Source organism: Mesorhizobium tamadayense, assembly GCF_003863365.1.
In the GTDB taxonomy this organism is placed as follows: Bacteria; Pseudomonadota; Alphaproteobacteria; order Rhizobiales; family Rhizobiaceae; genus Mesorhizobium; species Mesorhizobium tamadayense.
Genome location: NZ_RQXT01000013.1, coordinates 57,672 through 115,342, shown reverse-complemented (window position 1 = coordinate 115,342; position 57,671 = coordinate 57,672). Strand labels below are relative to the sequence as shown.

Annotated in this window: 50 protein-coding genes (2 of these 50 cut by a window edge); 37 read left to right on the top strand and 13 right to left on the bottom strand. The window is 63.8% G+C overall.

What is annotated here, in order from left to right:
• A protein-coding gene (locus EH240_RS13520) for an NAD-dependent succinate-semialdehyde dehydrogenase (RefSeq protein ID WP_124998973.1) crosses the window boundary here: on the top strand, positions 1-1,103 show its 3' portion. Its footprint begins 355 nt before the window's first position; only the last 1,103 of its 1,458 coding nucleotides appear in the window; its start codon lies off the left edge, out of view; it ends in the stop codon at positions 1,101-1,103.
• Between the two features lie 34 nt (positions 1,104-1,137).
• On the opposite strand, the gene EH240_RS13515 is transcribed toward EH240_RS13520, so the two are convergent.
• A complete protein-coding gene (locus tag EH240_RS13515; RefSeq protein ID WP_124998971.1) occupies positions 1,138-2,412 on the bottom strand; it encodes an NAD(P)/FAD-dependent oxidoreductase in 1,275 nt (424 codons plus the stop codon).
• Positions 2,413-2,428: 16 nt separating this feature from the next.
• On the bottom strand, positions 2,429-3,097 hold the full coding sequence (locus EH240_RS13510; RefSeq protein WP_124998969.1) for a haloacid dehalogenase type II: 669 nt from the start codon (positions 3,095-3,097) through the stop codon (positions 2,429-2,431).
• 317 nt (positions 3,098-3,414) lie between these two features.
• Between EH240_RS13510 and EH240_RS13505 the strand changes: the two genes are divergently transcribed.
• The 7 genes from EH240_RS13505 (at position 3,415) to EH240_RS13475 (ending at position 11,817) form a co-directional block, all read left to right on the top strand.
• Entirely contained in the window at positions 3,415-4,254 is an 840-nt protein-coding gene (locus EH240_RS13505) for a GNAT family N-acetyltransferase (protein ID WP_124998967.1), read from the top strand.
• 14 nt (positions 4,255-4,268) lie between these two features.
• Positions 4,269-5,642: an aspartate aminotransferase family protein gene (locus tag EH240_RS13500; protein ID WP_124998965.1), complete on the top strand. Its 1,374-nt coding sequence runs from the start codon at positions 4,269-4,271 to the stop codon at positions 5,640-5,642.
• Between the two features lie 268 nt (positions 5,643-5,910).
• Positions 5,911-6,603, top strand: coding sequence for an HAD-IA family hydrolase (locus EH240_RS13495; RefSeq protein WP_425374793.1), 693 nt, complete (start codon positions 5,911-5,913; stop codon positions 6,601-6,603).
• 64 nt (positions 6,604-6,667) lie between these two features.
• Positions 6,668-8,278 carry an ABC transporter substrate-binding protein gene (locus tag EH240_RS13490; protein ID WP_124998961.1) on the top strand — a complete coding sequence of 537 codons (1,611 nt, stop codon included), beginning with the start codon at positions 6,668-6,670 and terminating at the stop codon, positions 8,276-8,278.
• Positions 8,279-8,366: 88 nt separating this feature from the next.
• Complete coding sequence (locus tag EH240_RS13485) at positions 8,367-9,317, top strand: ABC transporter permease (RefSeq protein WP_124998959.1); 951 nt, start codon at positions 8,367-8,369, stop codon at positions 9,315-9,317.
• The gene (locus EH240_RS13480; RefSeq protein WP_124998957.1) at positions 9,314-10,165 is read left to right on the top strand and encodes an ABC transporter permease; all 852 of its coding nucleotides are present in this window, start codon (positions 9,314-9,316) and stop codon (positions 10,163-10,165) included. The genes EH240_RS13485 and EH240_RS13480 overlap by 4 nt, the downstream gene beginning before the upstream one ends.
• Complete coding sequence (locus EH240_RS13475) at positions 10,162-11,817, top strand: ABC transporter ATP-binding protein (protein ID WP_124998955.1); 1,656 nt, start codon at positions 10,162-10,164, stop codon at positions 11,815-11,817. The genes EH240_RS13480 and EH240_RS13475 overlap by 4 nt, the downstream gene beginning before the upstream one ends.
• Before the next feature lie 120 nt (positions 11,818-11,937).
• Here the strand turns inward: EH240_RS13475 and EH240_RS13470 are convergent, their stop codons facing one another.
• A complete protein-coding gene (locus EH240_RS13470; protein WP_124998953.1) occupies positions 11,938-12,414 on the bottom strand; it encodes an Lrp/AsnC family transcriptional regulator in 477 nt (158 codons plus the stop codon).
• Between the two features lie 221 nt (positions 12,415-12,635).
• On the opposite strand from EH240_RS13470, the gene EH240_RS13465 reads away from it, so the two are divergent.
• The gene (locus tag EH240_RS13465; protein ID WP_124998951.1) at positions 12,636-13,961 is read left to right on the top strand and encodes an NAD(P)/FAD-dependent oxidoreductase; all 1,326 of its coding nucleotides are present in this window, start codon (positions 12,636-12,638) and stop codon (positions 13,959-13,961) included.
• Between the two features lie 50 nt (positions 13,962-14,011).
• On the opposite strand, the gene EH240_RS13460 is transcribed toward EH240_RS13465, so the two are convergent.
• The 5 genes from EH240_RS13460 to EH240_RS13440 form a co-directional block, all read right to left on the bottom strand.
• A complete protein-coding gene (locus EH240_RS13460; protein ID WP_124998949.1) occupies positions 14,012-15,379 on the bottom strand; it encodes an FAD/NAD(P)-dependent oxidoreductase in 1,368 nt (455 codons plus the stop codon).
• The gene (locus EH240_RS13455) at positions 15,376-15,678 is read right to left on the bottom strand and encodes a (2Fe-2S)-binding protein (RefSeq protein ID WP_124998947.1); all 303 of its coding nucleotides are present in this window, start codon (positions 15,676-15,678) and stop codon (positions 15,376-15,378) included. The genes EH240_RS13460 and EH240_RS13455 overlap by 4 nt, the downstream gene beginning before the upstream one ends.
• Positions 15,675-17,660 (bottom strand): hydantoinase B/oxoprolinase family protein, encoded by a 1,986-nt coding sequence (locus tag EH240_RS13450; RefSeq protein ID WP_124998945.1) that lies wholly within the window; start codon positions 17,658-17,660, stop codon positions 15,675-15,677. Before EH240_RS13450 ends, EH240_RS13455 begins: the two co-directional genes overlap by 4 nt.
• A gap of 5 nt (positions 17,661-17,665) precedes the next feature.
• Entirely contained in the window at positions 17,666-19,744 is a 2,079-nt protein-coding gene (locus tag EH240_RS13445) for a hydantoinase/oxoprolinase family protein (RefSeq protein ID WP_124998943.1), read from the bottom strand.
• Positions 19,745-19,833: 89 nt separating this feature from the next.
• Positions 19,834-20,739 carry a LysR family transcriptional regulator gene (locus EH240_RS13440; protein WP_124998941.1) on the bottom strand — a complete coding sequence of 302 codons (906 nt, stop codon included), beginning with the start codon at positions 20,737-20,739 and terminating at the stop codon, positions 19,834-19,836.
• 115 nt (positions 20,740-20,854) lie between these two features.
• On the opposite strand from EH240_RS13440, the gene EH240_RS13435 reads away from it, so the two are divergent.
• A complete protein-coding gene (locus EH240_RS13435) occupies positions 20,855-21,973 on the top strand; it encodes an NAD(P)/FAD-dependent oxidoreductase (RefSeq protein ID WP_124998939.1) in 1,119 nt (372 codons plus the stop codon).
• A gap of 92 nt (positions 21,974-22,065) precedes the next feature.
• Here EH240_RS13435 and EH240_RS13430 read toward each other — a convergent pair whose 3' ends face one another.
• Together EH240_RS13430 and EH240_RS13425 are read right to left on the bottom strand one after the other, a co-directional pair.
• Positions 22,066-23,283, bottom strand: a complete 1,218-nt coding sequence (locus tag EH240_RS13430) for an NAD(P)/FAD-dependent oxidoreductase (protein ID WP_124998938.1) — start codon at positions 23,281-23,283, stop codon at positions 22,066-22,068.
• A 14-nt stretch (positions 23,284-23,297) separates the two neighbouring features.
• Positions 23,298-24,062: an HpcH/HpaI aldolase family protein gene (locus tag EH240_RS13425; RefSeq protein ID WP_124998936.1), complete on the bottom strand. Its 765-nt coding sequence runs from the start codon at positions 24,060-24,062 to the stop codon at positions 23,298-23,300.
• Between the two features lie 112 nt (positions 24,063-24,174).
• Between EH240_RS13425 and EH240_RS13420 the strand changes: the two genes are divergently transcribed.
• The 21 genes from EH240_RS13420 to EH240_RS13320 all read left to right on the top strand — a co-directional run bounded on the left by EH240_RS13420 (position 24,175) and on the right by EH240_RS13320 (position 48,428).
• Positions 24,175-25,065, top strand: coding sequence for a 2-hydroxy-3-oxopropionate reductase (locus EH240_RS13420; protein WP_124998934.1), 891 nt, complete (start codon positions 24,175-24,177; stop codon positions 25,063-25,065).
• Between the two features lie 4 nt (positions 25,066-25,069).
• On the top strand, positions 25,070-25,882 hold the full coding sequence (locus tag EH240_RS13415; RefSeq protein WP_124998932.1) for a shikimate dehydrogenase family protein: 813 nt from the start codon (positions 25,070-25,072) through the stop codon (positions 25,880-25,882).
• A complete protein-coding gene (locus EH240_RS13410; RefSeq protein WP_124998930.1) occupies positions 25,875-26,678 on the top strand; it encodes an SDR family NAD(P)-dependent oxidoreductase in 804 nt (267 codons plus the stop codon). The genes EH240_RS13415 and EH240_RS13410 overlap by 8 nt, the downstream gene beginning before the upstream one ends.
• A 56-nt stretch (positions 26,679-26,734) precedes the next feature.
• A complete protein-coding gene (locus EH240_RS13405; RefSeq protein WP_124998928.1) occupies positions 26,735-27,523 on the top strand; it encodes a FadR/GntR family transcriptional regulator in 789 nt (262 codons plus the stop codon).
• 280 nt (positions 27,524-27,803) lie between these two features.
• A complete protein-coding gene (locus EH240_RS13400) occupies positions 27,804-28,526 on the top strand; it encodes an SDR family oxidoreductase (protein ID WP_124998926.1) in 723 nt (240 codons plus the stop codon).
• Position 28,527: 1 nt separating this feature from the next.
• Positions 28,528-29,277, top strand: a complete 750-nt coding sequence (locus EH240_RS13395; protein ID WP_124998924.1) for an SDR family NAD(P)-dependent oxidoreductase — start codon at positions 28,528-28,530, stop codon at positions 29,275-29,277.
• Positions 29,278-29,360: 83 nt separating this feature from the next.
• Positions 29,361-30,311 carry a LysR substrate-binding domain-containing protein gene (locus EH240_RS13390; RefSeq protein WP_124998922.1) on the top strand — a complete coding sequence of 317 codons (951 nt, stop codon included), beginning with the start codon at positions 29,361-29,363 and terminating at the stop codon, positions 30,309-30,311.
• A gap of 87 nt (positions 30,312-30,398) precedes the next feature.
• Entirely contained in the window at positions 30,399-31,427 is a 1,029-nt protein-coding gene (locus tag EH240_RS13385) for an amino acid ABC transporter substrate-binding protein (RefSeq protein ID WP_124998920.1), read from the top strand.
• A gap of 82 nt (positions 31,428-31,509) precedes the next feature.
• Entirely contained in the window at positions 31,510-32,673 is a 1,164-nt protein-coding gene (locus tag EH240_RS13380) for an ABC transporter permease subunit (protein ID WP_124998918.1), read from the top strand.
• Between the two features lie 3 nt (positions 32,674-32,676).
• Entirely contained in the window at positions 32,677-33,756 is a 1,080-nt protein-coding gene (locus EH240_RS13375) for an amino acid ABC transporter permease (protein ID WP_124998916.1), read from the top strand.
• 11 nt (positions 33,757-33,767) lie between these two features.
• Positions 33,768-34,523: an amino acid ABC transporter ATP-binding protein gene (locus tag EH240_RS13370; RefSeq protein WP_124998914.1), complete on the top strand. Its 756-nt coding sequence runs from the start codon at positions 33,768-33,770 to the stop codon at positions 34,521-34,523.
• A 53-nt stretch (positions 34,524-34,576) separates the two neighbouring features.
• Positions 34,577-35,983 (top strand): FAD-binding oxidoreductase, encoded by a 1,407-nt coding sequence (locus EH240_RS13365; protein WP_124998912.1) that lies wholly within the window; start codon positions 34,577-34,579, stop codon positions 35,981-35,983.
• Positions 35,984-36,095: 112 nt separating this feature from the next.
• Complete coding sequence (locus EH240_RS13360; protein WP_124998910.1) at positions 36,096-37,766, top strand: thiamine pyrophosphate-dependent enzyme; 1,671 nt, start codon at positions 36,096-36,098, stop codon at positions 37,764-37,766.
• The gene (locus EH240_RS13355) at positions 37,763-39,859 is read left to right on the top strand and encodes a hydantoinase/oxoprolinase family protein (RefSeq protein ID WP_124998908.1); all 2,097 of its coding nucleotides are present in this window, start codon (positions 37,763-37,765) and stop codon (positions 39,857-39,859) included. Before EH240_RS13360 ends, EH240_RS13355 begins: the two co-directional genes overlap by 4 nt.
• Positions 39,856-41,490, top strand: coding sequence for a hydantoinase B/oxoprolinase family protein (locus EH240_RS13350; protein ID WP_124998906.1), 1,635 nt, complete (start codon positions 39,856-39,858; stop codon positions 41,488-41,490). Before EH240_RS13355 ends, EH240_RS13350 begins: the two co-directional genes overlap by 4 nt.
• Complete coding sequence (locus tag EH240_RS13345) at positions 41,487-42,689, top strand: pyridoxal phosphate-dependent aminotransferase (protein ID WP_124998904.1); 1,203 nt, start codon at positions 41,487-41,489, stop codon at positions 42,687-42,689. The genes EH240_RS13350 and EH240_RS13345 overlap by 4 nt, the downstream gene beginning before the upstream one ends.
• A gap of 4 nt (positions 42,690-42,693) precedes the next feature.
• Positions 42,694-43,506 carry an NAD-dependent epimerase/dehydratase family protein gene (locus EH240_RS13340; protein ID WP_124998902.1) on the top strand — a complete coding sequence of 271 codons (813 nt, stop codon included), beginning with the start codon at positions 42,694-42,696 and terminating at the stop codon, positions 43,504-43,506.
• 742 nt (positions 43,507-44,248) lie between these two features.
• The gene (locus EH240_RS13335) at positions 44,249-44,512 is read left to right on the top strand and encodes a hypothetical protein (RefSeq protein WP_167484011.1); all 264 of its coding nucleotides are present in this window, start codon (positions 44,249-44,251) and stop codon (positions 44,510-44,512) included.
• Positions 44,513-44,774: 262 nt separating this feature from the next.
• The gene (locus EH240_RS13330) at positions 44,775-45,989 is read left to right on the top strand and encodes a glycosyltransferase family protein (protein WP_124998900.1); all 1,215 of its coding nucleotides are present in this window, start codon (positions 44,775-44,777) and stop codon (positions 45,987-45,989) included.
• 1 nt (position 45,990) lies between these two features.
• Complete coding sequence (locus EH240_RS13325) at positions 45,991-47,235, top strand: glycosyltransferase (RefSeq protein WP_124998898.1); 1,245 nt, start codon at positions 45,991-45,993, stop codon at positions 47,233-47,235.
• On the top strand, positions 47,232-48,428 hold the full coding sequence (locus EH240_RS13320; protein ID WP_124998896.1) for a glycosyltransferase family protein: 1,197 nt from the start codon (positions 47,232-47,234) through the stop codon (positions 48,426-48,428). The genes EH240_RS13325 and EH240_RS13320 overlap by 4 nt, the downstream gene beginning before the upstream one ends.
• Positions 48,429-48,653: 225 nt before the next feature.
• Here the strand turns inward: EH240_RS13320 and EH240_RS13315 are convergent, their stop codons facing one another.
• Complete coding sequence (locus EH240_RS13315) at positions 48,654-49,325, bottom strand: class I SAM-dependent methyltransferase (protein ID WP_124999028.1); 672 nt, start codon at positions 49,323-49,325, stop codon at positions 48,654-48,656.
• Between the two features lie 83 nt (positions 49,326-49,408).
• Here EH240_RS13315 and EH240_RS13310 point away from each other — a divergent pair, with 83 nt between their 5' ends.
• From EH240_RS13310 to EH240_RS13295, 4 genes are all read left to right on the top strand, one after another.
• Positions 49,409-49,801 (top strand): hypothetical protein, encoded by a 393-nt coding sequence (locus tag EH240_RS13310; protein WP_124998894.1) that lies wholly within the window; start codon positions 49,409-49,411, stop codon positions 49,799-49,801.
• Positions 49,791-52,505, top strand: coding sequence for an ABC transporter transmembrane domain-containing protein (locus EH240_RS13305; protein ID WP_124998892.1), 2,715 nt, complete (start codon positions 49,791-49,793; stop codon positions 52,503-52,505). The genes EH240_RS13310 and EH240_RS13305 overlap by 11 nt, the downstream gene beginning before the upstream one ends.
• A gap of 40 nt (positions 52,506-52,545) precedes the next feature.
• Complete coding sequence (locus tag EH240_RS13300; RefSeq protein ID WP_124998890.1) at positions 52,546-52,995, top strand: cyclic nucleotide-binding domain-containing protein; 450 nt, start codon at positions 52,546-52,548, stop codon at positions 52,993-52,995.
• Positions 52,996-53,130: 135 nt separating this feature from the next.
• On the top strand, positions 53,131-53,985 hold the full coding sequence (locus EH240_RS13295) for an MBL fold metallo-hydrolase (protein WP_124998888.1): 855 nt from the start codon (positions 53,131-53,133) through the stop codon (positions 53,983-53,985).
• Between the two features lies 1 nt (position 53,986).
• Here EH240_RS13295 and EH240_RS13290 read toward each other — a convergent pair whose 3' ends face one another.
• Together EH240_RS13290 and EH240_RS13285 are read right to left on the bottom strand one after the other, a co-directional pair.
• Positions 53,987-54,751 (bottom strand): polysaccharide deacetylase family protein, encoded by a 765-nt coding sequence (locus tag EH240_RS13290; protein ID WP_124998887.1) that lies wholly within the window; start codon positions 54,749-54,751, stop codon positions 53,987-53,989.
• Positions 54,748-55,836, bottom strand: a complete 1,089-nt coding sequence (locus EH240_RS13285; RefSeq protein WP_124998885.1) for a glycosyltransferase family 4 protein — start codon at positions 55,834-55,836, stop codon at positions 54,748-54,750. Before EH240_RS13285 ends, EH240_RS13290 begins: the two co-directional genes overlap by 4 nt.
• A 74-nt stretch (positions 55,837-55,910) precedes the next feature.
• Between EH240_RS13285 and EH240_RS13280 the strand changes: the two genes are divergently transcribed.
• Positions 55,911-57,089: a DUF3095 domain-containing protein gene (locus EH240_RS13280; protein WP_124998883.1), complete on the top strand. Its 1,179-nt coding sequence runs from the start codon at positions 55,911-55,913 to the stop codon at positions 57,087-57,089.
• A 114-nt stretch (positions 57,090-57,203) separates the two neighbouring features.
• Positions 57,204-57,671: the beginning of a nucleotide sugar dehydrogenase gene (locus EH240_RS13275; RefSeq protein WP_124998881.1), read on the top strand. It continues 876 nt past the right edge of the window; only the first 468 of its 1,344 coding nucleotides appear in the window; it begins with the start codon at positions 57,204-57,206; its stop codon lies beyond the right edge, outside the window.

The window sequence follows — 57,671 nt, the reverse complement described above, 5'->3', positions numbered from 1 at the left end:
GGTTCGCGGAGGAGGCGCGTCGCATCAACGGCCACACCATCCCCTCGCCTACCACCGACCGCCGCATCATCATCCTGAAGGAGCCGGTCGGCGTATGCGGCATCATCACGCCGTGGAATTTTCCCAATGCGATGATCACCCGCAAGGTCGCGCCGGCGCTGGCGGCCGGCTGCACGGTCGTCATCAAGCCGTCCGAGTTCACGCCCTATTCGGCGCTCGCGCTCGGCGTGCTCGCCGAGCGGGCGGGCATCCCGGCCGGCGTCATCAACATCGTCACCGGCATGCCGGCCGAGATCGGCAACGAGATCATGGCGAACGAGACCGTGCGCAAGATCTCCTTCACCGGCTCGACGCGCGTCGGTTCGCTGCTGATGCGCGGGGCGGCCGACAGCGTCAAGCGGCTCAGCCTCGAGCTCGGCGGCAACGCACCCTTCATCGTCTTCAACGACGCCGATCTCGACCTCGCGGTCGAGGGCGCGCTCGCCTCGAAGTTCCGCAACGGCGGCCAGACCTGCGTCTGCGCCAACCGCATCCTCGTCCAGGCCGGAGTTTATGAAGCCTTCGCCGCGAAGCTCAGCGCCCGCGTCAACGCCTTGACGGTCGGACCCGGCACGCAGCCCGGAGTCGCCATCGGACCGATGATCAACATGGCGGCGGTCGAGAAGATCAACCGCCACGTCGAGGATGCGCTCGCCAAAGGCGCGGCGATCGTCACCGAAAAGCCGACGTTGCCGGACGGCCCTCAATATGTCGCGCCGCTGGTGCTGACGGGCGCCACAAAAGAAATGCAGCTCGCCGACGAGGAAACCTTCGGCCCGGTCGCGCCGCTTTTCCGCTTTGAGACGGAAGAGGAAGCGATCGCGCTGGCCAACGGGACGCCCTACGGGCTCGCCTCCTATTTCTACACCGAAAATTTGAAACGCGCCTGGCGCGTCGGCGAAGCGCTGGAGTTCGGCATGGTGGGGCTCAACACCGGCTCGGTCTCGATGGAGGTGGCGCCCTTCGGCGGCGTCAAGCAGTCCGGCCTCGGGCGCGAGGGCGCGCAGGCCGGCATCGAGGAGTATCTCGAGACGAAGAGCTTCCACATGGGCGGGCTGGGCTGAGGCAATTGGCCGAAGCCCGGCCGCGCCGGAAAGATCACTGAATCCGGTCCAGCGCCTTGTAGTAGAGGCCGACCATCGGCAGGAACCAAGGCTTGCCGGAATAGCCGGGGATGGCAGGCCACTCGAGCCCCTTCATCGGATTTCGGTCCTCGCGGCCGAGCATGGCATCGGCCATGACCATGCCGAGATGAGTGGAAAGCTGCGCACCGTGGCCGGAATAGCCCATCGCGTACCAGACCCCGTCATGGTAGCCGGCGCGCGGGAATCGGTCCTTGGTCATGTCGACCAGCCCGCCCCAGCAATAGTCGATCTCGACCTTGGCGAGTTGCGGGAAGATCGCAGCGAGACTTGCCCGCAATATCTGTCCGCTCCTGGCGTCGGAGCGCTGGTCCGATGTCGCCGAGAAGCGTGCGCGCCCACCAAAGATCAGGCGCTTGTCGGGTGAGAGCCTGAAGTAGTTGCCGATGTTCATCGAGGTCACGCATGTCCGGTTGCCGGGCATGGTCGCGGCGATCTCCTCCTCGCTCAACGGCCGCGTGGCGATGATGAAACTGCCGACGGAGATGATCCTGCGGCGGAAATAGCCGAAATTCGGGGTGGTGTAGGCGCCGGTCGCCACCAGCACGTTGTCGGCGCTGATGTGGCCGCGGGACGTTGTCAACTCATGCCTGTTGCCGGCCTGCTTGCGATCCGTCACCGCCGCGTTCTCGTGGATGACGGCGCCGTGGCGGGCCGCGGCCGTGGCCATGCCGGCCACATAGCGGCCCATATGCATCATGGCGCTCTTTTTCGACAGCATCGCGCCATAAAAGGGCGAGCCGATCTCGGATTTGAGATCTGCCGCCGACAGCAGCGCCGTATCCGGATCCACCTCGGCATGGAGGACTTCGAAGTTGCGGGCGATCGCCTCGAAATGCTGCGGCTTGGAGGCGAGCTTCAGCTTGCCGGCACGGCGGAAATTGCAGTCGATGCCTTCCTCGCCCACCAGCGCCTCGATGGTGTCGACGGCGTCGTCCAGAGCCCGATAGAGCGCGATTGCGCGTTCCTTGCCGAGTTCCGCCTTGGCCGAAAGGTAGCTGTGGGCGAGGCCGTTGTTCAGGTGCCCGCCATTGCGCCCGGATGCGCCCCAGCCCACCCGCTCCGCCTCCAGCACCACCACCTTGGCGCCGGCCTTCGCCAACTGGCGCGCAGCCGCAAGGCCGGTGAACCCGCCGCCGATGATGGCGGCATCGTAGTGTCCCTCGACAGGGCCTTGCGCGCCGCCGGAAAAGACGGGTGCCGTGTCGTGCCAGTAGGAGACCAGTTTCATCGGCAATCCGCCTGTTTCAAAGCCCGACCACGCCCGGAAGACCAGAAATATCGGCGATCTCGACGTAGCCGTAGTAAGGATTGGCCGGTTCGTGGCCGCGGTTGACCCAGACCTTGTTCTTGATGCCGAGATCGTGCGCCGACATCAGGTCGTAGCGGAACGAAGACGAGCAGTGAAGGATGTCTTGCGGGCCGCAGCCCAGCATGTCGAACATGTATTCGAAAGCCCTGAAACGTGGCTTGTAGGCCTGTGCCTGCTCGGCCGTGTAGACGGCATGGAACGGCGCACCCAGCTTCTCGACATTGGACATGATCTGCGCGTTCATGGCGTTGGAGAGGACGACCAGCGGAATTTCCCTGGCAACCTTGGCCAGGCCGGCCGGAACGTCCGCATGCGGTCCCCAGGTCGGAACGCGCTCATAGACCATTCTGGCGTCGTCAGGGCTGAAGGCGACGCCGTTGCGCTTGCAGGCGCGCTCGAGCGCGCTGTAGATGACGTCGGCATAGGGCTTCCAGTCGCCCAGTATCTCGTCGAGCCGGTACGCCGCGAAGTTCTTGATGAACTCCTGCATGCGCGGCTCGTCCAGCCGGCTGCCATAGAGGTCACGCGCCGCTTCCGCCATCTGGAAATTGGTCAACGTGCCGTAGCAGTCGAAGGTGATGTATTTGGGCCTGAAAGAAGCCATGTCCGTCGGTCTCCGGTGGAAGCAATCCCGTGTTGGATGTATTTCATCATAGGCCGGCAGGCAGCGAGCCGCCTGACCGAAATGGCCCTTTCAAAAGCAGAAAGTTCCGTATCCGCCGTCCGGTTTGGCACGCTGTAGCATCTTGACTGTCGACGCCAGTGCCACCCAGTGCCGTGAAACGCACCCGCCGGGAGCAGTCCAGCACAAGATGCGGCGCGCGCCCTGCGCTACGGCGAAAGATACCGCCGAAACCGAAACCTTCAGACGATCTGCGGCGCGCCGATGGCCGAGACTTGGCGTCGACGGAAGGATGACTCATGCAGCAGGACGAGATCGAGCTCCAGGCCTTAGGACCGGACCATATTGAGGGCGCGGTCGCACTTTCTTGCCAGGAGAATTGGCCGCATCGCTCGCAGGACTGGCAAATGGCGCTGCAGCTCTCGAGCGGCGCGGTCACGCTCGACGACCAGGGCCGGGTCACCGGAACCATCCTGGTAACGCCCTACGGTGCGGATTGCGCCATGATCAATATGGTGATCGTCGACAGGAACGTGCGGGGCAAGGGGCTTGGGCGCCGGCTCATGGAACAGGCCTTCGCCCTTGCCGGAAACCGTCCGCTGCGGCTCGTCGCGACGGCCGACGGCATGCCTCTCTATCAGAAACTTGGCTTCGTGCCCTCCGGTACGATCATGCAACATCAGGGCAACGTGACGGAGCTTGGCGCACCCGACGACGTGGAGGCGGCAAGCGCGAATGATCTGCCCGAAATCAAGGCGCTGGACCGCGACGCCTATGGCGCCGACCGTGAAGCCCTGATCGATGCTCTGGCCGAGCGCGGTGAATTCGCCGTCATCCGCCGCAACGGCGCTATCGAGGCCTATGCCGCGATCCGCCCGTTCGGACGCGGCGAGGTGATCGGTCCGGTCATTGCGGAAAGTGCATTGGAAGCCAGGGCTCTCATTAGCTTCTTCGCCGCGGCCCGCCCGGGCGCCTTCCTGCGCGTCGATACCGACAGCAGGACCGGCATCGCCGGCTGGCTAAAGGAAATCGGCCTTGCCCATGTCGGCGGCGGCGTGGCCATGGACCGTCCGCCCAAGAAGAGTGCCGAACAGGCCAGGCCAAAAGTTTACGCCCTCGCCAACCAGGCGCTCGGCTAGTCCGGAGGACAACAATGCTCGCCAATTCCCTGATCGAACTCGACCGCGCCCATCTCATCCATCCGGTCTCATCATATCGCGGCCATGAGGCACTCGGCGCGCGCGTCTTGAAATCGGCGAAGGGGGCGACTGTGACCGATGCGTCCGGGCGGCAACTCCTCGACGGTTTTGCTGGGCTGTGGTGCGTCAATGCCGGCTACGGCCACGACAGCATCGTCGAGGCGGCGGCTCGGCAGATGCGCGAGCTTCCCTACGCCACCGCCTATTTCGACCTCGGCTCGGAGCCGGCCATCCGGCTCGCCTCCGAACTGGCCGAGCGCGCGCCGGGGGATCTCAATCACGTCTACTTCACGCTTGGGGGGTCGGACGCGGTCGACAGCACGATCCGTTTCGTCCGCTATTACTGGAATGCCAAGCGAGAGCCGCAACGCGATCAGTTCATTTCCATCGAGCAGGGCTATCACGGGTCGTCGGTGGTCGGCGCGGGCTTGACCGCGCTGCCCGCCTTTCACGCCGGCTTCGGCATTCCCTTCGAATGGCAGCACAAGATCCCCTCCCCCTATCCCTATCGCAATCCGGTTGGCGAGGACGGGAACGCAATCATCGCCGCATCGCTCGCCGGGCTGAGGGCCAAGATCGAGGAGATCGGGCCGGAGCGGGTCGCCGCCTTCTATGCCGAGCCGATCCAGGGTTCGGGCGGCGTCATCGTCCCGCCGAAGGGTTGGATCAAGGCGATCCGCGACCTCTGCCGGGAGTACGGCATCCTGTTCATCGCCGACGAGGTGATCACCGGCTTCGGCCGCACGGGGCCACTGTTTGCCTGCACGGAAGAGGACATCGTTCCCGATTTCATGACCACTGCGAAGGGCCTGACTTCGGGCTATGTTCCAATGGGCGCCGTCTTCATGACCGATCATGTCTACAACGTCATCGCCGATGGCGCGGGCAGTTCGGCCGTCGGCCACGGCTACACCTATTCCGCCCATCCCGTCAGCGCCGCCGTCGCACTCGAGGTGTTGAAGCTCTACGAAGACGGCCTGCTGGAGAACGGCATCAAGGCCGGCGCCCGCCTGATGACGGGATTGACGGGCCTGAGCGACCACCCGCTCGTCGGCGAGGTGCGCGGTCGCGGTATGCTTGCGGCGATCGAGCTTGTGGTCGATAAGGAGAAGAAGACACCGCTTCCGGCATCGGCGATGCCATCGCGACGGATCTTCGACAGGGCGTGGGACAACGGCCTCATCATCCGTGCCTTCGCGCATGGGGTTCTCGGCTACGCGCCGCCGCTCTGCTGCACCGACAGCGATATCGACGCAATCGTCGAGCGCACGCGCCGAACGCTTGACCAGACGCTGGACGACGCGGATGTCCGCCAGGCCCTGGCATGACGAGCGACGGAGATTTCGCATTTCGAAATATCGCCGGGGCCGATGATTTCGCAATTTTGTGCCGCAACCTCGCGCCTTTTCGGCGAATCCAGCGCGGGGGAAGTGCCAGACTGCTTTTACGACAAGGCCAGAGAGCCCGAATTTCCGGGCTTTTGAAGAAGGCCGATGCCCCGGATAGCACGGAATTTTGTTCTGTTCAGCATGATGCAATTCGGCCACGCGCAGAGGAGAGCCAGTTTTGGCCAGGGGCTTTAGCGAATTCAAATACATGACCTTCGATGTGGTCGGCACGCTTATCGACTTCGAAGGCGGCATCACGAATTGCCTGGCGGGCATTGCCGCCGAGACCGGCGTTTCCATCGACGGCGAGGCAGCGCTGGCCCTTTACCGGCAGGCCCGCTATATGCCCGACGCGAGCCTGTTTCCCGACGATCTCGCGCGCGTCTACATGGTCATTGCGCCGCGCCTCGGCCTGCCGGCCGAGGAGAAATACGGCCTCCGCCTGCGGGATTCGGCCAGCATCTGGCAAGGCTTCCCGGACAGCGCGGCGGCATTGGCCGGGCTCGCGAAAACCCACAAGCTGATTGCCATGACCAATGCCCGGCGCTGGGCGCTCGACCATTTCGAGAAGCAGGTCGGATCGCCCTTCTTCGCCACCTTCACGGCCGACGATACCGGCACGGAAAAACCGGATCCGGGCTTCTTCCAGAAAGTGTTCGACTTCGTGGCCCCCCGCGGCGACAGCAAGGACGACATCCTGCACGTCGCGCAAAGTCAGTATCACGACATCGGCATATCCCGGGCGCTTGGCCTGACCAACTGCTGGATCGAGCGGCGGCACGCTCAGAAGGGCTACGGCGGCACGATCGAGCCCGAGCGCTTCACCGTGCCGGACTACCATTTCACGTCGATGGCCGCCTTGGCAGCGGCCGTGCGGGAAAGCCTGAAGGAACGAACCTGAACCCAAGCCCGGAAAGCCGCAGCAAGACGAGCATACCGACCAAACCAACAGAAAGGGGAATGACATGACCGACAAGATCACGAACTGGACCGGAGCAGACGATGCCATGGTCGAGAACGCCATTCGGCGGGGCGCGAGCCGCCGCGAGCTCCTCAAGATGCTGCTGGCCGGCGGCGCCGCGGTTGCCGCGGGCAGCATGGTGCTCGGCCGTGCCACGCAGGCCGTCGCCGCCACACCCGTGTCCGGTGGGAACTTCAAGGCCGCCGGCTGGTCGTCCTCGACCGCCGATACGCTCGATCCGGCAAAGGCGTCGCTCTCCACCGACTATGTCCGCTGCTGCTCGCTCTACAATCGCCTGACTTTCCTCGACAAGGAGGGCGTCACGCAGATGGAGCTGGCCGAAAGCTTCGACAGTAAGGACGCCAAGACCTGGACCGTGAAGCTGCGCAAAGGCGTCACCTTCCACGACGGCAAGGACCTCACCGCCGACGACGTGATCTTCTCGCTGAAGCGGCATCTCGACAAATCTGTCGGCTCCAAGGTCGCCAAGATCGCCGCGCAGATGACCGGCTTCAAGGCGCTCGACAAGTCGACCGTCGAAATCACGCTCGCCGATCCGAATGCCGACCTCCCGACCATCCTGTCGCTGCACCACTTCTTGATCGTGGCCGACGGCACCACCGACTTCTCCAAGGGCAATGGCACGGGAGCCTTTGTGCTTGAGACGTTCGAACCGGGCGTTCGTTCGGTCGTCACCAAGAACAAGAACTACTGGAAGTCGGGCAAACCCTATCTCGACTCCTTCGAATTCATCGCCATCAGCGACGATAGCGCCCGGGTGAACGCCCTGCTTTCCGGCGACATCAATCTGGCGGCCGCGATCAATCCGCGCGCCATGAAGCTCATCGCAGGCCAGCAAGGTTTCGAACTGTCGAAGACGACCTCAGGCAATTACACGGACCTCAACATCCGGCTCGACATGGACCCGGGCAGCAAGGCCGACTTCGTGGCCGGCATGAAGTATCTCGTCAACCGCGAGCAGATCGTGAAATCGGCATTGCGCGGCCTCGGCGAAATCGGCAACGACCAGCCTGTCTCGCCCGCGAATATCTTCCACAATGCCGACCTCAAGCCGAAGGCTTTCGACCCGGACAAGGCGAAGTTCCACTTCCAGAAGGCGGGTCTGCTCGGCCAGTCCATCCCCGTGGTCGCCTCCGACGCCGCGACTTCGTCGATCGACATGGCGGTGATCATCCAGGCCGCCGGTGCGGATATCGGCATGAAGCTAGACGTCCAGCGCGTCCCGTCCGACGGCTACTGGGACAATTACTGGCTCAAAGCCCCGGTCCATTTCGGCAACATCAATCCGCGCCCGACGCCGGACATCCTGTTCTCGCTCCTCTACGCCTCCAACGCGCCCTGGAATGAAAGCCAGTACAAGTCGGAGAAGTTCGACAAGCTGCTCGTCGAGGCGCGCGGCTCGCTCGACCAGGCCAAGCGCAAGGAAATCTATGGCGTAATGCAGACCATGGTCTCCGAGGAGGCCGGCACCATCATCCCGGCCTATATTTCCAACGTCGATGCCCTCTCCAGCAAGGTGAAGGGTTTGGAGCCGAACCCGCTCGGTGGCATGATGGGCTACGCAATGGCGGAATACCTCTGGCTCGAAGCCTAAGAGGCGCTTGCCGGGGACCGGTCAGCCGGCCCCCGGCACTGCATTGCGCAAGATTGTTCGGCCAAACGCAACCGCAGGGAGCGCTTCCATGAAGTCTGGGGTTTTCAACCTCGTGCTGAAGCGGCTGGCGGTCGCGGCCGTCACCCTTCTAATCGTCCTGTTCGCCGTGTTTTTCGCCACCAGCATGCTGCCCGGCGACACCGCGTCAATGTTGCTCGGCCAGGCGGCGACGCCTGAGGCGGTCGCCGGCCTGCGCGAGGCCATGCATCTCAACGATCCGGCGATCCTGCGTTTCCTGCGCTGGCTTCTCGGCCTGCTCCACGGCGACCTCGGTACATCCTATGCCAACGACATGCCGGTCGCGGCGCTGATCGGCGGGCGCCTGCTGAACACCGTGAAGCTCGCCGGCATCACCACCCTGCTATCGGTGCCGCTGGCCCTGACGCTCGGCATCACCGCCGCGATGTTGCGCGGCTCCCTCTACGACCGCACCGTCACCATCCTTTCGATCGGGGTCATCTCCGTGCCGGAGTTCATGGTCGCGACGCTGGCGGTCCTGGTGTTCGCAGTCTATCTCAAATGGCTGCCGGCGCTGTCCTCGGTCAACGAAGCGCATTCGCTTGCCGACCTCGTGCGCATCTACGCGATGCCGGTGATCACGCTCATCTTCGTCATCTCCGCCCAGATGATCCGCATGACCCGCGCCGCGGTGATCGAAACACTCTCCACGCCCTATGTCGAGATGGCCCTTCTCAAGGGCGCCTCGCGCAGCCGCATGGTGTTCAGGCACGCACTTCCCAACGCGCTCGGGCCGATCGTCAACGCGGTCGCGCTCTCGCTGTCCTATCTGGTTGGCGGCGTCATCATTGTGGAGACGATCTTCAACTATCCCGGCATCGCCAAGCTGATGGTCGATGCGGTCGCGACCCGCGACCTGCCGCTGATCCAAAGCTGCGCGATGATCTTCTGCCTCGGCTATCTCTTCCTCATAACGGCCGCCGACATCGTCGCCATCATGTCCAACCCGAGGCTCAGATGACAATGGTCCGCGCGGCATCCTCCCGACGGTCCTTCCTGGGCCACAGCTACAACCTCGTGGGCGTGGCGGCCTCGCTGGTCATCCTGGCGTGGACGCTCATCGCCATCTTCGCGCCTTACATCGTTCCCCATCCGATCGGCAACATCGTCGACGACGACTATTTCGGGCCAATGCGCCAGGGACTGTGGCTCGGCTCTGACTATCTGGGTCGCGATATGCTTTCGCGGGTCCTGATGGGCGCGCGCTACACCGTCGGCATATCGCTCGCCGCCGTCTCCATCGCCTGCTTTTCCGGCGTCGTGCTGGGAATGACAGCGGCCGTCACCGGCGGCTGGCTCGACACCTGCCTCAGCCGCTTCCTGGACGCCATGACCTCGATTCCCAGCAAGCTGTTCGGCCTTGTCGTGGTTGCGGCGGTCGGTTCCTCGATCCCGGTGCTGATCCTGACGCTCGCCGTCATCTATATCCCGGGCGCCTACCGCTTTACGCGGGCGCTTGCCGTCAACATCAACACCATGGACTTCATGACCGTCGCCCGCGTCCGCGGCGAAAGCACCGTTTATCTCATCGGGTCCGAAATCCTGCCCAATATCATCCGGCCCGTGCTGGCCGACTTCGGCCTGCGCTTCGTCTTCATCGTGCTTTTGCTCTCCGGCCTGTCCTTCCTTGGGCTCGGCCTCCAGCCGCCGCTCGCCGACTGGGGCGCGCTGGTGCGCGAGAACATCGGCGGCCTGCCCTTCGCGGCCCCCGCCGTCATCGTGCCTTCGCTGGCGATCGCCAGCCTCACCATCAGCATCAACCTGCTGATCGACAACCTGCCGCAGAAGATCAGGGACCGGAACGCATGACCAATCTTGTCGAGGTCAGGAACCTGAGGATCGAGGCGACGACCGACGCCGGACGGCTCGTCGAAATCATCAAGGGCGTCAGCCTCGACATCGCCGACGGCGAGATCGTCGCCCTGATCGGCGAGAGCGGCTCCGGCAAGACGACGGTGGCGCTCTCGCTCATGGGCTACGCGCGGCCCGGCTGCCGGATCACCGGCGGCGAGATCAACGTAGGCGGCAAGGACATGGCTGCGCTTTCCGAAAAGGAACGCGCCCGGTCGCGCGGCACCGACATTGCCTACGTTCCGCAAAGTGCCGCCGCCGCCTTCAACCCCTCATCCACGATCATGGAGCAGACCATCGAGGTCACGCGGATCCACGATCTGATGCCGCCCGAGCAGGCGCGAAAACGCGCGGTCGAGCTGTTCAGGGCCTTGTCGCTGCCGGACCCGGAAGGGATCGGCGCCCGTTATCCGCACCAGGTTTCGGGTGGGCAACTGCAGCGGCTGGCGGCGGCCATGGCGCTCATCAGCGATCCCAAGCTGGTCATCTTCGACGAGCCAACGACGGCGCTCGACGTTACGACCCAGATCGACGTGCTGAAGGCGTTCAAGTCGGTCATGCGGGCCGGCGGCATAGCAGGTGTCTACGTCTCCCACGACCTCGCGGTCGTCGCCCAGATCGCCGACCGGATCGTGGTGCTGAAGGGCGGCGAAGTGCAGGAGACCGGCACCACGGCAGCAATCCTTTCGGCTGCCAAGAATCCCTATACGCGGGAACTGCTGGCCGCCTTCGAACCGAAGCCGAGGCAAACACAGGCGGATGGAGATTCCGGACCGAAGCCGCTGCTTCGCATCGACAATCTGACGGCCGGATACGGACCGGTGAAACCTGACGGGCAGCCGGTTATCCGCGCGGTCGATTCCGTCAGCCTTGTTGTGGAGAAGGGGCGCAATCTCGGCGTCATCGGCGAATCTGGTTGCGGAAAATCGACGCTGGCGCGCGCCATTGCCGGCATTCATCCGGCGGCGGCCGGCGACATCATCTTCGACGGCAAGCAACTGGAGCGCGCCGTCGCGAAACGCACCCGCGACCAGCTGCGCGAGATGCAGATCGTGTTCCAGTATGCCGATACCGCGCTCAATCCGGCCAAGTCGGTGGAAGACATCGTCTCGCGCCCGCTGGTCTTTTACCATCGGCTCGACCGGCAGGCGCGCTCGAAGCGCGTCGACCAGTTGCTCGACATGGTGCGCCTGCCGAGGGCGCTGCGCTATCGGCGTCCATCGGAGCTATCGGGCGGCCAGAAGCAGCGCGTGAATTTCGCGCGTGCGCTGGCGGCAGACCCCAAGCTCATCATCTGCGACGAAATCACCTCGGCGCTCGACACGGTGGTGGCGGCCGCCGTGATCGAGCTGCTCAAGGAGCTGCAGCGCGAGCTGGGGCTCTCCTACATCTTCATCAGCCACGACCTCTCGGTCGTCGAGGCCATCTGCGACCAGATCATGGTGATGTACAATGGCGAGCGGGTGGAGCAGATCACGCCCGACAAGGTGAAGGCGCCCACCCACCCCTATTCCAAGCTTCTGTTCTCCTCCGTGCCGAAGCTCGATCCGACCTGGCTCGACGGCCTCGTCCGCGACCCCGAACTCGTCAACCAGTATGGCCACCGCTGACGAACGCTTGTCGCCCAAGACTGTGCAGCGGTTTTGGGACAACGACGTGCATAAAGCAGGGGACTTAAAGCGCCTCGCCCGAGTCCGTTTCGATGCGCCGCGCTCTGACGGGGCCGAGCCTCACATCGGAAACAGGCTGGGCAGGGGCATGTGCGCCTTGACGATGGGAGACTTCAGCACCACGAAGCTGAAATACTTGTCGATGCCGATATCCATGTCGGTCAGCCGCTCCATGATGGTCTGGTACTCGCCGATCCCGGCGGTCACGAATTTCATCAAATAGTCGTAGCCGCCCGACACGAGGTGGCATTCGATGACCTGGTCGATCTTCTCAACGACCGCGAGAAAGCGGGCGAAGTCCACCTGGCGATGGTTCTTCAAGGTGATTTCGGTGAACACGGTCAGCGTCTGGCCGAGCTTGCCGAGATTGACCTGCGCCGAATAGCCCTCGATGTAGCCCTCCGACTGGAGTTTCTTGACCCGCATCAGGCACGGGCTCGGCGACAGATGCACCAGCTCTGCCAATTCCACGTTGGTGACGCGGCCGTTCTTCTGCAGTTCGTAGAGAATCTTGATGTCGATCCGATCCAGTTTCACGGCCATCTCCAGAGAAAGCACGCCACAGCACAAAATGCTGTCTTGCCAACGAGCATCGACAGTACCACGGCCTGCCGGTCTGTCCATCCGAGCGGACCCATTTGAAACGCAGCGGCTCCCGATTTCGACCGAGCTTCCGGAATAAAATTCTGCGTCGACCTCAACTGCAGCAGCGGCTGCCTGCGCAACGCGCTAGATTGGAGCAAGAGACAGAGAAGATCATGCGCGCGCCGCTCCAGCAAATCGAGACGTCCGAAGAATTGCCGCAATCCGCGGACGCGGTGGTGATCGGCGGCGGCATCGTAGGTGTCTTCGCCGCATATTACCTGGCGAGGCGCGGCATGAAGGTCGCGCTTGTCGAAAAGGGACGCATCGGCGCCGAGCAGTCCAGCAGGAACTGGGGATGGTGCCGCCAGCAGAATCGCGACGCCCGCGAATTGCCGATGTCGACCCGAAGCCTCGACCTGTGGGAGCGCCTTGCGGCCGAAACCGGCGAGGACACGGGCTTTCGCCGCTGCGGCCTGCTCTATCTCAGCAATGACGAGGCGGAACTGGCCGGCTGGGCGCGCTGGCGTGAATTCGCCAGGACGGCCGGCGTGACCACGCATATGCTCGACAGCGCCGAGGCCAGCGAGCGCGGCCGCGCCACCGGCCGGACCTGGAAGGGCGGTGTTTTCTCGCCGAGCGACGGCACCGCCGATCCGTCGCGGGCCGCGCCTGCGGTCGCCCGCGCCATCCTCACGCTCGGGGGGACGGTGCACCAGGATTGCGCCGCGCGCGGTATCGAGACCGAGGGCGGGCGCCTGAGCGCCGTGGTCACGGAAAGCGGGACGATCCGGACCAAGGCGGCGGTGCTGGCCGGCGGCGCCTGGGCGTCCTCCTTTTGCCATCAGTTCGGTTTCCGCTTTCCGCAGGCGTCGATCCGCTCCTCCATCCTGTCGGTCTCGCCCGGCGCCGAGGGACTGCCCGATGCACTGCACACGGCACGAATCTCGGCCACGCGTCGCGGCGACGGCGGCTACACGCTCGCCATTAGCGGACGCGGGCGCGTGGACGTGACCCCGCAGCAGCTGCGCTTCTCCTCGCAGTTCCTGCCCATGTTCCTGAAGCGCTGGCGAAGCCTCGCGCCGGGCGGGCTGCAAGGCATGCGCTCGGGCCACGAAACGCTCCGACGCTGGCGGCTCGACCGGCCGACGCCGATGGAGCGCATGCGCATCCTCGATCCTGCCCCGGACCGGGCGACCATACGCCTGACCCACGCCCGGGCGATCGAGCTGCTGCCCGCCCTGCGCGAAACAACGATCAGCGCGGCCTGGGCCGGCTACATCGACAGCACGCCGGACGGCGTGCCTGCCATCGGCGAGGTCCACACCGTTCCGGGTTTCTTCCTGGCTGCCGGATTTTCGGGACACGGCTTCGGCATCGGGCCCGGCGCCGGGCATCTCGTCGCCGATCTGGTGACCGGATCGGAACCGATCGTCGACCCGCAATCTTACGATCCGCGGCGCTTCGACGCTTCGGCATGGGGGAAGGTCGCCGATTTCTAGAGTGCGACGGATCCCGGCATCCGTTGGCGAGTGTGGTCCACGCAATCGCATCAGCCTTTCCCAAGAAAGGCGCCGATAGGCGCCGGTCGGACCGGAGCCTGCCCGCGGAACCGACCGACAGCGCCGGGCGCGCAGCCGGCCTGCGCCGCGACCAGTTCGACGGCCGCCAACTGACAATAGCGCCCTTGGCACCGCCCCATGCCGACGCGTGCGAGCGATTTCACTCTGTTGGCCTCGCCGCCGCCGAAATCCGCGCTCTCGCGCACGGCCCCGGCAGTCACGTTCTCGCAGCGGCAGACGATCGCGTCGTCAGGGAGTGCGCGCACCATCTGGGACGGCCAGGGAAAGGCGCAAGCCAGACCGCGGGCAAAGCGCTCGAGCCGCGCGAGCTTGCGCAGATCGGCGCTCAACGAGGGCGCCGGACGTCCGAGATCGGCAAGGCACGCCGCCGCGGCAAGGCGTCCCGCGATCTCCGCGCCGTCCGCCCCAAGCAGACGCACCCCGTCGCCCGCGAGATAGACGCCGTTGCCGGCCCGCCCCATCAGGTCGGTCTTCGGCAGCCATTGCCGCCACTGCTCGTCATAGGTGAAGGCGCAACCCGCGAGGTCGGCCAGATGCGTCTCCGCCCGCAGGTGCCAGCCCATGCCGACCATGTCGCATGGAGTGAGGCGCTGCCGGCCGCCGGCATCGCGCCAGCGCAGCGCCGTGACACCCGATCCGTCGGCTTCGATCAGCTCGAGCGCCACGCCTGCATGATAGCGGCCGCCGAGCCTCGCCCGCAGGGCCAGGCCGCGCAACGCGACGATCGGACGGGCGGCAAGCTGCCAGAGCCCCCGCATCTGCTGACGCCAGGGGGAGGTGTCGAGCACTGCCGCCACATCCGCTCCAGCCTTGAGGAGCTGCGCGCCGACCAGCGTCAGTAAAGGTCCCGATCCCATCAGGACGATCCGCCGCCCGAGCGCCACGCCCTGCGCCTTCAGCGCGATCTGCGCCGCGCCAAGGCTGTAGACGCCGGCGCTCTGCCAGCCGGGGACCGGGGCGACGCGGTCGGCCGCGCCGGTGGCAAGGATCAGGCGGTCATAGCCGATCACTTGCACGCCGCCCTCCCCCAGCACGTGCAGCCGACCCCCGTGCGTGGCGATGACGGAGCTGCGTGCGCAATAAGTGAGCCGCCTCTCTTCTGCCAGCCGATCGAAGTGCGCATGCAGCGCGCGCGCCTTCGCGGCCTCCGAGGCGTAGAGCTGTTCCGGCGTGCGGATGAACCCGGCAGGCGGCCGGCGATAAATCTGCCCTCCCGCGCTATGCCCTTCGTCGATCACCACCGGATGCAGTCCGGCTTCGATCAGCGTCACGGCGGCCCTTATGCCGGCGGGGCCGGCTCCAACGATCACGATCCGCGGCGACGAGGTCTCGCTCATGGCCAGCTCTCCGGCTGCGTCGTGCGTAACCGCATACCTTCGGTGACAGGGGTCGAACACGCCCGCAGGCGCGGTCCTTCCTCCTGCCACACCCAGCAATCCTGGCACGCTCCCATCAGGCAGAAACCGGCACGCGGCTCGGGTCCGAACTCGGACCTTCGCAAGGCTTGCTCCGACGCCAGCATGGCGGTCAGCACGGTGTCGCCCGCCAGCGCGCGACGCATCTCACCGTCGAGAAAGAACTGCACCTGTGCCCGGTCGCGCTCGGCCAGCCGGACGATACGGCCGGCCGTGATCATTCCGCGGCCTCTCGCACCGGGCGAGGACGAGGCAATTCGGGGAAGCGTTGGCAGACTGCATCGAAGGCCGCCTGGACACCGTCCGGCCCGGAGCGCCCCTTCATGCGGCGGAAGATTTCCGTCTTGGCGAAGAACCGCCAGTGGATCGGCAAGGCGTCCAGCACTGCGTGGAGCCGGTCATAGGCGGCCGGGGTCCACTGCGCTTCGTAGCTCTCGCGCTCCGGACCGAAATGGAAATGGCCGGGGGGCGGTTGCTGCGACGCGCGCAGCCGTTCCGTCGCCTGCGCATCAATCTCGCCGCCGCGGATGACGACGCCATAGTCACGCTCGGCAGCTATCGGCGAGACATAGCCACGCCGCACATCCTGCGCGACACGCCAGGGCTCGCGTTCATGCGGATCGCCGCGTCCCCCTCCCCCGGCGGAGCGGATTTCGAGCACATCGCCGGGCTGCAGCACCGCCGTGTCGATGTTGCCCAACCGCCGCTCGTGCTCGGTCCCCGGATTGACGACCATATCCGACAGGCCGGCCGCCTTGCCGCCCAGCACGCCCCAGGGACGAAAGAAACTGCGGTCGCGGTTGCGCGCCGTGATCCTGGAGTCCGGGGCAAAGACGCGGAACGCCATCTCGGTCGCCAACCCGCCGCGCCAGCGGCCCGCGCCGCCGCTGTCCTTCGCAAGCCCGTATTTCACAAACTCGACAGGGGTCTCGGTCTCGGTGATCTCGATCGGCGTGTTCTTGAGATAGGCGGCATCGGCGCCCGAGCCGTTGGTCCCGTCGCGATGGGGCATCGCGCCGCCGCCGCCCACCACCGGGTTCACCGCCGCGATCACGCTCCGGCTGGTGCGCTCGTCGGTGGTCATGACGTTGAGGATGCAGTTGTTGCCGGCCGGAGCCGCCGGCAGCCGCTCCGGCACTGCCTGCGAGAAGGCGCCGAAGATGACCGATCGCAGCCGGGCGCAGGTCAGCGAGCGCATGCCCACAGCGGCGGGGTGGACCGGGTTCAGCACCGATCCTTGAGGCGTGATGCAGATGAAGGGTCGGGTGAGGCCCGTGTTGAGCAGGATCTTCGGGTTGAGCGTGTAGAGCACGTAGTAGACGCCCACCAGCAGCATGGTGTGGCGCGGGTCGCCACCCGAAGGCACGTTGAGCGAGGAGCCGAGCTGCGGATCGGAGCCGGTGAAGTCGAGCACCGCCTCGTCACCCCTGATCGTCAACGTCAGCTTCAGCCGGCAGGGATTGGCCTCGACCGAATCCTCGTCGGCATAGTCGGCGAATTCCCATGTGCCGTCGGGCATGGAGCGCAGCACATCGCGCGCCTGCGCTTCGGCATGGTCGAGAAGCGCGGCCACGCCTTCGATGAAGCCGGCCTTGCCGAACTTCCTCACCATCGCCTGGACCTTGCGCTCGCCTGTGTTGAGCGCGCCAACCAGCGCCTTGATGTCGCCAATGTTGAGGTCGGGCTTGCGCACGTTGGTGCTCATGATCCGCAGGATCGTCTCGTCGAAGACGCCCTCCCTCACCAGCTTCATGGGCGGAAACCGAATGCCTTCCTGGTGGATTTCGGTCAGCGCCCGGCTAAGCGAAGCCGGCACCGCCCCGCCCATGTCGGTGTTGTGGATGTGCCCTCCGGTCCAGGCGACGATCTCGCCGTCGACGAAGACCGGCTTCCACAGATGCGTGTCGGGCGCGTGCGTGGCGACGTGGCCCGAATAGGGATCGTTGGTGAAGGCAACGTCCCCCGGCCGGTAGTCGCCCACCATCGCGATCGCGCGCTGATAGGAAAGCCCCGGGTACCAAGTGGCGCCGAGCTCCATCGGGACGGCGAAGGTCGCTCCTGAACGGTCCATAAGCATCACCGTGAAGTCCTGCGTCTCCTTGACGAAGGCGGAATGCGCGGTGCGGTGCAGCGTGTGGGCCATGTTCTCGGCGGCCGCGCGGGCATGGTTTGCGAGAACCTGCAGGTTTGTCCGGTCGAACAAGGCAGTCACTCCGCGAAGGTCAGCAGAAGGTTGAGATGGCGGTCGACCCGTGCCTGCGCTCCCGCGGGAATGGCAAAGGTGGTGTCTTCCTGAACGACCACGGCAGGCCCATGAAATGTGCTGCCCGGCACGAGGCTCTGCCGGTCGTGGAGGTCGACGGTCTCGACGCCGAGGCCCGTATAGACCGGCAGCCGCCGCGCCGGAACGACCGGAACCTCTATCTCGTCGATCTCTGGGAAGGAGAGCGCCGGACCCGCGCCGACGACCGACAGCCGGACGTTCACAAGCTCGATCTCGCCGTCCGGGTCGTGGAAATCGTAGAGCCGCTCATGGGTGAGGTGGAAGGCTTGCTCGATTGCCGCCACATTGCCGCCCGACAGCCAATCCGGCGAAAGAACGACCTCGATCTCATAGCTCTGCCCGACATAGCGCATGTCGCAGGAGAGATTGAGTTCCGCCGCCGCATCATGCCCCTGCGCCGCGAGCCAGTCACGGCCTTCTCGCGCAAGCGCCTCGAAGGTCTCGCGGATTGCGGGAAGCGACGCGCCCGAGAGCGGGCTGAAGATGGTGCGGATGAAGTCTCCGCGCAGATCCGCCACCAGTCCGCCCAGCGCCGACACCACGCCGGGGCGGCGCGGCGCCAGGACGCGCGTCATCCCGAGCTCGCGGGCAAGGAAGGCTCCGAGCATAGGGCCGCCGCCGCCGAAGGGCATCAGCGTGAAATCGCGCAAGTCCACGCCGGCGCGCGAGGCGAGCTTCTCGACCTCGACGAACATCTCCGACACCGCGATGCCGAGGATCGCCTGCGCGGCCTGCTCGACCGGACGGCCGAGCTTGGCGGCAAGGTCTCCGACCGCGCGATGCGCCAGTTGGGTATCGATCCGAAGCTGCCCATAGGCCATCTCGCTATGACCGAGCCATCCGCACACCACCATGGCGTCCGTGACCGTCGCTTGCTCGCCGCCACGGCCGTAGCATGCCGGTCCCGGCGTCGAGCCGGCCGACTCCGGCCCGACGCGCAGCACTCCTTGCGCGTCGACGCTGGCGATCGAGCCGCCGCCGACACCGATCGAGCTGACCGACACCGATGGGATATGGAGCGGAAATTCGCCGATAAGCTCGCCGGTGCCGAACTGTGGCTCGCCGCCGATGATGAGCGCGAAGTCGGCCGAGGTCCCGCCGATGTCGAGGGTAAGAACCTTGTCCTCTCCGGCCTGGCGCGCCAGCCACGACGCGCCGATGACCCCGGAGGCCGTTCCCGACAGCAGCATGTTCACGCAGGCGCGCTTGCCTTCGGCGGCGTTCATCAGCCCGCCGTTCGATTTCGTCAGCATCGGGCGGGCCGGCACGCCGCGGGCTTTCAGCCGCTCTTCCAGCGCCGTGAGATAGCCTGAGACGCGCGGATGGACATAGCCATTGAGGATGGCGGTCGAGCTGCGCTCGTATTCGCGGATGACCGGCCAGACCTCGGCCGAGGAGAAGACGAAGAGGTCGGGCGCAAGACGCGCGATCGCCGCCCTGACGGAGGCCTCCTGCGCGGCGTTGCGCCAGGCATGGAGGAAGGACACGATAATCCCTTGCGCCCCGTTCGCTTTCGCCGCCGCGACCGCCCTCTCGACGGCCGCCATGTCCGGCGCCTGGGATTCATTCCCATCGGCGCGCATGCGAGCCGGAATGCCGAAGACCATGTCGCGCGAGATCAGCGGGTCGGGCCGCGAGCAGAACAGCGAATACATGTCCGGCATCCGAAGCCGCGCGAGTTCGATCACGTCCTCGAAGCCGGCATTGGTGAACAGCGCGAGCGGCGCGCCCTTGCGCTGGATGATCGTATTGATGCCGACGGTCGTGCCGTGCACGAAGCGCGTCATATGGGTAGGATCAAGGCCTTCGCGTTCGGCCAGAATGGTGAGACCCGTCATCAGCTCGGCGCCCGGATCTTCCGGCGTCGTCAGCACCTTCAGCGAGGCGAGCCGTCCGGTACGGGTCTCGAGCGCACAGAAATCGATGAATGTCCCGCCGATATCGACGCCGACCTTCCAATCGGTTTCGTTCCGCGCCTCATCCGCCGCGATGGCACCATCCATGATGCGTCCCTTCCTGTCTGCCAACAAATGCTGGCACGACCGGATGGTTCGCGTCCAAGATGGATGATGAGCAAGGATATAAGCCTTGCTTATGCCTTCGCGCGATGTTCATCCAGGACGGTGGAACAGGCCGCGCGGATTTCATCGCGCATCATCTCGTCGGCCCGTGAAAGCGCCCGTGTGCGCGAGGTGAGCAGCGCGACCGGGAATTCCGGGCCATTCGCGAGCGGCCTGACGGCGAGCCCGGCAAACTGGTGCCACGGCAGCAGCGCATCGACCAGGGCGATACCCATGCCGGCCTGGACGAATCCGGCCGCGGAAATGGACACGTCGATCTCGAGCGACAGCGAAAGCGTGACACCCTGGGCGCGGGCTGCGTGAGCCAGTTCGTCGGCAGGGCGGGTGTTGCCGCGATAGGATATCAACTCTTCTCCAACGAGGTCTGCAAGCGTCAGCTCGGTCTTCCTTCGCAACGCGTGACCGGCGGGAAGCAGGCATGCGAACCCAACACTCCCGATCACCTCCGCCTCGATGTCGGGAGGCAGGCGGTCGTCCATCGCCACGCCGAGGCTGGCATCGCCCGCGCGCAGCATGTCGATGATCGCGGCGATCGGCGCGCTATTGGAGCGCAGCAATATATTGGGATGCTGCGCCCGGAATTTGGTGAAGGCGCGCGGTAATATTGCCATGGCCGGCGGCGGCGAGGCGGCGACCCGCACCAGCCCCGCCCGCCCCAGGCGCAGGTCGGTGGTCTTTCGGCGCAAGCCCTCGAGCCCCGCCGACAGCCTCTCGGCATCGGGGAAGATCTCGATCGCCTCCGGGGTCGGCCGCAGCCGGCCCTTCACCCGCTCGAACAGGGTGAAGCCCAGTTCATCCTCGGCGTGAAGCAGCAGTTGGCTCAGGGCGGGCTGGGAGATGTTCAGCATCCGCGCCGCGGCTGTCACGGTGCCCGCGCGCATGACGGCGATGAACACTTCGAGCTGTCGGGCGCGCATTGCCGCTCCATAGGTAAAGCTTATGGCTCTTGTCCAAACCCATCTTTGACGCAATGCCGCGGCGCGAACAAGATGGCGCATCAACGATCAGCCGCTCTGAGCTGAAGGAACGACTATGGACGTGATCGTGCTGGGCGGCGGACTGATGGGGACGGCATCGGCCTATTTCCTCGCCAAGCGCGGCGCACGCGTGACGCTGATCGAACGCAACCGCGTCGGTACCGGGGCAACCGTCGCCTCTTTCGGCAACATCCGGCGCACGGGGCGTCATCTGTCCCAGCTTCCGCTGGCCCACCGCTCACTCAAGCTGTGGGGCGAGGCCGAGAAGATGCTTGGCCGCGACGTGGAATTTCGTGCCCATGGTCACATCCGCCTGATCTTCGATGAAGGCGGTCTTACCGACATGCGGGCTTATGCCGAGGCGGCGCGGCCCTGGGGGCTCGAGCTGGAGGAACTCGGACAGAGCGAGATTCGCGCCCGTTTTCCCGGCCTCGGTCCCGACGCGATCGCGGCGTCGTTCTCGCCGCACGACGGCAGCGGCAACCCACGGCTGATCGCGCCTGCCTTCGCTGACGCTGCCCGCAGGCTGGGCGCGGACATCGTCGAGGGAACTGAGGTCAAGACGATCGAACACACCGGCTCCGGGTTCCTCGTCGCCAGTTCAAAGGGTTCGTTCGCTGCCGAATGCCTGCTCAACACCGCCGGCGCCTGGGGCGCGCGCGTCGCCGCGCAGTTCGGCGAAGAGGTTCCGCTCGACGCCCGCGGCCCGCAGATGGGCGTGACCGAGCCGCTGCCGCATCGGATCCTGCCGGTGGTCGGCGTCTGGACGCGCGACAAGGGCCATGGCGCCTATCTGCGTCAGGTCGAACGGGGCAACATCGTCTTCGGCGGCGCGGCGGAAAGGGTGCCGGTAGATCTAGATCCTGGCCATGCGACCGCCGACCCCATGCGCCTGCCGACGCAGTTGCGCGCCGTCGCGCGGCTGCTGCCGGCAATCGCAAAGGTCGCGGTCATCCGCACCTGGTCCGGCTGCGAGGGCTATGTGCGGGACATGCTGCCGGTCATGGGACGCTCGGCGACGACGCCAGGCCTGTTCCACGCCTTCGGCTTCAGCGGACACGGCTTCCAGATCGGCCCGGGCGTGGGCGACGCCATGGCCGAACTCATCATGACCGGCCGTTGCGAAACGCCGCTTGATGATTTCAGGATCGATCGCTTCAGCCGCGCCGCTTAATGAAATATCTGCCGACCATCCGCGCTCCATGCTTCCTTTTGACCGCTTATGTTGGCGGTTGCGGGCGCGAGGCGAGCGGTACCGAAATCTGCTCAGATCACCGCTTCTTCCAGGAACGGCTCATTGCGCTCTATGCGCTCGTAACAAAACGGCGACAGGTCGAGCGTCTGGAAGGCGCCGTGGACGATCAGTTCCGACACCGCCCGGCCGACGGCAGGCGACTGCTGCAGGCCGTGCCCCGAGAAACCGTTGGCGAACATGAAATTGGTCACCTCCGGGTGGAAGCCGACGATGCCGTTGTGGTCGAGCATGTTGTATTCGTAATGACCGGTCCAGCTTGTCTGCACCTTCAGGGCGTCAAAGGCCGGAATGCGGTGCCACAGCGCCGGCCAGATATAGTCGTCGAACTCCTCGAAATGCATTTCGAAGTCGTCGTAGTCGGCCGGCCCGTCGCCCTGCGGCGTGTTGCCGGTGAGGAAAAGCTCGCCTTCCGGACGAACGAAGGTGCCCGAAAGATCGATGACATTGGGCATGCGGCCTGGGATGGGGTTGGCGCTGGCGAAGACGAAGCTGTAGCGCTTATAGGGCGCGACCGGGATGGACAGCCCGGCCATCGCGGCGACCTGCTGCGCCCTCGGGCCTGTGGCATTGACCAAGGTTCCGCAGGCGACAGTCTGACCGGTTGCGAGGCGGGCCGAGACGACCCGCCCATCGGCAACGTCCAGCCCCGTCACGGCATTGTCGATATATTCGACGCCGCTCGCGCGCGCGGCGCGGCGGAAGCCGTTCAGCAGGCCCATGGAATCGAACCAGCCCTCTTCGCGAGCGCCCCAGGAGCCGCCGCCGAGATCGTTGACATTCAGCCAGGGGAAGCGCTCCTTCAGCGGACCCGGCTCGAGGAAGACGGTGTGGGCGCCGAGGCTGCGCTGCAATTCGACCCGCTCCCGGGCCGCTTCCACGCCTTCGGGCGAGCAGCAGTAGAGATATCCGTGTTCCTTGAAGCCGAGATCGGGCGCCGGCTCGTTCTTGTAGAAGGGCGCCATGCGCTCCTGGAAGCCGCGGATGATCTCGATGCCGAACTGGCTGATCTTCACATTGATCGGATTGGAATATTGCTGGCGGATGGCGCTGGTGGAGAGCGCGGTCGAGGAGAACTCGTAGCTTGAGTCGCGCTCGACCACGAGGATCGAGGCGCGGTCGCCCAGCGCCTGGCTCAGCCAGTAGGCAGTCGAGGAGCCGATGACCGCACCGCCGACGATGACGACGTCATAGGCGCTGCGCGAAGGTGCTTTGTAGGGTGGAATCGCCACGGCTGTTCTCCGCTCTACTGGTGGAACGAGGCGATCAGGGCATCGGAGCCTCGCGCCAGCAGGCCGAGGTCGGATCCGACCGCCACCATGGTGAAGCCGTCCGCGAGATAGCGGTCCGCATCGGCCTTCGCGGGAGCTAGGATGCCGCTCGCCTTCCCTGCCGCAGCGGCGGCTTTGCGCACCGAGGCGATCGCCTCCTGCACATGCGCGGCGCCGGAGTTGCCCATCGCGCCCATGTTCGTGGAGAGGTCGCCCGGTCCGACGAACAGGACGTCCACGCCATCCACCGCTGCAATCTCAGCCGCATTGGCCACAGCAGCTTCATCCTCGATCTGCAAAGCCAGCAGCTGCTGCTCGCGTGCTTTTGCATGATAGCCGGCGATGCGGCCGAATGCGTTGGCACGGTGGCCGACCGAGAAGCCGCGGAAACCGCCCGGGGCATAGGTCATCGCCGCGACGATACTGCGCGCCTGATGCGCCGTCCGCACGTTCGGGATCATCAGGCTGCGGGCGCCGACGTCCAACGCCTGCTTCATCAGATTGGGATCGTCCGACGGCAGGCGCACCACCGCTTCGCACGGAAATGCCGCTGCGACCTGCAACTGCGCCATGATGCTGCGCAGATCGTTCGGGCTGTGCTCGCCGTCGACTAGCAACCAGCCCGCCCCGGAGCCAGCCATGACTTCGGTGGTGAGCGCCGACGCCAGCGAACACCAGATGCCGATATGGGGCCGGCCGGCCTGCGTGGCCGCCTTCAGCGAATTGACGCGCTCCTGCATTTTGTGATCGGTCTCCAGCGGGAAGAAGGTGCATTGAAATTTGTATGATGTCCTATATCATACGCCTGACTTGAGCTGCAAGATGGCTCGGGACGCCACACGGGAGTTGCGCATGAAAATCGGCTTCATCGGGCTCGGCGTCATGGGCGCGCCGATGGCAGGGCATCTGGCGGATGCCGGGCACGAGATCGTCACGGTCCTGAACCGCTCGCCTCTCCCAATGGATCTGAAGGCATCGGCCGTCGCCTCCCCCGCCGAGGTGGCGCGGCTGTCCGAGATCGTCATCACAATGCTGCCCGACACGCCAGACGTGGAACGCGTCCTGATCGGACGGAACGGCGTGCTCGAAGGAATTTCGGCCGGCAAGCTGGTCATAGACATGAGCTCGATCAGCCCGATCGCCACGGCCGAGTTCGCGGCGAAGTTCAGGGAAGCCGGCGCCGGCTGTCTCGATGCGCCGGTTTCCGGCGGCGAGGTCGGCGCCAAGGCGGCGAGCCTCACCATCATGGTCGGCGGGCCTGCCGCCGAGTTCGAGCGCGCGCTGCCGATCCTTGAGAAGCTCGGCAAGAACATCACCCTCATTGGCGAAAACAACGGCGCCGGCCAGACCTGCAAGATCGCCAACCAGATCATCGTCGCGCTCAACATCGAAGCTGTTGCCGAGGCGCTGGTTTTCGCCAGCAAAGCGGGTTGCGATCCGGCGAAAGTGCGCACCGCGCTGATGGGCGGCTTCGCCTCGTCCCGCGTGCTCGAAGTGCATGGCGAGCGCATGATCGCCCGCACCTTCGCGCCGGGCTTCCGCATCCGGCTCCACCAGAAGGACCTCAATCTCGCGCTCGAAAGCGCCCGCGCGCTTGGCGTGTCGCTCCCGAGCACGGCGATCGCGCAGCAGCTGATGAATGCCTGCTCGGCCCGAGCGGACGGCGCGGACGCCGACCACTCGTCCCTGGTGCGGGCCCTTGAGGTCCTGAGCGATCACGAACTGTCAAAGAAAAAGGAGTGAACCGATGCGCGGAACCGGAAAGGCCGAAATCTTCGTCATGCTGGCCCATCCCGTGGGTCATGCGAAGAGCCCCGGCATATTCAACGAGATATTCGAGCAGAAGGGTCTCGACAGCTTGATGGTGCCGCTGAGCTGCCGTCCGCAAGATTTCGACACTTTTTGGGCCGGCATCACCGCGGCCGAGAACATCCGGGGCGTCATCATTTCGGTGCCTTACAAAACGGCGGTCTACCACAAATGCGCGGCCGCCCATGACCGCGCCGCCCGCGTGCAGAGCGCGAACTCCGTGCGCCGCCAGGCGGACGGCACCTGGTATGCCGACAATTTCGACGGCGTCGGCTTCATCGACGGGTTGGAGGCAGGCGGGCACCAGATCGCGGGCCGGCGCATCCTCCAGGTCGGCGCCGGCGGCGCCGGCTCCTCGCTGACTTACTGCCTGGCCGAAGAAGGCGCGGCGGAAATCCGCCTGGCCGACATCGACAGGGGTCGCGCCGCAAAGCTCGCTTCGCTGGTCAACAGGTCCTTCCCCAATTGCCGCATCGAGGTCGGTGATCCCGATCCATCCGGAATGGACATGGCGATCAACGCCACGCCGTCCGGACTGAAAGCCGGCGACCCACTGCCTATGGACGTGAGCAGGCTCACGCCGGAGATGACGGTGGTCGACATCATCATGGAGCCGGCCGAGACGGCCCTGCTCAAGGCGGCGAAAGAGATCGGCTGTCGCATCCAGCCCGGGCGTCCGATGATGGATTTCCAGGTCGAGGCCATGTCCGCATTCTTCGACATCGAGCGGAAGGATCGCCGCAATGGCTGATGCAACAACCGCCGTCGTCATCGGCGGCACGTCCGGCATCGGCCGCGCGATCGCGCAGCGCTTCGCCGAGGACGGCTATCAGGTGGCCGTCGCAGGCCGCGACGCCGTTCGAGGCAAGGAGGCAACCGGCGCCTGCGAGAGCGCGGGCGCCCCGCGCGCCCGCTTCGTCCAGACCGATGTTGGCGATCCCGCTTCCGTCGAAGCGCTGGCGCGGGATGTCGTGGATTCGTTCGGCACGCCTCAGGTCGTGGTCAACTGCGCCGGCATCCTGCAGAGCGGCAAGCACGTGCTCGACCAGGACCTCGACGAAGACGAGCGGATGTGGCGGATCAACTATCGCGGCACGCTGCTCGGCTGCCAGGTGTTCGGGCGGCTGATGTCGGCCGCCAGGCGGGGCGCGATCCTCAATGTCGGCTCGCTTGCCTCTTTCGCGCCGCTGTCGCTGCCGGCCTACACGCCCGGAAAGCATGCGGTTCTGGCCCTGACGCAGATCCTTGCCGCCGAGCTCGGCCCGCATGGGGTCCGCGTCAACGCCGTGGCGCCCGGCTATACGCTCACCGACGGGCTGAAGGCCAGGATCGCCAGCGGCGAGCGTAATCCGGAAGCGATCCAGGCCACCACGGCGCTCCGCCGCTTCGTCGAGCCGCGCGATGTGGCCGAGGCGGCCTTGTTCCTCTGCTCCGATCGTGCCGCCTCGATCACCGGCGTCACCCTCCCCATCGATGCCGGCTGGCTCGTCCAGGCGCCCTACGCGCAGTATCTGCAGGGCAACCCCATCCGGCAAACGTCGGTTTGAATGGTCTTGCCGGTTCGGGCATCATCCCGAATCTGAACTTGAACGGAAGGACCTAAATGACGAAGCGCAAGCCGCTTTCCACCGTCGTAGCGGAGAGCCTGGCCGAAAAAATCCGTTCCGGACAGTTGCAGCCTGGCGCGCAATTGCCGACCGAGGCGGAGCTTTGCGCCGAATATGACGTCAGCCGCACGGTCGTGCGCGAAGCGGTCGCGCGGCTGCGCTCCGAAGGCATGGTGGTGCCGCAGCAGGGGCGCGGCATGTTCGTCAGCGAAACGCCCGCGCCGCGCAATTTCTCGATCCCGGACGAGGCGCTCCGGACCTTGCCGGAAACCATCGCGCTGCTCGAGCTCAGGTTGAGCGTCGAAGTGGAATCCGCGGGGCTCTGCGCTGAGCGCCGCACCGACGAGGAGGCCAGCGATATCCGGTCGATGATGGAGCAAATCGACGCCCAGCAGGCGGATCCCGCCGCCGTCCAGATCCACTACGATTACGATTTCCATCTCGCGATCGCCAAGGCTGCGCGCAACGAATTCATCCACGGCTTCCTGGCCTATCTCGGGCCGATGATCGTGCCGCGCTTCCGGCTCGGCTATGTGGTCGAGCCGGCGCTCAAGGACAGCTACTACGCGCGCATCCACAGCGAGCACAAAGCCATCGTCGATGCCATCGAAAGGCAGGACGGCAGCAAGGCCCGCCAGGCCATGCGCAAGCATCTGCACAACAGCCTGGGACGCGTGCGCGCCCTGGCCAGGGCTTCGGGCGTCGAGGCGACGGACGCCGAGCAAAAGGCCGCCGCGGCCTCTCTCTTCACCAAGATGAAAAGGCCGGTATCGACAGGCGGATAAACGGCGGCGGCTTTGATCCCTGCACCCTCGCGCCGAAGACGGACCGGCCATCGAATGCGAAAGCCATATTTTTGCTCCATCGGCGGGCAAGTAGCCGTTCCAGCGCGCCGAAGGTATTGTTTTCCTTCGGTTTGCGGCTTTCCGGATCACGTTGGCAAAGTGGAAAGTTTCAAACGCCGAAATGGCTTTCGAAAGTTCATCTTTCCTTTTTGCTGCTTTTCTTGGTTTCGCGGCATCGGCCAAGGCCGCACACTGACGCCAGGCAATTGGGGAAGCCCACGTGACGACAGCCTTCATCACAGGAGCGACAAGCGGCATAGGGCGAGCCATCGCCATAGCGCTGAGCGACGCGGGCTATGACGTCTACGCGGTCGGCCGCAGCCAGGCCGCGCTCAAGGAGTTGCAGGCCGGGCGGCCGGGTATCGTTCCCATTGCGGTCGACGTCACCGACCGCGAGGCGCTGGAATCGGTCCTTGCCGATCTCACCATCGATGTGCTGGTCAACAATGCCGGCATCATGCCGCCGCTCGGCAACTTCGCCGACATGAAGATCGCCGACATAGACACCACGCTGGAGGTGAACCTCAGCGCGGCGGTCCTGCTTACCCGCCTCGTCGTGCCGCAGATGCGCGAGCGGCAGTCGGGGCACATCCTGTTCACCGGCTCTTCCGCCGGCCACGCCTCTTTTCCCAACGTCGCCGTCTATTCGGCGACGAAGGCGGCGATCTCCGGCTTTGCCGCCGCCTTGCGCGCCGACCTCTCGCAATTCGGCATTCGCGTGACCGAGATCGTTCCCGGCCGCGTCGAGACGCAGCTCTACAAGGATATACTCGACGCCGAGGCGCGGGCGGCGATGTACGCTGGCAATGTCGCCGTGCAGCCGGACGACGTGGCCAAGATGGTCGTCGCCCTGCTCGCACTCCCCACATGGGCCGACGTTACCCGCTTCGACATCATGCCGACCCGGCCGACGACGCCGAGCGGCAGCAAGCAAGGAAAATAGGATGAAGGATCTTTCCGTTCTCATCGTTGGCGGCGGCTCTGGCCTCGGCGCGCTTTTGGCTCGCATGGCTGTCGAGGCCGGGGCGGCAAAGATCGGCGTCATCGACATCAACCAAGACGCCGCCGAGGGCGTGCTTGAACCGGCACGGGCCAAGGGCCTGCTGACCGCCACCGCCGTCTGCGATATCCAGGTCGGCCCTCAATGCCATGCCGCCTTCGATACCATTGCTGCGAAGCTCGGGCGCGTCGACACGCTGATCAATTGCGCCGCGATCTATCCTCGCCGTCCTCTCCTCGAGATCACCGACGCCGAGTGGGATGCCTCCAATGGCATCAACATCAAGGGCACCTACCACATGATGGTGGCGGCCGTGCGCCACATGCAGTCGCAGGAACCGAAGAGCTATGTGCGCGGGCGGATCGTTAACCTGACCTCGGTCGACGCCTTCAAGGCGCATCCGCAGAACGCCCATTATGCGGCGACCAAGGCGGCCGTCGTCAGCCTTACGCGTTCCTTTGCCCATCACGTCGCAAAGGATGGGATCCTGGTGAACTCGGTGGCGCCCGCAGGCATGGCCACGGAGAAGGCCAAAGCCCTCGGCTTCCTCGAGGAACTGGCCAAGGCCAGCCCGCTCGGCCGCGGCGCCGAGCCGGCGGAAATCGCCGAGTGGGTGCTGATGACGGGTGGCCCGAAGAACACCTATATGACCGGTGAAAACGTAATTGTCTCAGGCGGTTACATATACGCCTGAACCAGTTTCCAAGCCGCCGGCGGCGGTTGAATACGGCAGTGCCTGATCGACGGAGTCTCGAACCAGAGGAGGCGGAATTCACCATGGCCGGCAAGCTTCGCCTTCCTTCGCTCAATGCACTTCGAGTCTTCCACGCCGTCGCGGAGCACAAGAGCTTCCGGCAGGCCGCCGACGAGCTCTTGGTGACGCCGCAGGCCGTCGGCCAGCAGATCAAGCTTCTCGAGGACACGCTTCAAGTGACGCTGTTCGAGCGCAAGGGCCGCTCGATCGAATTGACCGAGCAGGCGATCCTGCTTTCGCACTACGTCAAGGCCGGCTTCGACGAGTTTGCCGAAGGCGTTCGCCGCGTCACCAAGTCGACCTACCGGGACCGCATCAACCTCAATGCGAGTCCCTATTTCGCCACCCACTATCTGCTGCCGCGCCTTTCCCTGTTCAGAGAAATCCTGCCGGGCGCGGATCTGCGCCTGACGACGATGGTCGACCTGCCCGACTTCGGGCGCGACGACATCGATATGACGGTGCAGTGGGGCTACGGCAACTGGCCGGACTATGAGACCACGCTCCTGGTGCCGGATCCGAAGGTCATTTGTTGCACGCCGGCGATCGGCGAGAAGATCAAGTCGGCGCATGACCTGACGCAGTTCACGCTGCTCGACACCGTCAAGTCGAAGCGCCTGTGGCCCGACATATTGCGGCACCTCGCCGTGGAGCAGACCGAGGGCGACCGAAGCATCAGCTTCGACGACGCGGCGACCATGCGCAGAGCAACCCTTCAAGGCATAGGCGTGGGCCTGGTCTCTGTCATCGACGCCGAAGAAGACCTCAGGTCGGGCGCGCTGGTCGCGCCGATCGGCCGCGATGCGCTGGCCGATATGAGGCCGGAGGAAGTCCCGGGATTTTACCTTGTCGTTCCGCGCGGGCATCTGCGCGTGAAGGCAGTGGCAGCGCTCCATCGATGGCTCGTCAAGCAGGATTGGCGGAGCGATCTGAAGATTTCCTCTTTGCCGAAACCGACCCCGCTCTCCGACTAGGGAGCGGCTTCGCGACCGAGTTCCGAAAGGCTTCTTCCGGACTCCAACAACAAGAAACGGAACAATCTCAACAGTGGAGACAACAACATGAAAATGATGAAATGGGGGGCCCTGGCCCTTGGCCTCGTGCATTTTGCAGCGCCGGCCGAAGCAGCGGGCGGCAAGACGCTCGAAACCGTCAAGGCGCGCGGCGTGCTGAACTGTACCGGCCATGACGGCTCCTATCTCGGCTTCGCCGAGGTGGACAACAAAGGCAGTTGGAAGGGCATGGATATCGACCTCTGCAAGGCAGTGGCCGCGGCCGTGTTCGGCGATCCAGCAAAGCTGAAGGTCGTTCCGATCAGCTGGGCCCAACGCTGGCCGGCTCTGCAGTCGGGCGATGTCGACATCATCATCAAGGCGTCGGGCGGCACGCTCAGCCGCGACACCGAGCTCGGCCTGCAGTTCTCCACCTCCTATTACCTCGGAACGACCAAGGTGATGGCGCACAAGGAGCTCAATCTGAAGTCGCTCAAGGACGCCGCCGGCGGCACGATCTGCATTCCCGCCGGCACCTCGCAGGAACAGCAGGTCGCGGCCTATACGGCCAAGCTCGGCATCAAGCTCGAACCGGTGCTCATCGAAAAGACGGAAGAGCTCGAACAGGCCTATTTCTCCGGACGCTGCGATCTCTATGCGCAGTGGGGCCCGACGCTCGCCATCGCCCGCATCGCCAAGGGCAAGGTCGAAGACCATGTCATCCTGCCCGACGTGCTCGCCGTCGAGCCCGAAGTCATGATCATGCGGCAGGGCGACGACAACTGGGTCGACATCGCAAATTGGACGCTCAGCGCCCTGATCTTTGCTGAGCAGGAAGGTATCACCTCCAAGAACGTCGACGAGATCAAGGCCAAGCCGACATCGCCGCAGGTGGCGAAATTCCTCGGCGTGTCGCCCGGCATGGGCAAGGGTCTCGGGCTTGCCGACGACTGGGCCTACAACGTGATCAAGAAGGTCGGCAATTACGGCGAAATCTTCGAGCGCGATCTCGGCAAGGACTCGCCCTACAAGATGGACCGCGAGCTGACCAACCTGTGGAACAATGGCGGCGTCCTGTTCCCGCTGGTGATCGACTGATCCGTTCTTAACGCGGCTCGCTGTGGGTTCTGCTCGGCTTTTGCCGGGCGGAGCTGGCGACAAACTCGGGAAAGATTGGTCAATGAGCAGCCTGCTGAGAAATCAGAAGGTCCGCAACGCGCTGTTGCAGCTTCTCTATGTCGGCTCGATCGCAGCACTTGTGCTTGCCGGCGTTGCGATTGCCCGGCAGAACCTGGCTGAGCAAGGGATCACCTCCGGATTCGACTTCCTGTCGAAGTCGACGGGATGGGACGTGAACTTCTCGCTCCTGCCTGCCACGGCCAATGATCCCTACTGGTGGTTCTTCCTCATCGGCATCATCAACACGCTCTTCCTGGGGAGCGTCGGGCTGATGCTCGCGACGATCGTTGGAACGATCGTCGGCCTGGCGCGAACCTCCTCGAATGAGTTGGCGCGACTGCTTGGCCGCACCTATGTCGACATCTTCCGCAACATCCCGCTGATCCTCCAGGTCTTCTTCTGGTACGCGGTCATCACCCACCTTCCGACACCGCGCAGCGCATACGAAGCCTGGGGCATGCTGCTCACAAGCCGCGGGCTCTACGTGCCGGTCCCGAATGTCGGCGGCCCAGCAATGACGCTGGCTATATTCGCCTTGATCGCCGCCATCGCGCTGCCGGTCTGGCTGGGCAGGACATCGCGTCTGAGCCAGCCGATCGGCGAGCGCCTCGCCATCCAACTCGCCGGCGCGGCGGCGGCGCTGGCCGGCGCGGCCATCATTCTGGCAATCGGCCGCCTCCCGGACCTGCCGCTCGTGGATTTCCCCGCTTTGCAAGGTCTCAATCTCAAGGGCGGTCTGCGCATTCCACCGGAGTTTTCCGCGCTTGCTATCGCCATCGCCATCTATGGCGGCTCCTATATCGCCGAGATCGTGCGCGGCGGCTTCAAGGCGGTCGGCAAGGGCCAGATGGAGGCCGCACTTTCGCTGGGGCTCAGCCCATGGCGGGTCTTCACGCTGGTCAGACTACCGCTTGCGCTCCGGGCTATGCTGCCGATCCTCGCCAACCAGTATGTGTGGCTGATCAAGGCAACGACGATGGGCATCGCGGTGGGCTTCACGGACTTCTTCATGATCGTGGCGCTGACGATCAACCATTCCGGCCAGACGCTGGAAGCGATCGGAATCCTGATGGCAGGCTTCCTCACGATCAACCTCAGCCTGGCTGCCGTTTTCAACCGGATCAACAAAGCCATTGCCCTCAAGGGCAATCAACTGAGGGGATGAGAGATGGAGATGATCGTTGTTGCTCCCTCTGCTCCGGGACGGATCGAGGACCTGAGGCGACGCTTCTTCGCGAGGCCGCTTCAGGCATTATTGTCACTGGTCTCCCTCGCGACTATGGTCTTTCTCGCCTGGAAGCTGCTCAACTGGGCGATCTTCTCGGCCGTCTTCACCACAAGCGGCGGACCGGAGGCGTGCCAGGCGGCGGCCGGCGCCTGCTGGTCGGTCATCGCTGCCAGGTGGCGGATCATCCTATTCGGCCTCTATCCCTTTGAGGAGCAATGGCGTTCGGCGCTCGCCTGCGTGGCCGTGGTGGTCATGACGGTGCTGAGCTGTATTCCAGCCTTCTGGACGGGTCGCCGCATCGCGCTGGTGTGGGGAGTTGGAACAGCGCTCTATTATGTGCTGATGAAAGGCGGCATGCTCGGCCTTGCCTATGTCGGCGAGGAAGCATGGGGCGGTTTGGCGCTGACGCTGTTCATCTTCGTCACCACTTGCCTGATCGGCTTCCCGCTGGCGATCTGCCTGGCTCTCTTGCGCCGATCGGAACTCCCCTGGATATCGCATACCACCGGTCTGATCATCGATGGGGTGCGCTCGCTGCCGTTGATCTCGATCCTCTTCACCTTTGCCGTCGTGCTGCCTTTCGCGCTGCCGCAATGGCTTGCGGGCGACAAGCTCTACCGGGTGATCATCGGCTCCGCCCTGTTCTTCTCGGCCTATCAGGCGGAGATCGTGCGAGGCGGCATGCAGGGCGTCCCGAAGGGACAGGAAGAGGCCGCGATGGCCCTCGGCATGAGTTACTGGCAGCGCATCGGCCGCATCCTTCTTCCGCAGGCCATGCGCAACGCGCTGCCGGCGACGATCAATCAGTTCGTCATCTCGTTCAAGGAGACGTCGCTGGTGGTCATCGTCGGATTCTTCGAGATCCTGGCATCCGGCAATGCCGCCTACGGAACCGGCGAGTGGCGTTTCGCCTATGTCGAGGTCTATGCCTTCATCGCCTTCATCTACTTCGTCTTCGTCTTCAGCCTGTCCCGCTACGGCGCCTTCCTCGAGCGCCGCATGTCGGTCGGCGAACGATAGTGGAGGCGCAAGTGAATTCGACGCAGTCACCCGGCGCCGCCGTGCGCATCGAAAACCTCGACAAATACTACGGGTCGTTCCACGCGCTGCGGAAGATAAATCTTTCCGTGGAGCGGGGCGAAAGGATCGTCGTCTGCGGTCCCTCCGGCTCCGGCAAGTCCACCATGATCCGCTGTATCAACCGGCTCGAGCAGCACAATGGTGGCCGCATCACCGTGCTCGGCACCGAGCTCAACGATGATGTCGGCAACATCGACGGGATCAGGCGCGAGGTCGGGATGGTGTTCCAGCACTTCAACCTGTTCCCGCACATGACGGTGCTGGAAAATTGCATGCTCGCGCCCATGATCGTGCGCAAGCAGCCTCGAGCGGAAGCCGAGGCGACCGCCCGGCGTTATCTGGAGAAGGTCCGTATCCCCGAGCAGGCGATGAAGTTTCCGGGCCAGCTCTCTGGCGGCCAGCAGCAGCGTGTCGCGATTGCGCGTGCGCTTTGCATGCAGCCGCAGATCATGCTGTTCGACGAGCCGACCTCCGCGCTTGACCCGGAGATGATCGCGGAAGTGCTGGACGTCATGGTCACGCTCGCTTCGGAAGGCATGACGATGATCTGCGTCACGCATGAGATGGGCTTTGCCCGCCGCGTTGCCGATCGGGTGATTTTCATGGATGGCGGCGAGATCGTCGAAGAGGCCCCTCCAGAGGAATTCTTCACCTCTTCCCGGAACGAGCGCACGCGACAGTTCTTGTCGCAGGTGCTTGGTCATTGAGCCGGGCGACGCACCTGTCTATACGCGGCGTGCCACACATCGCAGGTATCGCAATGACCGACCCCGTCACCACTTTGCGCGATATTCTCGGACCGAAAGGCTGGCTTTCGGGCGACGACGCCGAGCCCTACCAGCGTGACTGGCTGAACCGCTATGGAGACGCGCCTCTGGGCGTTGCCAGGCCCTCGGACACGGCCGAAGTTGCCGCAGTCGTAAAGGCATGCCGGGAGGCAGGCGTGGCGGTGATCCCGCAAGGCGGAAATACGGGCCTGTGCGGCGGCGCCGTCGCCGATCGGCCCAACGCGGTTATCGTCTCGCTTTCGCGCATGGCGGCGATCGGCGAACCGGATCCGGAGAGCGGCTCGATCGCGGTTGAAGCGGGCGTCGTGCTCGCCGCGTTGCACCAGGCGCTGGAGCCGCATGGGCTGATGTTTCCGATGCATCTCGGCGCGGAGGGCAGCGCCAGGATCGGCGGCCTGATCGGCACCAATGCCGGCGGCAGCCAGGCGTTTCGCTATGGCATGATGCAGGATCTTGTGCTTGGCCTCGAAGTCGTGACCCCGGACGGCGCGGTGTGGGACGGCCTGCGCGCGGTGCAGAAGGACAATGCCGGCTATCAGCTGCGCAAGCTGTTCTGCGGCGCCGAAGGCACGCTGGGCATCGTGACACGCGCGGTGTTGCGGCTCTATCCCACGCCACGCCAACAGGCGAGCGCGCTTCTGGTCATGTCCGACTGCGCCGCCGCCGTCTCGTTCGGCGCCTTCCTGCGCGGCGAGGCCGGAGAGTTCCTTGCCGGCCTCGAATTCTTCTCCGATGTCGGCCTGGCACTGGCGCTCAAGCACCTGCCCGATCTCGCCTATCAGATGGAGACGCGAGGCAACGTCTACCTGCTGGTCGACCTGGCGTCAGGTTCGCCGCGCGTTCCTCTGGACGACATCCTCAATTCGGCGCTGGAGCGGGGCATGGAGCAAGGCCTGGTCGTGGACGGCGCGCTGGCCAGGTCTGACGCGCATCGGGCGCAGTTCTGGCGCCTGCGCGAGGAACAGCCCGAGGGGCAGCGGCTGGAAGGCGAGCAATTGAAGCACGACATCTCGGTGCCGCCGGGCGCGATTGCCAGGTTCATCGAGGCCGGCAACAAGGTCTGCAGCGACATTCTTCCCGGCGTGCGGATCAACCCGTTCGGGCATCTCGGCGACGGCAACATCCACTACAATCTGTCGCCGCCGGAAGGCCGCGCCGATTTCGACGGCAGGGCCGGACAGTTCGCCGCGGCGCTGGCATCTTTAGCCACGGAGATGGGCGGCAGCTTCGCGGCCGAGCATGGACTGGGGCGCGCCAAGATCGCCTTGGCCGAGCGGAATCGCAGCACGGTGGAGCGGGAGCTCATGGCGCGTCTGAAGGGCGCGTTCGATCCGCTGAATACGATGAATCCCGGCGTTCTGGTGCGCGCCGCTCAGTAAAGAAAAACTTTCGAATACACCGCATTTCTTGATTTCGCCTCGATCCGCCAGAGTGCACGTATAGAACCGAAGGTAGGCTCGGTCCGCTTGCCGCCAGAGTGAGAGTCGAAGAATGATCCGGAATGGCGGTCGCCTTCTTGTCGAGTGCCTGATTGCGCTTGGCGCGACCAAGAGCTTCGGCGTGCCCGGCGAAAGCTACCTGGCGGTCCTGGATGCACTGCACGACACCCGCGGAAAGCTGGACTATGTGATCTGCCGCAACGAGGGCGGCGCGTCGTTCATGGCTTCAGCCTATGGCAAGCTGACCGGATCGCCGGGCATCTGTTTCGCGACGCGCGGCCCGGGCGTGACCAACGCCAGCATCGGTGTTCATACGGCGATGCAGGACAGTTCGCCGATGATCCTGTTCGTGGGCCAGGTCGGCACCGACATGAAGGGGCGCGAGGCTTTCCAGGAGATCGACTACCGGGCGGTGTTCGGAACCGTCGCCAAATGGGCGGTCGAGATCGACGATGTCTCGCGCCTGCCCGAGATCGTGGCGCGGGCTTGGACGGCCGCCCTGACGGGGCGGCCCGGTCCCGTCGTGGTTGCGCTGCCGGAGGACATGCTGACGACGATGACCGAGGCCGCGCCGCTCAGCGGCCCCGCTTGCATTTTCGAAGCTGCGCCGGCGCAGGATGCGATTGCCGCGGCGCTTAAGATGCTGGCTGCGGCAGAGAGGCCGATCCTGCTCATGGGCGGCGCCAACTGGACGGCGGACGGGCGCTCGGCCTTGCAGGCCTTCGCCGAGGCTTCCGACATCCCCGTCGTCGCCGCCTTCCGCTATCAGGACCAGTTCGACAACCATTCGCCTGTCTTCGTCGGCGAGGCCGGCGTCGGCGTGGTGCCGCATGTGAAGAAGCTGATCCGCGATGCCGACGTGATACTGGCCGTCAATGTCCGCTTCGGCGAGATGACGACGGACGGCTACACGTTGCTCTCCGTACCGGAGCCGCGCCAGAAGCTGATCCATGTCCATGGCTCCGACCGCGAGATCGGCAAGATCTATGTGCCGGCGATCGGCATCCATGCCGGCCCGAACGCCTTTGCCAAAGCCCTGACCCCGGTCAAAGGCGCCTGGGCAGAATGGCGCGCGGCGGCGCGCAAGGCCTATGAAGGCACCTTCGCCGCGCCCGTGCAGCCCGGCTCAGTCGACATGGTCGCGGTCAGCGCCTGGTTGCGCGAGACCCTGCCGGCCGACGTCATCCTCACCAACGGCGCCGGCAATTTCACCGTATGGCCGAACAAGTTCTTCAAGTTCGGGCCGCAGGCGCGGCTGCTTGCCCCGCAGTCGGGCGCCATGGGCTACGGCCTCCCCGCGGCGATTGCCGCCAAGGTCGCTTTTCCGAAGCGCACGGTCGTCTGCTTTGCCGGCGACGGCGACTTTCAGATGAACTGCCAGGAACTCGGCACCGCCATGCAGGCCGGCGCGCAGCCGATCGTGCTGATCATCAACAACGGCATTTACGGCACGATCCGCGCGCATCAGGAGCGGAGCTATCCGGCCCGCGTTTCGGGAACCTCGCTCGAGAACCCGGATTTCGTGATCCTGGCGAAGGCCTATGGCTTCCACGCCGAGCGGGTCGAATCCACTGGGGATTTCGCGGCGGCGTTCGAGCGGGCGCTCAACTCCACGACGGGTGCCGTTCTCGACATCGCCATCTCGTCCGAAGCGCTCACGCCCCGGCAGACCCTCACCCAGATGCGCGACGCAGCACTCGCTTCCCAGAAAGCCAAGGCATGACCTCCAGAACTGACGACATCCGCCTCGGCGCGGACATCGGCGGCACCTTCACCGACATCGCCCTCGACGTAAGAGGAACGATGTTCTCGACCAAGGTGCTGACCAACTACGCTGCTCCCGAGCAGGCGATCCTAGACGGCATCGCCATCGTCATCCGCGATGCCGGAATCTCGCCTTCCGAAATCGGCATCATCATCCACGGCACGACGCTGGCGACCAACGCGCTGATCGAGCGGCGTGGCGCGAAGACCGCGCTGGTAACGACGGAAGGGTTCCGCGATGTGATCGAGATGCGGACGGAAAACCGCTTCGAGCAGTATGATCTCAATCTGCAACTGCCGACGCCGCTGATCCCGCGCGAGGACCGCTTCACGGTCAAGGGCCGCATCGGCGCCGAAGGCCAGGAACTGCAGCCGCTCGACGAGGCCGCTCTGGAGGAAATAGCCGAACGCATCGCAGCCGGCAGTTTCGGCTCGGTGGCGATCGGCTTCATCCACGCTTACGCCAATCCGGACCACGAAAGGCGAGCTCGCGAGATCCTTTCCAGGAAGCTCAGCATCCCGATTTCGATCGGCGCCGAAGTGTCGCCGCAGATGCGCGAGTTCGAGCGCTTCAACACGGTCTGCGCCAACGCCTATGTGCGGCCGCAGATGGCCGACTATCTCGCCCGCCTGCAGACGCGGCTGAAGGAGATGGGCGCCGAGTGCCCGGTCTTCATGATCCATTCCGGCGGCGGGCTGATCTCGGTGGAGACCGCCTCGGAATTTCCGGTGCGGCTGGTCGAATCCGGGCCGGCCGGCGGCGCCATCTTCGCGGCCGACATCGCCAGGCGCTTCGGCCTGGAAAAGGTCGTCTCCTACGACATGGGCGGAACCACTGCCAAGATTTGCCTGATCGAGGACTATGCGCCGCGCACGGCAAGAACCTTCGAGGTGGCGCGCACTTATCGCTTCTCCAAAGGCTCGGGCATGCCGATATCTATTCCGGTGATCGAGATGATCGAGATCGGCGCCGGCGGCGGCTCCATCGCCTGGGTCGACGCGATGGGCCGCATCCAGACCGGACCGGAAAGCGCAGGCTCGGAGCCGGGCCCGGCCTGCTACGGCCGCGGCGGCAAGCGTCCGGCGATCACCGACGCCGACCTGGTGCTCGGCAAGCTCGACGCGCACAATTTCGCCGGCGGCGCGATCCGGCTCGACACGTCCGCTTCCGAGCAGGCCATCATGTGCGATGTCGGCGAGCGCCTGTCGCTCGATGCGATGTCGACGGCCTTCGGCATCTGCGAGGTAGTGGACGAGAACATGGCGAACGCCGCGCGCGTCCATGCCGTCGAGAACGGCAAGAACATTTCCGACAATCTGATGATCGCCTTTGGCGGCGCGGCCCCTCTCCACGCCGCAAGGCTTTGCGAGAAACTCGGCATCGATCGCTGCATGGTCCCCAAGGGCGCCGGCGTCGGATCGGCGATCGGCTTCCTCAAGGCTCCGTTCGGTTACGAGGCCCTGGCGTCGAGGCTGACTCGGCTGTCAAAGTTCCAGCCGGTTGAAGTCAACGCCTTGCTAGGCGATCTCAAGGCGTCCGCCGAAAGCTTCGTGCGGACCGGCGCCAGCGGCAAGATCGTCTGCGAAATCACCGCCTTCATGCGCTACGCCGGTCAGGGCTGGGAGATCCCGGTGCCGCTAGCCGACGAGCCGTTCGGCGACGACGCGGTCGCAAGGCTCAAGGAGCTGTTCGAGACCAACTACCAGCGCTTCTTCGGCCGCGCCATCGAAGGGCTCGACGGGCTGGAGATCGAGATCGTCACATGGTCGGTCAAGGCGACAGACGTTCGGCCCGCTGTCACCAGGCACGAGCTCACCACCGGCAAGCGGACCAGCCAGCCGACGACGACACGCGAGGTCTTCGATCCAGTCAGCGGCGGGCCGCGCAGCTACGGCATCGTCGAGCGCGACGCGCTCTGCGCCGGCGACCGCGTCGCGGGCCCGGCGGTCATCGTCGAGCGCGAGACCTCAACCGTCGTCACCACCAGCTTCGACGCCGTCATCCAGAGCGACGGCGCGATCCTCCTGACCCGCAAAGGCAGCCAGGCATGAGCGACCCAGGCAAGAACAACATCGCCGAAATCCGCATGCAGGTCATGTGGAACCGGTTGATCTCGGTGGTCGAGGAGCAGGCGCTCACCTTGCTGCGCACGGCCTTCTCGACCTCGGTGCGCGAATCCGGCGACTTGTCGGCCGGCGTGTTCGACCCGCGCGGCCAGATGCTGGCGCAGGCGGTGACCGGCACACCCGGCCATGTCAACACCATGGCCGAGGCGGTGCTGCATTTCATGAACGAGATCCCGCGCGACACCATGTTCGAGGGCGACACCTATGTCACCAACGATCCCTGGCAGGGCACGGGCCACCTGCACGACATCACCATGGTGTCGCCGTCCTTCCTGAACGGCGAGCTCGTGGCCTTCTTCGCCTGCACGGCGCATGTCGTCGATGTCGGCGGGCGCGGCTTCGGCGCCGACGGCAAGTCGGTCTACGAGGAAGGCATCCAGATCCCGATCATGAAGTTCGCGGAAAAGGGCAAGGTCAATCTCGACCTGGTCAGGATCCTGCGCGCCAATGTTCGCGAGCCGAACCAGGTCGTCGGCGATTTCTATTCGCTCGCCGCCTGCAACGAAGTTGGCCACCGGCGCCTCGTCGACATGATGAAGGAGATCGGCCTGACCTCGCTGGACGGGCTCGGCGACTTCATCTTCTCGCGCACCCGGGACGCCATGCTGGACCGCATCAAGGCGCTGCCCAAGGGAAGCTGGTGGAACGAGCTGGTGACCGACGGTTACGATGAGCCCGTGAAGCTCGCGGCCACGGTTTCGGTCCGCGACGACTATGTCGAGGTCGATTTTAGCGGCACCGACCCGATGAGCCGCTGGGGTATCAACTGCCCGATCATCTACAGCAAGGCCTATGCCTGTTATGCGCTGAAATGCATGGTGGCGCCCGACATTCCCAACAATGCTGCCTCGCTCGCCTTCTTCACCGTGTCGTCGCCGGTCAACATCCTGAATGCCGTGCGGCCGGCGCCGGTGGCGCTGAGGCATATCTTCGGCCACATGGTTCCCGATCTCGTGCTCGGCGCGATCTCCCAGGCGTTGCCCGGCAAGATCCTCGCCGAAGGCGCCGGCGCGCTGTGGAACATCCACATCTCGGCACGCCCGGTCGCCGGCGGCTCCGGCCGCCGCGCCGAGGTTCTGATGTTCAACTCCGGCGGCATGGGCGCGCGTCCCGAGTTCGACGGATTGTCGGCGACGGCCTTCCCGTCGGGTGTGCATACGATGCCGATCGAGGCGACGGAGCATACCGGTCCGATCGTCATCTGGCGCAAGGAGCTGCGACCGAATTCCGGCGGCGATGGCGAGTTCCGCGGCGGCCTGGGGCAGATCATCGAGATCGCCGCGACCGACGGCCATGAATTCGACTTCTCGGCGATGTTCGACCGCGTCAATCACCCTGCCCGCGGGCGCAATGGCGGCAAGCCTGGAGTCGCCGGCGTGGTCAGGTTGGACGACGGCACGCCGATGCGCCCAAAGGGCTGGCAGCATGTGCCGGCCGGACGCCGGCTGATCCTCGAACTGCCGGGCGGTGGCGGCTATGGCGATCCGGCCAAGCGCGGCGCCGTCGCGCGGGCCAACGACCGATCCAAGGGATACATCTCGGAGAACGACCGATGAGCTATGTTGCCTCGCGCCTGTCGGCGGTGAAGCCTTCGGCTTCTATGGCGGCCTCACAGGCCGCCAAGGCGCTGCGCGCCAAGGGCGTCGATGTTATCGACCTCGGGCTCGGCGAGCCTGATTTTCCCACACCTCGCCACATCATCGACGCGGCGCATTTCGCAGCCAAAGCGGGCCAGACGCTTTATACCGCCGCCGCCGGCACGGCCGAAATACGCGAGGCGGTGGCCGGCAAGTTCCGCCGTGAGAATGGACTGAATTACACCGCCGACGACATCGTGGTGGCCAACGGCGCCAAGCAGATCATCTTCAATGCGCTGATGGCGACGCTGGAGGGCGGCGACGAGGCGATCCTGCCTGCGCCCTATTTCGTCTCCTATCCGGAAATGGTGAAGCTGCTCGGCGGCACGCCCGTCGTCATCGAATGCCCGGAGACCACCGGCTTCCGGCTGACGCCGGAGCTGCTGGAAAAGACGATCACGCCGAGTACGAAATGGCTTTTCCTCAACATGCCGGGCAACCCGTCCGGCGCGGTCTATTCGCAATCTGATCTCAAGGCGCTTGGAGCGGTGCTGGCCAGGCACCCGCAGGTGCTTGTCCTCTCCGACGAGATCTACGAGCACATCCTGTTCGATGGACGCGAATTCGTGTCCTTCGGCAAGGCGTGCCCGGAGCTCAAGGACCGCACCCTGATCGTCAACGGCGTCTCGAAGTCCTACGCGATGACCGGCTGGCGCGTCGGTTACGCCGCCGGACCTGCGCCGCTCGTCAAGGCGATGTCGACGATCCAGAGCCAGTCCTGCACCTCCGTCTGCTCGATCGCGCAAGCCGCGACCGTCGCCGCGCTCAACGGCCCGCAGGATGAAGTCGCGCGCTTCCGGCAGGCCTTCGAGGCGCGCCGAAACCTGGTCGTGGACGGCATCCGCAAGATCAACGGCCTGACGCTCTCGCCGCCGGAAGGTGCCTTCTATGCCTATATCGGCTGCGCCAGTCTGATCGGCCGCAAGACGCCCAAGGGTGTCGTCCTGGAAGACGACGCGGCTGTGGCAAACTATCTTCTCAACGAAGCACGCGTGGCGTCGGTGCCCGGCGTCGCCTATGGACTGTCACCGTATTTCCGCATCTCGACGGCGACCGGCGAAGAGGTGCTGGCCGAGGCGATCTCGCGGATCAACGCCGCCGTCGCGCAAGTGGAGTAAAGTGATGCCGCATTATGAACGTATCCTGATCACGGGCGCCGCCGGCCGGCTCGGCTCGCAATTGCGCAAGGGGCTGGTGCCGCTGGCAAGCAAGATCCGCCTGGCGGGGCGCGAACCGTTCGGCGATCTGGCGCCGCACGAGGAAGAAGCAGTCTTCGACCTCGTCGACATGGAGGCGACAATCGCGGCGATCAAGGACTGCGACGCGATCGTGCATTTCGGCGGCGCGCCGCTCGAATGCGAGTGGCAGACCATCCTCGACTCAAGCATCCGCGGCTCCTACCACATTTACGAAGGCGCCCGGAAAAACGGCGTGAAGCGCGTCATCTATGCCTCCTCGGTGCATGCCGTCGGCTATCACGAGGTCGAGGCACATATAGGCGTCGACGCGCCGGTGCGGCCCGACAGCCTCTATGGCGTGTCGAAGAATTTCGTCGAGAGCCTTAGCCGGCTCTATTGGGACAAGTTCGGCATCGAGACAGTATGCCTGCGCATCTTCTCGTCCTTCCCGGAGCCGGCCGACCGGCGCATGCTGTGGTCCTATCTCTCCTTCGCCGACTGCGTGCGCCTGGTCGAGGCATCGCTGACGGCGCCGCGCGTCGGCCACACCATCTCGTTCGGTCTTTCCAACAACAAGCTGAAGATGGTCGACAACAGCGGGGCGAACCATCTGGGATTTATTCCGCAAGACACTGCCGAACCATTCCGAGCTGCCGTCGAGGCGAAGACGCCCGTTCCCGATCCGACAAAGCCATCGGTCAAGTATCTGGGTGGCTGGTTTTGCGAACTCGGTCACCCGGATGACAAACCGACATGATGGCCAAGTAGCGCGACAGGCAACTCGCGGCCCGCGTCTCAATTTGGATACGGGCGCGGCGACCACTACCTCGAAAGGCCGATAAGCGGCGCAGAGCTGCCGTTCACTTCACGCAATGCGTAAGTCGGCTTCGGGGTCAGTCGAGACCCAGGCAGAACGCACCAAGCTGCTTTGGCGCTGACCAACCAGCCGATTTGCACGCCAGACTACGCCGTAGCTCTCCACGACGGCATGCCACTTTACACCCGGCTCCAGTCGGGCTTGGGGATAGTCCAGTCGCTTGGAAGGAAGACGAGAGCCGCAAGAGCAACCAACATCGGACGAAGACCAAGTGGGCGCCGGGCTGCTCTACACTGCCGACCGGCCCTCACTCCCACTCGATTGTTCAGATGGCATATAACCCGTTGAAATCACTAGAAAATATTTTTCAACATCGCGCAACCTCCGACATCAAGACCGTCAAAAAGTTACGCTTTTGATTTTAAAAGAGAAAATCGCCGGAAAAATATTTTGAGGTTTCACCAACTATCGGGACCAATCGGGCGATTTTTGCACCTCGCGACGTTCGATGGCGCGCTCAGGTCGTCTCAAAAAGTACCGTCACCGCCCCAGCTAAGGCATTTGCCAGAGGCCATAGCGATCGACAAGCAACCGGTGTTACACACACCCTGCTGCAGGCGGTGTGTTGTGAGCGCTGGCATCCACTCGATTCCTGCCGAAATTCCGGCTAGCTTGGCGACAGATGGCTCAGTTCTGGTCGGCGAATCATAATCAGACCGCCCGTCAAGAGATTGATGGGCAACACCTTTGGTCCCCCAAGACCGAGAGCAATGGCGCGCGAAATGAGTTCTACAACAATATGCGCCGTGCAACGCCCGGCGACTTTGTCCATTCGTATGCCGATCAAGCAATTGGCTATATGGGCAGGATAGCGGAATTCGCCTTCACCGCTCCGAAACCAATGGAGTTCGGAAAGACCGGAGCTTATTGGAATCAAGAGGGATGACTTCTGCCGATCATTTGGACACCGCTTTCCCCTTCGATCCATCTCAAAACAACAACAGAGAGTCTCGGCCCGCTCCCGCCGAGGCGATATTCGCCAATCCATCTAGTTTCGGACTCTGGCAATCAGAAAGCCTATCTGACAGGCATTCCACAGAAGTAATACAAATTAAAAATTGCGGCCTCATGTTTCAAAACCAGGATGGTTTCGAAGCCGGCGGGTCGCTCACGGTCCTCAACGCGAGAATTCTAAGAGACGTTCAACAATGACCCAGCACGCAGAAAACGCTCGAATTCTCATGTACAGCCACGACACGTTCGGGCTCGGCCACTTGCAGCGCTGCCGGACGATCGCGCATTCGCTGGTCGAGGATTTCCGCGGACTTCAGGTGCTTATCATTTCGGGTGCGCCTATCGCTGGCGCCTTCGACTACCGCGCCCGTGTCGACTTCGTGAAGATCCCCAGCGTCATCAAGTTGCGCAACGGCGAATACACCTCGCTGGAAAAGGATATCGACCTGCATGAGACGCTAAGGATGCGCCAGTCGATCATCCGCCACACAGCCGAGACCTTCCGGCCGGATATTTTCATCGTCGACAAGGAACCGCTCGGCCTGCGCGGTGAGATCGAGGACACGCTGTCCTACCTCAAGACGCGGGGCACCACGCTTGTGCTTGGCCTGCGCGAGGTGATGGATGCGCCGCATCTGCTCGAAGCAGAGTGGGCACGCAGGGATGTGATGCGCAAGATAGGCCTGTTCTACGACAAGGTCTGGGCCTATGGCCCGCCGGATTTCTACGATCCGTTGACCGGCTTGGATGTGCCGCCGGCTGTCAGGGCAAAGATGAGGTTCGTCGGTTTCCTACAACGGAGCCTGCAGCGGAACGAGTTGCCCGGCCACCGGCCCGAGGGCGATTATATCCTCGTTACCACCGGTGGCGGCGGCGACGGCGCCGAATTGATTCACGACGTCATCGATGCCTATCAGCAGGACCCGCAATTGCAGCACAGGGCGCTGATCGTGCTCGGGCCTTACATGCCGGCGCGCAAGCGCAACAAGCTGCTCAAGAAGGGGTCCAAGATCCCCTACATCAAGATCATCGAGTTCGACAACCGCATGGAAGACCTGATTGCCGGCGCCAAGGCGGTAGTGGCGATGGGCGGTTACAACACCTATTGTGAGATACTGTCTTTCGACAAGCCGGCGCTGATCGTGCCGCGCGTCGAGCCCCGCGAGGAACAACTGATCCGCGCTCGGCGCGCAGCCGAACTCGGCCTCATCGAGATGCTTTTGCCGGAAGAAGCCAAGGATTCCCAGCGGTTTGCCGATGCACTGGTGGCACTGCCGGACCGGCCCCGCCCATCGCAGAGCAATCCGCATCTGAGGCTGGAAGGGCTGCCTCATATTTCCGAAATCGTCGCCGAACTGCTCGACCGGCGAGTCGGCCATCACCTTTCGGTCATTGAAGGAATCAACTGACTTGCAACATCGCAAGATCGTCGTGGTTCTGAAGGGCTATCCGCGGCTGTCGGAAACCTTCATCGCGCAGGAACTGCTCGGTCTGGAGCGTGCGGGGCTCGACCTGATACTCGTCGCGCTCAGGCGGCCGACCGACGCAAAACGCCACCCCGTGCATGACGAGATCAAAGCGTCCGTCCATTATCTGCCGGAATATCTGCATGAAGAGCCGCTGCGCGTGCTTCGCTCGCTGTTTGCTTATCTGCCGCGGCCGGGCTTCTGGCGCGCGCTCGGATCGCTGGCTGCCGATATCCCCCGCGACTTTACGCGCAATCGCGTGCGCCGCTTCGGGCAAGCGCTCGTGCTGGCGGCCGAATGGCCGGAAGACGCGGGATGGTTGCATGCACATTTCGCGCACACGCCGGCATCGGTGACGCGCTATGCCAGCCTGCTTCGTAGCCTGCCCTGGAGTTGCTCGGCCCATGCCAAGGACATCTGGACTTCGGCGGACTGGGATCTGGCTGGCAAGCTTTCCTCGGCGCGCTGGACGGTCACTTGCACGAAAAGCGGCTTCGACCGTCTGAAAGAACTCGCCAACGGCAACTCGTCTGTGCATCTGAGCTATCACGGGCTCGACCTTGATCGCTTCGGCAGTTTCGGCGAGGCGCGAAAACAGCATGACGGCTCGGTGCCGGACGAACCGGTTATCGTTCTGAGTGTCGGGCGCGCCGTTGAAAAGAAAGGTTACGATACCTTGCTGGAGGCCCTTGCCCTCTTGCCTGGCGATCTGGCGTGGCGTTTCGAGCATATCGGCGGCGGCGAGGAACTGGAACGGTTGAAGGCGCTGGCGCAAAAGCTCGGCCTGGATGGTCGCGTCTCTTGGAAAGGCGCGCTTGCGCAGGAGGAGGTCCTTGAGCACTATCGCTGCGCCGAAATCTTCGCCCTGGCCTGCAGGATCACGGCAAATGGCGACCGCGACGGTCTGCCGAATGTTCTGGTGGAGGCGGCTAGCCAGCGGCTTGCCTGCGTGTCGACCGATATTTCCGGCGTGCCGGAGCTCATATCGCCGGATGAAACCGGGCTGCTGGTTCCGACGGAAAACCCAATTGCCCTGGCACAGGCGCTGGAGCGCCTGATCCGTGATCCCGTGCTGCGCGCCCGCCTCGGCGACGCCGCAGAGCGGCGCGTGCGCGGCAATTTCGATCATATGGCGAGCATTGGACAGCTCAAGGAACTGTTCGAGCGCGAGTGGCGGGCCGCCGATTGAAGCGGCTGCGCGCCTTCCTCTATGTCCAGCACCTGCTCGGCATCGGCCATCTCGCGCGCTCCAGCCGCGTCGCGTCGGCTCTGGTCGATGACGAGTTTGACGTAACCGTCGTGACCGGCGGAGCGCCGGTCGCGGGGTTTCCGGGACTGGGGGTAAAATCTGTAACCCTGCCACCTGTCACCTCCGGTGATGAAGGATTTTCCGGACTTGTCGACTTGCAGGGCAAACCCATCGACGATGATTTCAAGAAATGGCGTTCAGAGATGCTGCTCCAGGCATTCCGGGATTGCAGGCCTGATATCGTCATTGTCGAGGCGTTTCCATTTGGACGCCGGCAGATGCGTTTCGAACTCTTGCCGCTGATCGAGGCCATCGACGCAACGTCGCCCAGACCGCTGCTGGCGACGTCCGTCCGTGATATCCTTCAGGAGCGCGTCAAGCCGGGCCGAAACGAGGAAACGGTCGATCTTGTCAACAGGCATTTCGACCTTGTTATGGTCCACGGCGACCCGGCTTTCGCAACAATCGACAAGTCATTTCCACTGGCTAGGGCGATCAGGGCCGAGGTCACCTACACAGGGCTCGTTGCCGCGCCGCCATCGCCCGCGGCCTCCGAGCGCTTCGACGTTCTGGTGTCGGTTGGCGGCGGAGCTGCCGGAAAGAGCCTTGTCAGCTCCACCATCGCAGCGGCGCGGAATGCCAACAACGGTTGGAAATGGTGTTTGATCACCGGACCAAACCTGCCGAAAGACGAGTTTGACGCGATCGCACGCGATGCCACGCCGGGCCTGTCCATCTTCCGGTTTCGCGAGGATTTCGCCAGCCTGCTGACCGGCGCCCGCCTGTCAGTCTCGCAGGCGGGTTACAACACGGTCTGCGATGTCCTGCGCGCGGGTTGTCGCTCCCTGCTCGTTCCATTTGCAGCCGGCGGGGAAACCGAACAAACGGTTCGCGCCCTGATGCTCGAAGAACTCGGTCTTGCAACGGTGCTGATGGAAAATGACCTAACGCCTGAAGGTTTGGCGCAAGCGATCGAACAGGCGCTTGTGGCACCGACACCATCCGCGCATCGTCTCGATCTGGAAGGCGCGCGTCGCTCGGCGCAAATCCTGCGCGAGCGGTATCGAACATGGTCGCTAAAAATGGGGCACGATTTCAGAAAAGCTCATAATCAACCAGACGATGGAGCCTAGAGCGTTCATCGTTTCACGGAAACGCAGAACCGCTCTATCTCTTTGTTTTGACGCAAGTTCGCACGGAAGGCTACGGCGAAGTCGCCGAGCCTAACCGTTTCACACTTTTTCCTGGAATTGCTCTGACGCGCGTCGTGTCTGGTAAGATTCGTGCGACGCGCTTCAAGTCCTTGTTTTATGCATGTCGTCGTCCCAAAGCTGCGACGCACATTTGGGCGAAATGCATTAGACAGTTCCAATCAGCATGAAGCGCGTATAATTTTTTGTCGGCAGTTCGCCGGAGAACCGCACCTCCCGTAGCGCCGCCATTGCTTCGAAGGCTGCAAGTGAAGCCACGCAATTGATGTGCGTCGGCTCGCTGAAATAATCGTTCGATTGCAGGAGAACATTCGTGCCCCGCGGAAGCAGAGCAAGCCAGGCGCGCAGATCGGCTATGTGTTCGCAGCTCGTATTGACCGTCAGGTCGGGTCGCCTGGCCGCATAGTCGAGTGCATACATATCTGCCGTCAGCGCCCGGAACCGGTCGCCGGCTTCCCGGTTGAGGGTCCGGGCGACCGGCGCGACTTCGGGATCGATGTCGATGCTATCGACCGCCGCGATGTCGAAGCGGGCGTCGTTGAAAAGCATTGCCGGCAACACGCCGTACCATCCACCCAGAACCCATATGCGTCCGAACCGGCCGCCGCAGCTTTCGAACAGCCTGTCGAGCGCCCACATCTTGCAGGCGACCTGTTTGTGGTTAAAGGCGTTGGCGATATCGGCCTGCGGATGCTTGGCGATGACGCGCGCCAGCCCTGCCACGAGAGGGTGGTTGACATAGGCAGCAATTCCGCGCGTGAGGTCCAAGGCTTGATCGTGCCAGTCCATGCCGGCATTGCGTGGTTGCGTGACATCCATCATACTCGTCTTGTATGTTGGGATTTCGGGCGACACAACGCAATCTTGCCTCCCGCAAGGCTGTTTGATTCGCGGACATGATTATGCTGCAAGCCGCTTCGCCATTGCCCGGTGCCGGAGAGAGCCTGTTGCATCTGTCCGGACCGTCGGTGTCCATCCGCCAGCACCAGCCGCGCAGCTGCAGCCTCGTGCTGCTCGGCTATTCGCCAAAACCCTACGGAAGCCGCGAACGGTTTGGCCAGCTGTTTTCTTCGCTGATCAACAATACCCATGTCGTTGTCATCGACCATGCGCCGGAACCGGATCGCGCCGCCTCTCAGGTTCCTTCCATCGTTGAGCGCAGGACAGTCTCCGTGCGCTGCAGCTTCGAGCTTGTCGTATCGACAAAGAAATTGCCGATACGCCATTCGTCAGCAGGTGCTTTTACATCCTGCATCCTTCCAACTGAACGATCCACAGTCGCATATGGAACCTAGCCTAGCCCGCTATATCTGGACGCACACCAAGAGGCAGCAGGTCTGGATATTGCTGATCGTCGTGCTTTCGATGATCCCGTATTTCTTGTCCTTCGACCTGCCGAAGCTGATCGTCAACGGCCCGATCCAAGGTCGCGGCTTCGAGCAACCGGGCGCGACCCGGCCATTCATGAAGCTACATTATGACCTGCCGTTCATTGGAGAGGTCCAGTTCTTCTCCGGTTTTCAGCTCGACCGCACGGCGACACTGTTTGCCCTGAGCGTTGTGTTCCTCTTGCTAGTCATCATCAACGGCCTGTTCAAACTCTACATCAACACCTACAAGGGCCGCCTCGGCGAACGCATGCTGCGGCGTATCCGCTTCGATCTGGTCGATCGTGTGCTGCGGTTTCCGCCGGTTTACTTCAAGCGCGTGAAATCCGCCGAAGTGGCGACCATGGTGAAGGACGAGGTGGAGCCGCTGGGCGGCTTCATCGGCGATGCCTTCGTGCAGCCGGTACTGCTCGGCGGCCAGGCACTGACGGCCATGCTGTTCATCATGGTCCAGAACTTGTGGCTCGGAATGATAGCGGTCGTGATCGTGGTGATCCAGATCGTGCTCATCCCGCGAATGCGGCGGCGGCTGATCGTGCTCGGGCGCGAACGGCAGTTGACCGCGCGCGCGCTCTCGGGCCGGGTTGGCGAAATCGTCGACGGTATCGGCGCGGTTCACGTCCACGATACATCAAACTACGAGCGCGCCGACATAGCTGCCCGGCTCGGGCACATCTTTAAGATCCGCTTCGATCTTTACCAATGGAAATTCATGGTGAAGTTCCTCAACAATATTCTCGCGCAGCTCACACCCTTTCTGTTCTACATGATCGGCGGGTATCTGGTCATCCAGGGGCGGCTGGACGTCGGCCAGCTCGTGGCCGTGATCAGCGCCTACAAGGACCTGCCCGGACCGATGAAGGAACTGATCGACTGGGATCAGGCGCGGCAGGATGTCCAGGTCAAGTATCAGCAGGTCGTTGAACAGTTCACCGTCGTGGATCTCATTGCGCCGAGAATCGGGGCATTGACGATCGACGATCCCGATCCGATGACCAACCCCCTGTCGGCGATCAGCCTGTCCATAGCAGACGATGGCGGTGCAATGCTCCTCGACCGTATCTCCTTCCAGGTCAAGCCGGGTGAGACGGTGGCGCTGGTGAGTACCGCAACAGGTGGAGCGGAGGCACTTGCAGAAGCCTTCGCGCGGCTGAACTGGCCGCACAGCGGAAGGGTCGCTTCGGGCGCCGACGACCTGCTTGAACTGCCCGAAGCAGTGACCGGCCGGCGCATATCCTATGCCTCGTCGGATGTTTTCCTGTTCCAGGCAAGCCTCCGCGATAACCTGCTCTACGGGTTGAAGCATGCGCCGCTGACATCGGTGCCTTATGACGGTGCCGCGGCAGACCAGCACCGCTGGAACATCCACGAGGCGCGCCGGTCGGGCAATCCGGATCTTGATATCCACAGCGACTGGATCAGCTATGCTTCCGCCGGCGCTACCGGCCCGCACGACCTCTTTGAAGCAGTGCGCCGGGTGCTCGACGCGGTTGTTCTGTCGCGCGACATTCTGGATCTTGGCTTGCGCTCTTCGGCCGACCTCACGCGTCATACGGAGCTTGCCAGGCGGATCGTTGAACTGCGTGCGGCGCTGCGAACCCGGCTGGAACACGAAGGGCTGAGTGGACTGGTGGTTCCTTTCGAGCCGGGCGCCTACAACAAGGAAGCAACGATCGGCCAAAACCTGCTCTTCGGCGCTGCCGCCGGCCCCGAACTGGCCGACAGGGCTCTGGCGGCCAATCCCTATTTCGCTTCTGTGCTGAGGCAAGACGGCCTCGACCGCACGCTCTACGAAATGGGCATGGAAATCGCCCGACAGGCGATCGAGCTGTTTGCCGACCTGCCGCCCGATCACCAGTTCTTCCAGCAGCTCGCCTTCATGAGCGCCGAGGAGATACCCGCCTACGAAACCTTGCTGCAACGGCTCAAGAACCGTCCCTACGAGGCGGTTTCGGAGAACGACCGCGCCATGATCGTCACCTTGAGCTTTGCCTATATCGAGCCGCGGCACCGCTTCGGCCTGCTAAGCGACGAGCTGATGAGCAAGATCGTCGCTGCACGCAACCGATTCTATGAGAACCTGCCGCCCGAGCTACAAAATGCGGTCGAACGGTATGATCCTGCCAAATACATTGCCGCGGCTACCGTCATGGACAATGTCCTGTTCGGGCGTGTGGGCAACAACCATCCCGACGCGCCGGACCGCATACGCTCCATCGTCTATGACATTCTTGACGAACTGGGGCTTTATGCCGAAGTTCTGGATGTCGGCCTGGACTTCAACGTCGGCTCCGGCGGCAGGCGGCTCACCGGTGGACAGCGACAGAAGCTCGATGTTGCCCGGGCCCTGCTCAAGCGTCCCGATTTTCTCATTCTCAACCGGCCGCTGTCGGCGCTCGACCAGCGCATGCAGGATAAGGTGCTGCGAAACGTGCTTGAGGAGGCCAGGCGCGACGGCCATTCGCAGGCAATTGTGTGGGTCGTGACGAATCCGGCAATGGCGATGATGTTCGATCGCGTTATCGTCTTCGACTCGGGTCAATTGGTGGAGGACGGAACACACGAGACGCTTTTGGCAGGAAACGGTATCTTCAAGGAACTGGTGTCTTAGACTAATCTGCCAAACGTGAACTTTGGGAAGGTTTGCGACAATGCTGCTCAAGGATGAGGTTGGAATGCTGCAACGCGTTCCCTTGTTCTCTGGCATAGAGCCGACAAAGCTCAAGCTGCTTGCGTTCACATCCGATCGCGTGAGCTACAGCGCCGGCCAGATCCTTTTCAGGCAGGGCGACGAGGGAGACGCCGCCTATGTCATCCTTTCAGGCACAGCGGATATTCTGGTCGATTCCGACAGCGGACCGATAAAGGTTGCCGAACTGGCGCCAAATTCGATTGTTGGCGAGATCGCCATATTGTGCAACAGCACCCGCACGGCCACCGTCAAAGCGGCATGTCCGCTGGAAGCCTTGAGAATCCGCAAGGATCATTTCCTGAGGCTTATGAAGGAGTTCCCGGAAATGACCATCGAGATGGTGCGGGTTCTTGCCGATCGCCTAAACCATACGACCGCGGATCTGATCGACGCACGAAGCGCCAAGTAACGAATGACGTGCGATCGATGCTCGCAGTCGTGATGGCACTGGCCTCTTACCGACAAGGTCACCAGGAGAAAAACCTGTCTCGCCTAGCAGCAGTTGTTTGGCTACGATGGGCGATGGGGATTGCGAAGGGGTAGCATGGACGACGACGTTTTCCTGGTCAGGTTTTGGGGCGTGCGCGGCAGCATTGCGGTATCGGGGCCAGAATTCTCTCGCTATGGCGGCAACACAATCTGCATTGAGATGCGATGCGGTAAGCATACGCTTCTGTTCGACGCAGGCTCTGGCCTGCGGCCTGCCGGCCGGGCGCTTCGGGCGTCGGGCGTGACCGATTTCGACCTGCTTTTCACCCATTGTCATTACGATCACATCATCGGGCTGCCGTTTTTTGCGCCGATCTATGACCGGAGCGCCAAGGTTGTGCTTTGGTCCGGGCATCTTGCAGGACGTATGACGACCCGGCAGATGGCCGATGAGTTCATGCGGCCGCCGTGGTTTCCGGTGAAACTGGATGTCTGCAAGGCAAGCCTCGACTGCCGCGATTTCGTATCCGGAGACGTGCTTCGGCCGCGCGAAGGGGTGGTGGTCCGAACGGGCAGTCTTATCCATCCGGGCGGCTGCATAGGCTACCGGGTGGAATGGGGCGGCCGCGTCGTGGCGGTGATCACAGACACTGAGCACGAGCCGGACAAACTCGACCAGGCGGTGCTCGGCCTGATCGAAGATGCCGACCTCGTCATTTACGACTGCACTTACACCGAGGAGGAAATGGAACGCCACCGCGGTGACGGGCACTCGACATGGCAACACGGCGTCAAGCTCTGTGAGGCGGCCGGTGCGCGGGGGCTTGCGCTGTTCCACCACGATCCGACACGCACCGACGAGGAACTGGACAAGATCGAGAAACTGGCCAAGGACAGGTTTGCCGGCGCATTTGCCGCGCGGGATGGCCAGACGCTCAAATTTCCAGTCTCATTACATAAAAAGCGCTGAGCTATTTTCCTTTGCCGGCGCTGCGCCCGATCAATGTCCTGATCGGAAGCCATGCGCAGGCTTCAGTCTGTGCGGTGACTGTGAACAGCCGTTCGAGGAAAAGCCAGGCCGATTCATCATGTACGAGATGGTGGGTGAGCAGGCCGACCGGTTCGCCACTGTCGAATGCATGCTGCAATTGCGCGATGATGGCCTGAACCAATAGGCCATGATCGCGGCAACCGCGCGTGCCATGCCAATCCATGATGTCGACATTGCTGTTGATGACCGCCAGCGAAGCCGGCTTCGGCGGCCCATAGACCGACAATGCCGCAAATCCTATCGATCCAAGGTCGGATACCAAGCCGGCGTCGATCCTGTTCCAGGGTGGCACCAGCATCGGAACGGCACGTGCGCCGTGCAGGCCGGCTACGTGCGAAAGCCCGCGAGCCAGATCATCGAGCACTGCCTCGCGTGGCCGATGCGGGCCGAGCTCCTGCTTTTTCTGGTCCTCGGGCGCATGATTTCGGTGCGCCCAGCCATGGATGGCGACCGTGGCATGCGGCGCCTCGTCAAGCCGGGCGACAAGCTTCTCATCAGTCAGGGCCGGAATGACGGCCAGAGTGACCGGAACCGCGAACTCACCGGTGAGGTCGAGCAGCCGATCGAGCGCAGGCGTCGGATCCACGGCGTCATCGTCGCGCAGCCAGAACTCTGCCTTACGGTCCGCCCGTTGCCGGCTCGCCAGTTCGTCCACCAAGGGTTGCCAGATCCGGTCGGATGTCATGAAACCGGGATCTTCGCAAGAAGTTCGGCCAGACGCGCCGCCGCAGCACCGAGGGAACGTTCTTCAAGGATGAAACGTCTGGCTTCTGCGGCCATGATGGTTCTTTCGTCGTTACGGGCCAGAAGCCTTTCAATGGCAAAAGCGAACGCCGCCACATCGCCCGGCGGGGTGAGAAACCCGGCCTGGCCATCCCGCACAACCTCCGGCACGCCGGCGATGTCCTGAGCCACCACCGGAAGGCCCGCGGCCTGTGCTTCAAGATAGGCAACGCCATAGGCCTCGCCGAACCCCGGCCAGACGTAAATTCCCCCACTGTAGAGGACATCCGGCACGGCGGCTGGCTCAATCGCGCCAAGCCATTCGACACGGTCGGCGGGCAAGCCGGCGAATTGCGCTTTGACCTCTTCACGGGCAGGCCCGTCTCCGACGACCGACATGGTCCAGGGCAAGTGGCCGATCGAACCGAGCGCTTGCGCCAGCATGCGATAGCTTTCGACTTTGTCGCCCGGGCGCATCATGGCGACGGTAACGAGGCGCGTCGGACAACCCCGTGCCGGCGTTTCCCGGAATACCGATGTGTCGATGAAGGGCGAAAGCATGCCGAAAGCGGCCTCGGGTATCGCATCTGCCAGTCCCTGACGATCCCTTTGCGTGAAGCAGATGTTCAGCGCCGCCTGTTCGACGGCTCGCGCCACCAACGCTTGCGTATCGGCCCACAAACCGGTGTTGCGCCGCCTCGAATAGGAGGCTTCCGCTGTCACCAACGGGACACCAAAGGCCGACACCAGCTCGGGCCCGATCAGGTCGGGCGCCTTGTAATAGGGATGATAGGAGAACCACAGATCGGGCTTGCCGTCACGATTCCAAAGCCTTGCCAGCCGCGCGGCTTCCTCCCGGGCCTCGATCTTGAGCGCATCGAAACTTTTCGGATCCGGTTCGCGTAGATAGAAGCGCAATTCGGATGCCAGTTCGACGCTATGCCCTCCGTGCTCCAGCGCCTTGACCAGCGTCCGTGCCATCTGGCGGTCGCCGGAGGCAACGGGATGATTGGGCGACTTCAGCGGCGCGTAGAAGGCAATTCGCATCGCCGGACCCTATCATCGGAAAGCCTGCGCAAGTCAATTTCGAAGCATGATCGACTTCACCTTCAAGCAGTGGAATGTGCTATCTGATGCTCATGGAAACAGCTGCCGCGTCCGACCCGTTTGTCGCTTCTCTGCCGGTCTTCGCAAAGTTCGAAAGCGTTGCCGATATCGACAACTATCGGCCTCTCCCCGATGGTTGGGCGCTGGCCACCGCCGATATCGTCGGCTCGACCAAGGCGATTGAGGCTGGGCGCTATAAAACCGTTAATATGGCCGGCGCCAGCGTCATTTCGGCGCTGCTCAATGCGCTGGGTCGGCAAGATCTTCCCTTTGTCTTCGGCGGCGACGGCGCGCTCGTGGCGTTTCCCGGCTCGGCGCTGGAGATCACCCGCAACGCGCTGGCGGCTGTCCAGAGATGGGTGGCGGAAGAACTGGGCCTGACCTTGCGTGCCGCAATCGTGCCGATAAAGGATATAAGAGCGCAAGGCCTCGACGTTCGCGTGGCGAGGTTCCAAGCCTCCGAAGCGGTCTTCTATGCCATGTTCGCCGGCGGTGGCGGCAGTTGGGCGGAAGCAGAGATGAAAGCCGGGCGCTACCGCATCGATCCTGCGCCGGCCGGCGCGCGGCCGGATCTGACCGGTCTCTCCTGCCGCTGGAACCCGATCGAGGCCCGGCATGGCGAAATCGTCTCGATCATCGCCATACCGGGGGTGTCGCGCGACTTGCGCGGTTTTCAGTTTCTGGCTTCCGACATCATCGCCCTTGCCGGCAGGCAGGAACGCGATGGCCACCCGGTGCCAGTGAACGGGCCGGGCTACAGTTTGCTGCCCGCCGGCCTCGATATCGAGGCGCGCGCCACGGCGCCGCCAGGACGGCGGTGGCTGTCGAAGCTGTGGATAGTGTTCCTGATGACGCTTACGGCCGTCGCCGATAGATATGGCTGGACGATCGGCAGTTTCGATCCGAAGATCTACAAACGCGACGTGGCCAGCAATTCGGATTTCCGGAAGTTCGACGACGGCTTGAAGATGACCATCGACGTTGACGCGGATGTGTTGCAACAGATCGAGAACCGGCTGAAACAGGCGGAAGAGGCGGGCATCTGCAACTATGGCCTGCACCGCCAGAAATCGGCCTTGATGACATGCCTCGTCGCCTCGCCGCTGCAGCGCGATCACGTTCATTTCATCGATGGCGCCGCCGGCGGCTATGCGATGGCTGCCGCAAGCCTGAAGGCGAAGGTGCCGGTTTGATGACGGCTTGCGGAAATCGATCTTCCGCAATATGCCTCGGCCATGGTTCCTGGGACCAAGTGAGCCTCGCCATGGGAACGGACAGCCTGTCCGAATTGACGGGAAAGCAGATTTTTGGACGCCTCACGATCGATATATGACCGTCTTCTAAACCGGATTTCGACGCGTGCCGCGCAAGTCGGCGTGATCGGATTGGGCTATGTCGGGTTGCCGCTGGCGGTTGCGATCGCACGCGCCGGCTTCCCGGTTTCCGGCTTCGACATCGAAGCCCAGAAGGTCGAGAGGCTGAACAACGGCCAATCCTACATCGAGGCGGTGACGTCGACAGCCCTTGCCGGCCAGGTGGCGAGCGGACGGTTCCGCGCCACTGCGGATTTTGCCGAACTGGCCGTCTGCGATGTCATCATCATCTGCGTTCCAACACCACTGACGAAACACCGTGAGCCGGATCTCTCCTTTGTCAGGAACACGGCAGGCACCATCGCGAAGTATCTGCGTCTCGGCCAGCTGATCGTGCTGGAATCGACCACCTATCCCGGCACCACCGACGACGTGATCAAGCCCATACTGGAAGAAACCGGC

Bases quoted from the DNA above. Each gene is read 5' to 3' on its own strand.
- EH240_RS13375 (WP_124998916.1), top strand. From the start codon at position 32,677: ATGGAGATGATCGTTGTTGCTCCCTCTGCTCCGGGACGGATCGAGGAC.
- EH240_RS13475 (WP_124998955.1), top strand. From the start codon at position 10,162: ATGACCAATCTTGTCGAGGTCAGGAACCTGAGGATCGAGGCGACGACC.
- EH240_RS13505 (WP_124998967.1), top strand. From the start codon at position 3,415: ATGCAGCAGGACGAGATCGAGCTCCAGGCCTTAGGACCGGACCATATT.
- EH240_RS13480 (WP_124998957.1), top strand. From the start codon at position 9,314: ATGACAATGGTCCGCGCGGCATCCTCCCGACGGTCCTTCCTGGGCCAC.
- EH240_RS13310 (WP_124998894.1), top strand. From the start codon at position 49,409: ATGCTGCAAGCCGCTTCGCCATTGCCCGGTGCCGGAGAGAGCCTGTTG.
- EH240_RS13410 (WP_124998930.1), top strand. From the start codon at position 25,875: ATGGCTGATGCAACAACCGCCGTCGTCATCGGCGGCACGTCCGGCATC.
- EH240_RS13380 (WP_124998918.1), top strand. From the start codon at position 31,510: ATGAGCAGCCTGCTGAGAAATCAGAAGGTCCGCAACGCGCTGTTGCAG.
- EH240_RS13345 (WP_124998904.1), top strand. From the start codon at position 41,487: ATGAGCTATGTTGCCTCGCGCCTGTCGGCGGTGAAGCCTTCGGCTTCT.
- EH240_RS13390 (WP_124998922.1), top strand. From the start codon at position 29,361: ATGGCCGGCAAGCTTCGCCTTCCTTCGCTCAATGCACTTCGAGTCTTC.
- EH240_RS13500 (WP_124998965.1), top strand. From the start codon at position 4,269: ATGCTCGCCAATTCCCTGATCGAACTCGACCGCGCCCATCTCATCCAT.
- EH240_RS13350 (WP_124998906.1), top strand. From the start codon at position 39,856: ATGAGCGACCCAGGCAAGAACAACATCGCCGAAATCCGCATGCAGGTC.
- EH240_RS13485 (WP_124998959.1), top strand. From the start codon at position 8,367: ATGAAGTCTGGGGTTTTCAACCTCGTGCTGAAGCGGCTGGCGGTCGCG.
- EH240_RS13330 (WP_124998900.1), top strand. From the start codon at position 44,775: ATGACCCAGCACGCAGAAAACGCTCGAATTCTCATGTACAGCCACGAC.
- EH240_RS13415 (WP_124998932.1), top strand. From the start codon at position 25,070: ATGCGCGGAACCGGAAAGGCCGAAATCTTCGTCATGCTGGCCCATCCC.
- EH240_RS13510 (WP_124998969.1), bottom strand. From the start codon at position 3,097: ATGGCTTCTTTCAGGCCCAAATACATCACCTTCGACTGCTACGGCACG.
- EH240_RS13295 (WP_124998888.1), top strand. From the start codon at position 53,131: ATGGACGACGACGTTTTCCTGGTCAGGTTTTGGGGCGTGCGCGGCAGC.
- EH240_RS13315 (WP_124999028.1), bottom strand. From the start codon at position 49,325: ATGGATGTCACGCAACCACGCAATGCCGGCATGGACTGGCACGATCAA.
- EH240_RS13360 (WP_124998910.1), top strand. From the start codon at position 36,096: ATGATCCGGAATGGCGGTCGCCTTCTTGTCGAGTGCCTGATTGCGCTT.
- EH240_RS13435 (WP_124998939.1), top strand. From the start codon at position 20,855: ATGGACGTGATCGTGCTGGGCGGCGGACTGATGGGGACGGCATCGGCC.
- EH240_RS13335 (WP_167484011.1), top strand. From the start codon at position 44,249: ATGGCTCAGTTCTGGTCGGCGAATCATAATCAGACCGCCCGTCAAGAG.
- EH240_RS13300 (WP_124998890.1), top strand. From the start codon at position 52,546: ATGCTGCTCAAGGATGAGGTTGGAATGCTGCAACGCGTTCCCTTGTTC.
- EH240_RS13290 (WP_124998887.1), bottom strand. From the start codon at position 54,751: ATGACATCCGACCGGATCTGGCAACCCTTGGTGGACGAACTGGCGAGC.
- EH240_RS13495 (WP_425374793.1), top strand. From the start codon at position 5,911: ATGACCTTCGATGTGGTCGGCACGCTTATCGACTTCGAAGGCGGCATC.
- EH240_RS13425 (WP_124998936.1), bottom strand. From the start codon at position 24,062: ATGCAGGAGCGCGTCAATTCGCTGAAGGCGGCCACGCAGGCCGGCCGG.
- EH240_RS13340 (WP_124998902.1), top strand. From the start codon at position 42,694: ATGCCGCATTATGAACGTATCCTGATCACGGGCGCCGCCGGCCGGCTC.
- EH240_RS13460 (WP_124998949.1), bottom strand. From the start codon at position 15,379: ATGAGCGAGACCTCGTCGCCGCGGATCGTGATCGTTGGAGCCGGCCCC.
- EH240_RS13420 (WP_124998934.1), top strand. From the start codon at position 24,175: ATGAAAATCGGCTTCATCGGGCTCGGCGTCATGGGCGCGCCGATGGCA.
- EH240_RS13285 (WP_124998885.1), bottom strand. From the start codon at position 55,836: ATGCGAATTGCCTTCTACGCGCCGCTGAAGTCGCCCAATCATCCCGTT.
- EH240_RS13385 (WP_124998920.1), top strand. From the start codon at position 30,399: ATGAAAATGATGAAATGGGGGGCCCTGGCCCTTGGCCTCGTGCATTTT.
- EH240_RS13445 (WP_124998943.1), bottom strand. From the start codon at position 19,744: ATGGATGGTGCCATCGCGGCGGATGAGGCGCGGAACGAAACCGATTGG.
- EH240_RS13440 (WP_124998941.1), bottom strand. From the start codon at position 20,739: ATGCGCGCCCGACAGCTCGAAGTGTTCATCGCCGTCATGCGCGCGGGC.
- EH240_RS13455 (WP_124998947.1), bottom strand. From the start codon at position 15,678: ATGATCACGGCCGGCCGTATCGTCCGGCTGGCCGAGCGCGACCGGGCA.
- EH240_RS13355 (WP_124998908.1), top strand. From the start codon at position 37,763: ATGACCTCCAGAACTGACGACATCCGCCTCGGCGCGGACATCGGCGGC.
- EH240_RS13280 (WP_124998883.1), top strand. From the start codon at position 55,911: ATGTGCTATCTGATGCTCATGGAAACAGCTGCCGCGTCCGACCCGTTT.
- EH240_RS13305 (WP_124998892.1), top strand. From the start codon at position 49,791: ATGGAACCTAGCCTAGCCCGCTATATCTGGACGCACACCAAGAGGCAG.
- EH240_RS13490 (WP_124998961.1), top strand. From the start codon at position 6,668: ATGACCGACAAGATCACGAACTGGACCGGAGCAGACGATGCCATGGTC.
- EH240_RS13405 (WP_124998928.1), top strand. From the start codon at position 26,735: ATGACGAAGCGCAAGCCGCTTTCCACCGTCGTAGCGGAGAGCCTGGCC.
- EH240_RS13395 (WP_124998924.1), top strand. From the start codon at position 28,528: ATGAAGGATCTTTCCGTTCTCATCGTTGGCGGCGGCTCTGGCCTCGGC.
- EH240_RS13365 (WP_124998912.1), top strand. From the start codon at position 34,577: ATGACCGACCCCGTCACCACTTTGCGCGATATTCTCGGACCGAAAGGC.
- EH240_RS13465 (WP_124998951.1), top strand. From the start codon at position 12,636: ATGCGCGCGCCGCTCCAGCAAATCGAGACGTCCGAAGAATTGCCGCAA.
- EH240_RS13515 (WP_124998971.1), bottom strand. From the start codon at position 2,412: ATGAAACTGGTCTCCTACTGGCACGACACGGCACCCGTCTTTTCCGGC.